Raw genomic sequence first — 55,494 nt, forward strand, 5'->3', positions numbered from 1 at the left:
AGTGATGTGCTGGTGACGCAGGGCAAGCTGAACGCGCAGGCGGCGCAGAGCGACCCGGCGGCGCGGGCAGCGGCGCGGGCGAAGCTGGTAGCGGGAGGGAATGGCAGTCCGAGCGAGGAGCAAATCAGCGCGCAGGTGAGCCGGACGGCGACGGCGGACTACGATACGGGCGGAAAGTACCAGAAGGTGGCGCAGGCGGTAACGGCGGCGATGCAGGGGCTGGCGGGTGGCAACCTGGCGCAGGCGGCGAGCGGGGCAGTGAGTCCGTATGTGGCGGAAATCATTCACAGGCAGACGCCAGACTGCTATACAGACTGTAAAGGAAAACTTGCTGAAGATGTGGCAGAAGGGAATGCAGTAGTATCAGCCCATCTGGCAGATACTGTTGGGTTAGGCATATTGCCTAAGGGGGCTTTGGTAACAGCTGCCATCAGTGGCGGAGCCAATACTGCAATACAATATGCCACGACTAGTGAAGTGAATTACATAGATGCGTTGATAGCGACTTGGGTTGGAGCAGCAACCTCAAAAACTGGTTGGTTAGGAACTGTGGGATGGAATGCGGCAGGTGGTGCAATATCCAGCTATCTGAAAGGGGATAATCCTTTTACAGGTGGCTTAAGTAATGGTTTGGCCTCTGGAGTGGGTTATGGTGCAGGAAAACTCATTGAGCTGCCTATGGATAAAATTTACAACCCGATGAAGCCATGGAAAGACTGGATCTGGACAGATGTCGGGATGGGAATATCCAAACCGCTGCCGATTAATCCAGTACCTGGTATTGCTGGTAATGCCTCGGGTAGTGCGGTGACAGAGATCCTCAATGATCAAGCGGGTAAAACAGGTGTGAAATTCCAAAAAGGGAACCAAAAATGAATAGAAAATCTTGGTTCTTTATTTTTTTCTATCTATTTTTTGCTTGCAATGTAGCAATGATCGTATTGTTTTTAATTATATACGTGCTCATTAGTGGTTACCTCTTATTGGTTTACCACATCCCATTTGAGCTGATTTGGAGTGATACATGGAAGTATACAAAAGCTGCATGTTTCACAGGGGCGTTGATAGCTACTGGTTGTTGGTGGATTTATTACCAGGGCTACAAGAAAAATCGTAATAGGTAGCGGGAGGGAATCCCCATCCGAGCGAGGAGCAAATCAGCGCGCAGGTGAGCCGGACGGCGACGACGGACTACGATACGGGCGGAAAGTACCAGAAGGCGGCGCTGACACAGTTTGCCCAGCAGGAACGCTAACGCGAATCTGTGTAGCCCCTCCCCGTTATCCGGGGAGAGGCAGGCGAGGCCATTACACCGCCACTTCCATTTCCATCATCACCGGGTGGAAACGGCGTTTAAAGTAAATCAGGCCGTGCCCTTGCGGGCTCAGGGTAATATTGCGGATCTCCACCAGATACACCAGGTGGGTACCAATGGTTTGCACCTGGCTAATCTCGCCTTCGAGACTGGCCAGCGAACCCTTCAGTACCGGCTGCCCGAGCGCGCCCTGCTGCCAGCCGCTGAGGGCAAACCGCTCTTCCATCGTCACCCCGGTCATCCCGGCGAAGTGGCGGGCCATGATTTCCTGCTCGTGGTTCAGCACGTTGATGCACAACTTGCCGTTGCCCTGAAAGACCGGGTTCATCGCGCTGTTGGCGTTGATACAAACCATCACCGATGGCGGCGTATCCGTTACCGAGCAAACCGCCGTGGCGGTAATGCCGCAGCGGCCGGCTTCGCCTGCGGTGGTGACAACGTTAACCGCAGCCGATAGGCTGGCCATGGCATCGCGAAAACGCAGGCGTTGTTCATCTAATTGCATTATGACCTCCCGCTGTGAATTACTTCAGCAGCTTATCCAACATGTTGATATCAGCGTTATTGTGCAGATGCGGCACCGTCCAGCCGTTCTGGTCGTACTCGGACAGGCAGCGGTCGACCATCGCCATCATTTTGTCCATATTGCCGGAGCTCTGCGCCTGGCGCAGACACTGCAGGCGAATTTCATCCTGGCTACCGGAGTAGTTGATCTCATACAGTTCATGGCGACCGCCGAATTCGCTGCCGATCGCGTCCCACATCAGTTTGAGGATCTTGATACGTTCAACGTGATCCATACCGTTGGAGCCGCGCACGTACTTCGCCAGATACTGGTCGATCTGCGGGTTGTTCAGATCGCGGGCGCTGGACGGCAGATAAATCAGGCCGCTGGTGACGTTGCGCTCGATGATGTTCTTGATCTTGGCGTAGGCCATCGGGGCCATCACGCGATAGGTCTGCAGCGCGGCGTGATCCGGCAGCCATGCGCCATTGACCCACGGCGTCGCTTCCGAGCACATGGAATCGCTAAGCGCCCAGAACATGTTGCGCCAAGCGACTACTTCGCCGAGGTCGGCCTGTACGCCGCGGAACTCGAGGGTGCCGGTACATTCCAGAGAGCGTTTCAGCAGGGCGGTGATAAAGTCCAGTTTTACCGCCAGGCGTACGCAGGCCTGCAGGGGATACATGCGGGCGAAACCACCCTCCATGGTCCAGCGGCGGCAGCGGTCAAAGTCGCGATAAATCAGTACGTTCTCCCATGGGATCAGCACCTTATCCATTACCAGAATCGCGTCGTTCTCGTCGAAACGGCTGGAAAGCGGATAGTCGTACGGCGATCCGGTCGCGCCGGCGACCATCTCATAGGAGGCGCGGGAGATAAGCTTGACGCCTTCGGCATCCATCGGCGCGACGAACATCAGCGCGAAGTCCGGGTTCTCGCCCATCACCTGTGCGGAGCCGAAGCCGATCATGTTGTAGTGGGTCAGCGCTGAGTTGGTGGCGACCACTTTCGCGCCGCTGACGATGATCCCGGCATCGGTCTCTTTTTCCAGCTTGATGTAGACATCCTTCACTTCATCAGCCGGCTTGTGGCGGTCGATCGGCGGGTTGACGATCGCGTGGTTAAAGTACAGGCCGGTTTCCTGAATGCGGGTGTACCAGTTGCGGGCGTTCTGCTCGAACTGGCCGTAAAACGCCGGGTTGGCGCCCAGCGCGCAGCCGAAGGCGGCTTTGTAGTCCGGGGTGCGGCCCATCCAGCCGTAGCTTAAGCGCGACCACTCGGCGATGGCGTCGCGCTGCTGGCGCAGGTCGTTGGCGCTTTTCGCCACGCGGAAGAATTTATGGGTGTAGCCGCCGCTGCCGGTATCGGTGCCCCAGCACAGGGAATCCTGCATCTCCGGTTTGTGCAGCGCATCGTACAGCTGAGCGACAGAAGCCGCGGCGTTACGGAAGGCCGGGTGGGTGGTGACATCCTTCACGCGCTCGCCGTAGATATAAATTTCGCGGCCATCCTGCAGGCTTTTTAAATACTCTTCGCCAGTTAACGGGCGTTTCGCGTCGGCGCGGAAATCTTCAGGTTTCATAGGGGCCTCTTCAGTATTTATCGGAAAAATAATGTTAAATATATGTTTTGTTTTTGTTGTTTAATTGAAGCGGTTATTGCGCTTGCCGTGAAGGGACGTTTGCGACAACGGCGGGTACTTTTCAGGCGGGATTAAATTTTGTGATCTCGGCAGCTTTTGGCGGGTGGCGCGGCGCTGACCCGCCCTGTGGTCTGTAGCCCAGGCAAGCGCAGCGCCGGCGGGGTATTACGACACAGGTACTTTTTGCGCCCGGTAGCTGCTGGGCGAGCAGCCGACCTGGCGGCTAAAAAAGCGCGCAAAATAGGCAGGGTCTTTAAACCCCAGCTGCCAGGCAATCTCATTGACCGCGCTATCGGAAAACAGCAGCAGCCGCTTCGCCTCGCGCAGCTGGCGGTCGAATATCAGCCGCTTCGGCGAACGGTTGGCGAAGCGGCGGCAGATATCGGTCAGCCGCGATTCGGTCAGATGCAGCTCCCTGGCGTAATCCGGTACCGTCCAGTGCTGATGGTAGTGGCTGTCGATCATCTGGTTAAAGCGCTGGAATAGCTTCAGCTCGCCGCGCATCCCGCTGGCGGCATGATCGTCGAGCCTGGCGTTGCGCAGCAGCAGGGTAAATACCGCCTGCGCCAGCAGCGCCAGGGTGTGTTCCCGCCCGGGCAACTGGGCGGTAGATTCCCGACGAATCAGCTGCCAGTAGTGGGCCAGCGCCGCCAGCTCGTCGGGTTTATCTGCCAGCGACAGACAGATCCCCGGCAGGCCGAAGGTCTCCCGCGTGCCGGGATAAAGCACCTCCAGCAGCGGCCAGATGAGTTCTTCGTGCACCGTCAACACGTGACCATCGCTATCGGACTCGGTAATAAACGCGTGCGGCACCGAGGGCGGCGTTAACACAAACAGCGGCGCCTGCACCGAATAGCGATGGTCATCAAGCTGCAGCTCAATCTGCCCGGTATCAAGGTAGTGCATCTGGAAATAACGGTCGTGACGATGCGCCTGCATGTCGCGGCCAAAAAAGGCCGCCATGCGGGAAAACGACTGGTAGTGCACCTCTTCGGTGCCCAGGCTCTCGTCGTACTCTTTATTGATATCGATGTTGGCGATTGGGCTTTGGCACATAGCGGCTCCTTACGGTGTCGCGCGAGGGCGCGAGCCCTTCATCGGAATCGCCCAGATGATCACCGCGCCAATCACCAGCAGTGCGGCGACGAACCACAGCCCGCTGCTGAAGCTGCCGGTAATATCCTTCAGCCAGCCGATCATAAAGGGACTGAGCGCCGATCCGATATTGCCGGTGGCGTTGATCACCGCAATGCCGATTGCGCGGGCACGCAGACTGATGGACTGATCCGGCGTGGTCCAGAAGATGGCCATAGCGCTAAACGATCCGGTGGAGGCCATCACGATCCCGAGCAGCTGGATCAGGTTATGATCGGTGGCTGACGCCAGCAGCCAGCCCGCAGCGGCGAACAGGAACGGCAGGGCAGTGTGATGCTTCCGCTCCTGGTATTTATCGGAGTGGCGGCTCCAGTAGATCATCCCGAGAATGGTACAAATTTGCGGGATCGCCGCCAGCAGACCGATGGTGATATTGCTGCTGCTTTCGTTAAAGCTTTTGAGGATCTGCGGCGTCCAGATGCTGATCGCGCTGAGCGTATTGGTCAGGCAGAAGTAGGCGAGGGTATACATCAACACGATCGGGGTGAACACTTCCCGCCACAGGCTGCGCTGCTGCATGGCGTGATGGCTGATGGCCCCTTCCGGCTGCACCAGAGTCAGGCGATCGTTATCCATCATCTCCTGCAGACATTTTTTGTCCTCCGCCGTCAGCCACCTGGCCTTCGACGGAGAATCATCCAGCCAGAACCAGACCATAATGCCGAGCAGCACCGACGGGAAGCCTTCCAGCAGGAACAGCCACTGCCAGCCGTGCAGGTTCAGCAGACCGTCGAGGGACAAGATATAGCCGGAGACGATCGACCCCAGCGCGGTGGTCACCGGCATCGCAATCATAAACAACGCGTTAGCGCGGGCGCGGAAAAATGCCGGGAACCAGTAGGTCAGGTACAGCAGGATACCCGGCAGGAAACCGGCCTCGGTGATCCCCACCAGCATGCGCAGAACATAGAGACTTTTTGGTCCGGTGGCGAACATGGTGGCGGTAGAGGCGATGCCCCACAGCACCATGATGGTAGCGATCCAGCGTCGTGCGCCGACGATGCTGAGCATCACGTTGCTGGGAATGCCAAAAATGACGTAAGTGGCGTAAAACAGGGTGGTGGCCAGGCCAAACATGGTGGCGTTGAGGCCCAGATCCTGCCCCATGGTTAATCCAGCAAAGCCGATATTGATCCGGTCTAAAAACGAAAAGATAAACAGGACGAATAAAAACACGATCAGACGGCGGAAGAGCTTGTTGATAACCGACTGCTGCTGCGCCGTCAGCTGTTTGTGCTGATTCGCCGGATCGAACTTTTCCGGGATGGCAGGTGATGTATCGCTCATTATTATTTTCCTCTAATGGGAATTTTGTAGGGTACTGCGGGTTGCCCGGTAGTGCTGCGCTTACCGGACCTGCGATTCGCTGCTGCTCCGGGCCGGATGAGCGTAGCGCCACCCGGCGTTAGTAGACGCCTGACGAACCCAGGTCGGTTTTTTCCGCGCCAAACCGCGCCGCCAGCGCTTCTGCGCCGCGGGCCAGCAGGGTGGTATCGACGCCGACGGCGACGAACAGCGCGCCCAGTTCGAGATAGCGTTTCGCCAGCTGTTCATTGGCCATCAGGATCCCCGGCGCCTTTCCGGCCTGGCGGATTTGCTGGATGGCATCTTCAATGGCGGCCTGCACTTCCGGGTGTTGTGGGTTGCCGCCGTGGCCCATATCGGCGCTGAGATCCGCCGGGCCGATAAACACGCCGTCCACCCCGTCGACATCGAGGATCTGCGGCAAATTTTTCAGCGCTTCGCGGGTCTCAATCTGTACCAGTACGCACATGGCGTCATTGGCCCGGTGGATATAATCCGGAATGCGATTCCAGCGTGAGGCGCGGGCCAGCGCGCTGCCGACTCCGCGGATGCCGGCAGGCGGGTAGCGGGTGGCGCTTACCGCCAGCCGCGCTTCTTCGGCATTCTGCACCATCGGCACCAGCAGAGTTTGCGCGCCGACGTCCAGCAGCTGTTTGATCTGCACCGGATCGTTCCACGACGGACGCACTACCGGCTGGCTGGGGTAGGGCGCAATGGCCTGCAACTGGGTCAGCACCGTTTGTACGTTGTTGGGCGCGTGTTCGCCGTCGATCAGCAGCCAGTCGAAGCCCGCGCCGGCCAGCAGTTCGGCGCTGTAGCTGCTGCACAGCCCAAGCCACAGGCCGATTTGCGGACGGCCGGCCTTGAGCGCCTCTTTAAATGCGTTGTTCATGTTGCTCTCCTCAAACAAAGCGGCAGCTGATGGCGCCCATGTTGCCGTAGTCGACGTGGAAGGTATCGCCCTTGCGCGCCGGGACCGGGCGGGTGAAGGAGCCGCCGAGGATAATTTGCCCGGCTTCGAGCTGGACATCGTACGGCGCCAGTTTGTTGGCCAGCCAGGCCACGCCGTTGGCCGGATGATTGAGTACGCCCGCGGCGACGCCGGTCTCTTCAATCACGCCGTTGCGATACAGCAGGGCGGAGATCCAGCGCAGGTCGAGCTCATCCGGTTTAATCGGCCGGCCGCCGAGGATCACCCCGGCGTTGGCGGCGTTATCGGAGATGGTGTCGAACACTTTGCGCGGACGCTGGGTTTCCGGGTCGATGTTGTGGCAACGCGCGTCGATAAGCTCCAGCGCCGGGATAACGTAGTCGGTGGCGTTGTAGACATCAAACAGCGTACAGTTCGGGCCGCGCAGCGGTTTGGCCAGCACGAAGGCCAGCTCGACTTCAATACGCGGAACGATAAAGCGGTCGGTGGGAATATCGCTGCCGTCGTGGAAGAACATATCGTCGAGCAGCGCGCCGTAGTCCGGCTCGCTGATCTGCGAGCTGGCCTGCATCGCTTTAGAGGTCAGGCCGATCTTGTGGCCTTTGAGCACGCGGCCTTCGGCGATCTTCATCTCGACCCACTCGCGCTGGACGGCGTAGGCGTCCTCAATGGTGATCGACGGATAATCCAGCGAGATCGCGCGGATCTGTTCACGCTGTTTTTCGGCCTGGTTCAGCCGCTGGGCAATCAGGGTGCGGGTCTGTTTATCGAGCATAGTGATTCCTGTGGCATTGTATTGCCGGATGGCGCTTCGCTTATCCGGCCTACAAATTCATGGCCCTTGTAGGCCCGGTAAGCGCAGCGCCACCGGGCAATTTGCACATTATTTAAATAACGCGTGCACGTTGTTCTGTTTGTAGTTCAGCGTCGGGTCGAGCTCTTCCATGGCGAACGACAGCGCCAGATAGCGGCTCTCCATTAGCGCGGCAAAATGGGCTTTGATCAGTGCGAACAGCATATCTCCCACGTCCTGACGGCTCTCCAGACTGCGCCCGGCGCCGATCTTCAGGGTCATATGCACGAAGGCGTAATCCTGCTTGCCGTCGGCCATCTGCCAGGTATCCAGCCAGTGGGCGCGGCTGCGAATACCGCCGATCGGGAAGATACCGGTGGCGGCCAGCGCCTCGTTGACTTTGGCGAACAGCCCTGGCAGATCGGCCTGCTCGCGGATGTTGTCGGTACATTCGGCGATAAAATGCGGCATGGGGCCCCCTTACGCCTGCGCTGGCAACGGGAACACGGCGTTAACCTGGCCGGTACCGGAGCTGGCGAATAGCTCGGTGATAAACTCCACCTTGCCGTCGTATTTATCCCAACCCAGCAGACCGAGCAGCATCACCGTGTCGTGCATGTTGCCTTCGCCGTAGCAGTAGTCGGCGTACTCCGGCAGCATGGTGCAGAACTCTTTGAATTTGCCCTCCCGCCACAGCTTCACCACGCGCTCATCCATCTGATGATCAAACTCGCGGGTGTAGCTGTTCATGCCCTCTTCGGCGCGCTGGTCATCGATAAAGCGGTGCGACAGCGAACCGCTGGCCAGCACCGCTACGGTGCCGTCATATTTCTCAATGGCTTTGAGGATCGCTTCGCCCAGCCTGCGGCTGTCGGCAAAGTCGTGAACGGTACAGAAGGCGGAAATGGACACCACTTTGAAATGCTTATCGCTGTTCATGTAGCGCATTGGCACCAGGGTGCCGTACTCCAGCTTCAGGCTGGGAATATTGTGTGCTTTGGCGCGTACGCCGAGCTTTACGGCCTCGTCGGCGATAAGCTGGCCCAGCTCCGGGTTGCCGTCGTAGTCGTAGGTCATGTCGCGAATAAAATGCGGCAGTTCGTTACTGGTGTAGACGCCCTGAAAATGGTCGGCGCAGTTGATGTGATAGGCGCTGTTGACCAGCCAGTGGGTGTCGAACACGATGATGGTATCGACGCCCATTTCACGGCAGCGCTTGCCAATTTCTTTATGCCCGTCGATCGCGCCCTGGCGGCAGCCGTGGTTTTTCCCCGGCAGCTCAGACAGATACATCGACGGCACGTGAGTGATTTTTGCTGCTAACGCTAACTTACCCATATCAGACTCCCCATTTCGGGATCGGATGGTCGCCCATCGAGATGCAGACGTTTTTCATTTCGGCGAACACTTCAAAGCTGTACTCGCCGCCTTCGCGGCCGGTGCCGGAGGCCTTCACGCCGCCGAACGGCTGACGCAGGTCGCGCACGTTCTGGGTGTTGACGAACACCATCCCGGCTTCAATACCGCGCGCCAGACGCAGCACTTTGCTGACGTCCTGGGTCCAGATATACGACGCCAGGCCGTATTCCACATCGTTCGCCAGGCGCAGCCCTTCCGCTTCGTCTTTGAACGGCAGCAGGCAGGCGACCGGGCCAAAAATCTCTTCCTGGGCGACGCGCATGCGGTTGTCGACATCCGCCAGTACCGTCGGGCGCAGGAAGTTGCCGGCTTTCAGATGCGCCGGCAGGTCGGACGGTTTATCCGCGCCGCCGGCCAGCAGGGTGGCGCCCTCTTCGATGCCGAGGCGAATGTAGCCGGACACTTTCTCCCAGTGCTGCTTGCTAATCAGCGCGCCGACCTGGGTATTCGGATCGGTCGGATCGCCCACGCGCAGGCGGTTGGCGCGCTCGGCGAAGCGCTTGACGAACTCCGGATAAATACTCTGCTGAATGAAAATGCGCGAACCGGCGGTGCAGCGTTCGCCGTTGATCGAGAAGATGGTGAACAGCGCGGCGTCGAGCGCTCGCTCAATATCGGCGTCTTCAAAAATCAGCACCGGCGATTTTCCGCCGAGCTCCATAGAGTACTTTTTCAGACCGGCGTTCTTCATGATGTTGCGGCCGGTGGCGGTGCCGCCGGTGAAGGAGACGGCGCGCACATCATGATGGCGCACCAGCGCGTCGCCGGCGGTGGCGCCATAGCCCTGCACCACGTTGAGCACGCCAGCCGGGATCCCGGCTTCCAGCGCCAGCTCGCCCAGACGATCGGCGGTCAGCGGCGACAGCTCGGACATTTTCAGCACCGCGGTATTCCCCAGCGCCAGGCACGGCGCCACCTTCCAGGTCGCGGTCATAAACGGCACGTTCCACGGCGACACCAGCGCGCACACGCCAACCGGCTGCACGAGGGTATAGTTGAGCATCTTGTCATCGACCGGATAGGTCTTGCCGTTCATCTGCTGGCATACTTCGGCGAAAAATTCAAAGTTATGCGACGCCCGCGGGATCAGCACGTTTTTGGTCTGGTGGATAGGCAGGCCGGTATCGGCGGTTTCCATCGCCGCGATCTCCGGGACGTTCTGATCGATCAGATCCCCGAGGCGGCGCATCAGGCGCGCGCGCTCTTTCATCGGCAGGTTAGCCCACTTCGGAAAGGCCTCTTTCGCCGCTGCTACCGCCTGGTGAACCTCGGCTTCGCCGCCAGAGGCGACTTCAGCCAGTACCTCGCCGGTGGCCGGGTTGGTGGTATGAAAATAGTCTGCGCCGGCAACGTTTTTACCGTTGATCCAATGGTTAATCTTTTTCATGACAGTGTCTCCTCATACGCTTGCTGGCTGATGATATGGTTGACCAGGCGGCCCACGCCCTCGACTTCAACGATCACCTCGTCGCCCGGCACCACATCGGATAGCCCTTTCGGCGTGCCGGTGGCGATCATGTCGCCCGGTTGCAGGGTCATAAATTCGCTTAAATAAGCGATGAGGAACGGGATGCTGAAGATCAGATCGGCGGTGGTGCCCTGCTGGCGCAGTTCGCCGTTGACCCAGGTACGCAGGGCCAGATTATGCGGATCCGGGATCGCCTCTTTGGCGACGATCCACGGGCCAATCGGCGTCAGGGTATCGCGGCTTTTGACCCGCAGGTTCGGGCGGTAGTAGTTTTCCAGGTAGTCGCGGATCGCGTAGTCGTTGCACACGGTATAGCCAGCGACATAGTCCATGGCCTCGGCTTCGCTGACGCGGCGCGCGGTTTTCCCGATCACCACCACCAGTTCGGCTTCGTAGTGCATGTATTCGACGTTATCCGGGCGTACCGACTGCTGCTGGTGGCCAATAAAGGTGTTCGGCGCTTTGATGAACACCAAAGGCTCGGTTGGCGGCTTAAATTCCAGCTCGCTGGCGTGGTCGGCGTAGTTCAGCCCCAGCGCGAACAGCGTGCCGTCGGCGGGCGGCAACCAGCGGAATTCGCCTTCTTTCAATACCGTGCCATCGTTCAGGCGCACCTGGTCGCGTTCATCGACCAGCACGTCGCGTACCTGTCCCTGCCATTCAATGCGTGCCTGTTTCATGCCAGCTCTCCTTCTGCGACAACCGGGTTTTCCAGCGCCGGGAATCCGTCGGCGAGAATACGTACGCGGTCGCCGGGGCGCAGTGTGACGCGAGAGTGGGGCGTGCCGATAAGGATCGCGTCGCCGGGATTGAGGGTGGCGAACTCGCTCAAGGCGCTCAGCAGCTGCGCGGCGTTACGCTGCAGATCGCCGGTATGCCAGCTATCCGCCTCGCGGCCGTTGATTTCGGTGATGATGGTCAGGTTATCGACGTTACGCACCGCCGACAGCGCGCCGACGGGGCAGAAGCCATCGCGGCATTTCGCCTTGATCGCCGGGCGATAAAAACTCTCTTCCGGCAGACTCACATCGTTAGCCAGCGCGTAGCCGGCGATATAGTTCGCTGCCTCTGCCGCCGCCACTTTACGCGCGGTTTTGCCGACAATCAGCGCCACCGTCGCGCCGCTTTGTACGGTCTCGCCCTGCGGATAGGGGATCGCCTCGCCGTCGCCAATCACGGTATTGCGCGGCTTGATAAACCAGACCGCGGTTTTCGGCGGCGTCTTGTAGGGGGCCTGTTGAAACGCTTCGCGCCAGGCGTCGAGCTGGCTGCGATGATTGAGCGCAACGGCGAAGATGGTACCTTTCATTCACCACTCCTCTGGTACTGATTTCGGATTTAAATGCATTTCATTAATATGTTAATGATCATCTTTTATGCTTTGCGGCCAGGTTTAGCAACTGGAAGTGAATGTTTTGTGATCTGATTAACACAATATTTACACATCAATAACTTATTGGTTTTTAATCAATGAGTTGACTGTTTTTCAGGAAGAGGCTGGTACTTTTCAGGTGCAGAAACCGGTTGTACATGGCAGGATTAAAGCTAATTATTAAGTTGTTAATAAGTTTTGGATGAGGCTGTAGAGGGGATACTATGCATGATTCATTAACCATTGCCTTGTTGCAGGCGCGTGAGGCGGCGATGGCCTACTTTCGGCCGATCGTCAAACGGCACAATCTCACCGAACAGCAGTGGCGGATCGTGCGAATTCTCGCCGAACGTCCGTCGATGGATTTTCACGATCTGGCCTTTCGCGCCTGCATCCTGCGCCCCAGCCTGACCGGGATTTTGACGCGCATGGAGCGGGATGGGCTGGTGCTGCGCTTAAAGCCGGTTAACGATCAGCGCAAGCTGTACGTCTCGCTGACGCCTGCCGGAACCGCGCTGTATGAAAGCGCTCAGGCCGAGGTGGAAGAAACCTATCGTCTGCTGGAGGCCCAGTTCACCACGGAAAAGCTGCAGCAACTGACCTCGCTGCTGGAGGAGTTTATTGCGCTTGGCGTCCCTGCCGGGCGCGGTGATGAAGAAGAGTAGCGGTTACGGCTCGGCGCTCGGCCGGGCGAGGGCAATAAGCGTTTCCGCGCGGGCAGGGGCCAGCGGTTCTCTTGGCTGCGGCAGCGGCCAGCCGTACAACCAGCGGGCGCTGGCGGCGCAGGTACGCCCCTGACAGGCGCCCATTCCGCAGCGCTGGGTCAGTTTGGCCTGCAGCCAGCCTCCGGCGGCCGCCACATCGCCGCAGCGTACATCCTCGCAGCGGCACAGCAGGCTCTCCGGCGTTGCGGCGTCTTTCAAGGATTCCGTCAGCCGGAAGGTACGGTTGATTGCTTCGGCGAAACGCTGCCAGCGGGCGCGGCGGGTAAATAACGCCTGCGCTTGCTGGCTGGCCCCGGCGGCGGCATACCCGGCGATTTCGCCCTCCGCCAGCGCCAGCTCGCTACCGCCGAAACCGGTGCACTCGCCGGCGGCATAGATATCCGTGACGCTGGTCTGCTGCCAGCGGTTAACCTGGATCGCCTCCTGTGCCGTGGCGCAGCCAAACAGCAGCCCCGTCTCGATATTGGGTATCAGCCCGTAGCCGATAGCCAGCCGATCGCAGGCGATAGTTCGCTCGACGCCGCGCTGGCGAAGCGTAACGGCTTCCAGCCGCGTTGCGCCGTGAGCGCGGATCGCCTGCGCGCCGCTCAGATAGCCTTTCGGGGCCAGCGTCGCTAACTGGCGCAGCTTCTGCGGCCAGCGCCACAGCCCGCTGGCGAAGCGCAGTAGCGCCGGGAGCGGCGCTTGCTCAATGATATTCGTCACGTCGCCTCCGGCCTTGTTCACCGTATCCGCCACCGCCAGCAGTAGCGGACCGCTGCCGGCAATCACCACCTTTTCTCCTTTCAGCGACAGGCCCTGTTTGATTTGCGCCTGCAGGCCGCCCGCGCCGGTCACGCCGGGTAAGGTCCAGCCGGGAAAGGGCAGCGACAGCTCGCGCGCGCCGCAGCAGAGGATCAGTTTCTGCCAGCAAACCACGCCGCCGCCGTCAGCGGTTTCAAACAGCACGCTGTGCGCGGAGGGGCGGGCAATCAGCCGCGCGCCGTTCACTACCCGGATGGCGGCAGATGCGGCGATGGCGTCGCGGTAGCGCCGGGCCAGGGCGGGCTGCGTCGCCTGCGGACCGGCCCGCCAGATTTGCCCGCCAGGGGCGGGATTATCGTCGAGAATAATCACCTGTTTATCGCAGGCGGCGGCGGAGAGCGCGGCCGCCATGCCGGCGGGGCCGGCGCCGAGGATTAAAATGTCACAGCGCAGCGTGTTCATCGTGGCTCCTTTCTATTTGCATACCGGCCCGGCACAGGGTCTGGCAGGCCAGCACCCGTAGGCCATCGACGGTGACCCGGCACTCCTGGCAGACGCCCATGCCGCAAAACGGCGCGCGGAGATCGCCGTTAACCGCCTGGCGGGTGGTGAGGTCGCCGGTCAACGCCAGCGCCGCCGCCACGCTAATGCCTTCCGGCACCGTCAGCGCTTCGCCATCAATGGTGATAGTGAGAGTGGCCTTCATGCAATCGCCTCCTGTTGACACAAACGGGCCGGGAGCCAGGCGTCGGGCGCCACTGGGCAGCGTTCATCGAGGATCTGCGCCGCCAGCAGTTCAGCTGTGGCCGGAGCGGTGGTGACGCCCAGCCCTTCATGGCCCAGCGCCAGCCATAAACCACGGCGGGTGGGGTGCGGGCCGATCAGCGGGTTGCCATCCTGCGAGGCGGCGCGCAGGCCGCTCCAGCAGCGGATGATATTCAACGTCGCCAGCGCCGGCACGAAATGGCGGGCGCGATCGAGCATCTGCGCCAGCAAGGGCAGATCCAACTCGCGCTCACGGTTATCAAACTGACGCGAAGAGCCAATCAGCAGCTGGCCGGTTGGCCGCGGCTGAAGGTTAAACGCCACCGAGGTGCCGCCGCCATGGGCGCTGGCGCCGTAACCCAGCTCAACCAGCTGGTGATGCACCCGCGGCCGGTAGCGATCGGTAATCGCCAGTTGGCCTTTTTTCGGTCGCAGCCAGTTTTCCGCTAACAGCGCGTTGGCTTCAAGTCCGCAGGCCACCACGATGGCCCGCGCCTGTAGCCGTTTGCCGCTGGCGAGCAGCACCTGCGGTTCGGTAATCGCCTGCGCGCTGTCGTGCAGGCAGGTGAGATGGTCTCCGGCATCGGCCATCAGCCAGCGGGCGACGTTTGGCGCGTAGACGATACCATCGCCTGGCACCCACAGGCCGCCCGCCAGCCCGCCGCGCAGCAGCGGCTCGCGTCCGGCGATCTGCTGCGGGGTCTGGCGTTCGCTGGGCACCTGATAGCTGGCCAGCCGCCGCTGTTTGTCGCCAGCCACGGCCATCTCTTCTTCGCTTTCCGCCAGCCACAGCGTGCCGCAGCCGCGCCAGGCGCAATGGTCGGGCATCCGTGGCGTGATAGCGCGCCAGCGTTCCAGCGACCATGCCGACAAGGCAAGCTCGGCGGGGTCGTCATCCATGCACACCAGATGGCCCATACCGGCCGCCGTCGCGCCGGGCTGACCGTCATCGATAAGCGTCACGCTCTGCCCCCGCTTCGCCAGCTGCCACGCGCAGGCGGCGCCGATGATCCCGGCGCCGATCACGATGACGTCGCACTGCTTCACGGCGCGATCCCCCAGCAGAAGGGATCGTCAGGGTTGAGGATCAACTGGTTGTCTCCACACACCCAGGCTTCGCCGCGGATCGTTGGGATGATGCCTTCCGCGGTGCGCTGGTAGCTGGCGGTAAACTGGCTGCCGATGATGCTGGCCTGACGCCAGATTTCCCCCGGCTGCAGCTTGCCATCCTGCGCCAGGCAGGCCAGCTTGGCGCTGGTGCCGGTACCGCACGGCGAGCGATCCCAGGCCTTTCCCGGACAGAGTACGAAGTTGCGGCTGTCGGCGGTATCGTCATCGGCGAAGAGTTCGATATGGTCGATAACGCCGCCGTCGTCGCCGCGGATCCCCGCGGCTTCCAGCCCCTCGCGCACTGCCCAGGCGTAGGCGGTGAGCTGTGGAATATGTTCGGGGGTAATGGCGAACGGGTGGTCGTTAATCAGGAAAAACCAGTTGCCGCCCCAGGCAATATCGCCGATGACGGGACCATGCGCGGTCTCAACGCGGATCTGTTTTTTCCAGCGGCGGGCCGGGACGTTTTGCACCGATACGCTGCCATCGTCGTGCAACGTAGCGCTTACGTCGCCGACCGGTGTTTCAATCAGATGTACGCCGGGCTGGATACGCCCAAGCCAGGCCAGCGAGGCGATAAGCCCGATTGTGCCGTGGCCGCACATATTCAGAAAACCGGCATTGTTGAAGAAAATCACGCCAGCGGTAGCCGCCGCCGAGACCGGTTTGCACAGCAGCGCGCCGACCAGTACGTCATTACCGCGCGGTTCGAGAATGGCCGCCTGACGCCAATGGTCAAAGTCGCGGGCGAAGCGGTCGCGGCGCTTCGCCATGCTGCCGCCGCCGAGATCGGGGAATCCGTCAACGATCAGGCGGGTCGGTTCGCCGCCGGTATGTGAATCAATAGCTCTCAACGTAACAGGGGGGCGTGGCGCGGTCATCAGGCTCTCCGGAAGTTAACAACATGTTTCATCATGCTGGCGCAACCTTTCCCGACCTGCTTGAGCGCTTTCGTCAGAGAAAATGACGAAATCTGCACAGTCATGCGCGCGGCATATTTCTATTTCACATAGTTATTTCTTATTAATCATTTGCTTAATGCTGTGGTAAACCGAAAGTGACCATTGCGCCAGTGGCTAAATCAGGGGAAGGCGTAAAGCGGATCCAGGATCGCAAAACCGAGGGATGCTGCTTGAGGTGTTAACGGAAAGTGAATAAATATCCTTCGGTCACTTACCATGAGGAGGCCTTATGATCGGTGTTTCTGATGCGGCGCCGCCGCGCGCGGTTAACCAACCTGAGCTGGCCGTCGATGAGCTGAGCCAGATCTGCGAAGGGCTGGCGCGCCAGCGGCCGGAAAATATGCCAGCGCTGCTGAATGCGCTGGCGCTGATTGCGCCCCTGCTCAATGCCATTCCTAATGTGGTCTTTTTTATCAAAGATCGTCAGGCGCGCTATCTGCTGGCGAACCTGACGCTGGCCCGCCGCTGTGGTTTCAAAAGCGTCTCCTCGCTGCTGGGCAAAACCTCCGCCGATGTCTTTCCTTCCGCGCTGGGTCAGGGTTATACCGAACAGGATCTGCGGGTGTTGCGCGAAGGTGTGACCCTGCGCGATCAGCTGGAAATGCATCTCTACAATGGCCGCGAGCGCGGCTGGTGCCTGACGCAGAAACTGGCGCTGCGCGATGTCCGCGGGCAGGTGATCGGCATGGCCGGGATCTCGCACGATCTGCAGGAGGCTCATGCCCGCCATCCGGCGTGGCAGCGGCTGGCGATCGTCGACGATCATATCCGCCGCCATTATCACCGGCCGATCGCCATGGAAGAGTTAACCGCCTTAAGCGGGATGTCGATTGCGCAGATCGAACGCTACTGCAAACGGATCTTTCATCTCACTCCGCGGCAGATGATCCACAAAGTGCGGCTGGAAAAAGCGACCGAACTGCTGGCTGGCGATACGCCGATTACCGATATCGCCCTGCAGTGCGGGTATACCGATCACAGCGCCTTTAGCCGCCAGTTCAAGGCGATGACCGGCTCGACGCCGCGCGATTTTCGCCTCACGCTGCTCGGATAAACGCTGGCTCACACTTTTGCCGACTGTGCTAATTTCGTCATCGTATTGAGGGAAAACCGACAAGCCGCCGGTTCCGCGACACGTCAATCTGTCAGTGAATATTCACCATTCATTCACTTCGACTTAACAAAATGACGACAAGGAACCGAGCATGAGCAAAAAAGCGATTCACTGGAGCGGCGTATTCCCGGCGGTCAGCACGCAGTTTCGTAGCGATTACTCCCTCGATTTAGACGCCACTCACGCGGTGATGAAAAACCTGGTGAAAGATGGCGTTTCCGGGCTGGTGGTATGCGGCAGCGTGGGTGAAAACACCTCGCTGAGCACCGATGAAAAACTACAGATTATCGAGGTGGCGAAGGATGCCGCCGGCGGCAAAATTCCGGTCATCGCCGGGGTGGCCGAGTTCACTACCGCCTTCGCCCAGAAAATGGCGAAAGAGGCGGAGCGCGTCGGCGTCGACGGGATCATGGTGATGCCGGCGCTGGTCTACTCCTCAAAACCGCATGAAACCGCGGCCCACTTCCGCAGCGTGGCGAGCGCTACCGACCTGCCGATTATGGTCTACAACAACCCGCCGATTTACAAAAACGACGTGACGCCGGACATTCTCGCCACCCTGACCGACTGCGAGAACATCGTCTGCTTTAAAGACTCCTCCGGCGATACCCGCCGCTTTATCGACCTGCGTAACACCGTTGGCGACCGCTTCGTGCTGTTTGCCGGGCTGGATGACGTGGTGGTGGAAAGCATCGCCGTCGGCGCGGAAGGCTGGATCTCCGGAATGTCCAACGCCTTCCCGCGCGAAGGGGAAACGTTATTCCGTCTCGCCCGCCAGCAGCGTTACGAAGAGGCGATGGCGCTGTACCGCTGGTTCATGCCGCTGCTGCATCTCGATGCGCGTCCGGATCTGGTGCAGTGCATCAAGCTGTGTGAAGAGTTGCTGGGCCGCGGCAGCGCCATTACCCGTCCGCCGCGTCTGGCGCTGGAAGGCGAAACGCGCCAGCAGGTGGTGGCGATCGTTGAACAGGCGCTGGCCACTCGTCCGACGCTGCCGGATGTCGGCCTCTGAGCACAGGAGTCACTATGAATGCATCTCAGACCATGGCGGGACGGCAGTTTATCGCCGGACGCCGTATTGCCAGCGGTGAGGCGACGCTATTGAGCCTGCGGGCGGTGGACGGCGAAGCCACCGGCCACCGCTTTTATCCGGCTTCCCGTGAGGAAGCCGCACTGGCCGCAGAAGCCGCGCAGCAGGCCTTTGCCGTCTATTCACAAACCACGCCGCAGCAGCGGGCGCACTTTCTCTGCGCGATTGCCGATGAACTGGACGCGCTGGGCGAGCCGTTTTTTGCTATCGCCGGGCAGGAGACCGCGCTGCCGCTGGCGCGGCTACAGGGAGAGCGGGCGCGCACCAGCGGCCAGTTGCGGATGTTTGCTGGCGTGATCCTGCGCGGTGATACCTTCGCCGCCCGTATTGATACCGCCTTAGCCGACCGTCAGCCGCTGCCGCGCCCGGACCTGCGCCAGTATCAGCAGGCGTTAGGGCCGGTGGCGGTGTTTGGCGCCAGCAACTTTCCGTTGGCCTTTTCTACCGCTGGCGGCGATACCGCCTCGGCGCTGGCGGCTGGCTGCCCGGTGGTGGTGAAGGCCCATCCGGGCCATATGGCCACCGCCGAGCTGACCGCCGAGGCGATCGTCAGGGCGGTGGTACGGTGCGGTTTACCCGGCGGCGTATTCAATATGATTTTCGGGACCGATATCGGCGCCGAATTGGTCCGTCATCCGGCGATTCAGGCCGTTGGCTTTACCGGTTCGTTGGCCGGCGGTAAGGCGCTGTATCAGCTGGCGCAGCAGCGACCGCAGCCAATTCCGCTGTTTGCTGAAATGTCGGCGATTAACCCATTGATTATTCTGCCGCAGGCGCTGCAGACGCGGGCCGAGGCGCTGGCAAACGAGCTGGTGGCGTCATTCACCCTCGGCGGTGGCCAGTTCTGTACCCGTCCGGGGCTGATTCTGGCGCTGCGCGGCGCCGGGCTGGAACGCTTTAAGTCGGCGCTGTGCGCGGCGGTAGCGGGCTCCACGCCGCAGGTGTTGCTCAATGCGCCGATCCTTCAGTACTACCGTCAGGGCGTGGCGGCGCTTGCGGCGCACCCGCGTATCGAGAAGTTGGCGAGCGGCATCGCCGCCGGCGCCGGGCAGGCGCAGACCCAGCTGTGGCAGGCTCAGGTCGAAGATCTGCTGGCGCAGGATACGCTGCTGCAGACCGAAGTTTTCGGCCCGTTATCGCTACTGGTGGAAGTGGACGACGTGGCCCAGCTGCAGGCGGTGGTGAAAGCGCTGCAGGGTCAGCTCACCGCGACGCTGCATGCCGAGGCGGATGATGGCCCGCTGGCGGCGAGTCTTCTACCGCTGCTTTGTGAGAAGGCCGGACGGGTGCTGTTTAACGGGTATCCCACCGGCGTGGAAGTGTGCGATGCGATGGTCCACGGCGGCCCGTGGCCGGCGACCACCGACGCACGCGGGACCTCGGTCGGCAGCCGGGCGATTGAGCGTTTTCTGCGCCCGGTCTGTCTGCAGAACGCGCCGGCTGCCCTGTTACCGCCGGCGCTGCAGGATGCGAACCCTTTGAACCTGCTGCGCCTGGTCAACGGCCAGTGGACCCGGGAAGCGATTTCCTCCTCTCATTGACGCAAGGGCATCACCATGACCATTCACACTACGCATAACAGTCAAACCCGCGTTGCTGAGTCGGGTAAGTTTAAAAAACAGCTGACCCTGACCGATCTCACCTTTATCGGCCTGGGGGCGATATTCGGCTCCGGATGGTTATTCGCCGCCAGCCACGTGGCCTCCATCGCCGGTCCGGCCGGGATCGCATCGTGGGTGATCGGCGGCTTTGCAGTATTGCTGCTGGGGATTGTCTACTGCGAGCTGGGGGCGGCGCTGCCGCGCGCCGGCGGCATTATTCGCTACCCGGTCTTTTCCCACGGTGAGCTGATGGGCTATCTGCTGGGGTTCATCACCCTGATCGCTTTCTCCAGCCTGATCTCGATTGAAATTGTCGCCGCCCGGCAATATGCCGCCGCCTGGTTTCCGGCGCTGACCCAACCGGGCTCCAGTTCGCCGACGCTGCTGGGGTGGGTGGTGCAGTTCCTGCTGCTCTGTTTCTTCTTCGCGCTTAACTACTACAGCGTTAAGACCTTCGCCCGATCGAACAACTTCATCAGCGTGCTCAAGTTTTTGGTGCCGCTGCTGGTGGTGGTGACGCTGTTCGCCTTCTTTAAACCGGAGAACCTGCACGCGCAGGGGATTGCGCCATTCGGCATGTCCGGGGTGGAAGCGGCGATCAGCGCGGGCGGAATTATCTTCGCTTATCTGGGACTGACGCCGATTATCTCGGTGGCCAGCGAAGTACAAAAGCCGCAGCGGACTATCCCTATTGCGTTGATTTTATCAGTGGTGCTGTCGACGATTATCTACGTGCTGCTGCAACTGGCGTTCCTTGGCAGTATCCCCACCGAAATGCTGAACGGCGGTTGGGCCGAGGTGAGCAAACAGTTTTCGCTGCCGTATCGCGATATTGCCATTACCCTCGGCATGGGCTGGCTGGCCTTTATGGTGATAAGCGATGCGATCATCTCCCCGAGCGGCACCGGCAATATCTATATGAACGCGACGCCGCGGGTGATCTACGGCTGGGCGAAGGCGGGTACTTTCTTTAAAGCCTTTACCCATATCGATAAAGCGTCCGGGATTCCGCGTCCGGCGCTGTGGCTGACCTTCGGGCTTTCAATCTTCTGGACGCTGCCGTTCCCCTCCTGGGAACAGCTGATTAGCGTGGTGTCGGCGGCCCTGGTGCTGAGCTACGCCATCGCTCCGGTGACCGCTGCCGGGCTGCGCCGCAACGCGCCGGATCTGCCGCGGCCGTTCCGCGTGCGCGCCTTCGGCATCATCGGCCCGGTATCGTTTATGATCTCGGCGCTGATTGTCTACTGGTCAGGCTGGAATACGCTCTCGTGGCTGTTGGGGCTGCAAATCGTGATGTTTGTCGTCTACGTGATGTGCAAAGGTAAGGTGCCGGAACATACCGTGAGCCTGGCGCAGCAGGTGAAGTCTTCGCTGTGGCTGATCGTGTTTTATGCGTTGATTATCCTCTTTTCCTGGCTGGGCAGCTTCGGCGGGCTTAATGTGATAGGTCACCCCTGGGATACGGTGCTGGTGGCGGCGATGTCGTTGGGGATTTACTACTGGGGCGCGCGCAGCTGCCTGCCGCAGGCTAACTTTAGCGGAGACGAAGAAGAGTAAAGGGGAACAGTATGGAGTCGGTAACTCTATCGTTACCTGAAGCTTATGACCTGGCGCTGGAGGTACTCAGCGCCAATGGATTTAGCGCCGACCACGCGGCGGCGATTGCCCGCAATGTGACCGCCGGGGAACGCGATGGCTGCGCTTCCCACGGCCTGTGGCGGCTGTTGGGCATTGTCGATACCCTGCGCAAAGGTAAAGTATCGCCCGATGCCGAGCCGCAGATCCATGACCAGGCGCCGGCGATTGCGCGGGCGGACGCCGGCGGCGCCTTTTCACTGCTGGCCTACGAGCGCGCGCTGCCGCTGCTGCTGGAGAAGGCGCGGCAAAACGGCATTGCGGCGCTGGCGATTAACCGCTGCGTCCATTTTTCCGCGCTGTTTGCCGATATTGAGCCGTTGACCGAGGCAGGGCTGGTGGGGCTGGCCTGCACGCCAAGCCACGCCTGGGTCGCCCCGGCGGGCGGCACGCGTCCGCTGTTCGGCACCAACCCTATCGCCTTTGGCTGGCCGCGGCGGGATAAGCCGCCGTTTATTGTTGATATGGCGACCAGCGCCGCGGCGCGCGGCGAGATCCAGCTGCATCAGCGCGCCGGCAAAGCGCTACCTGAAGGGTGGGGAATCGACAGTCAGGGACAGCCAACGACCGATGCTGCAGAGGTGCTGAACGGCGCGATGTTAACCTTTGGCGGCCATAAGGGCTCGGCGCTGGCGGCAATGGTTGAGCTGCTGGCCGGGCCGCTTATCGGCGATATGACCAGCGCCGAATCGCTGGCGTGGGATAACGGCGCGGGTGGGCTCCCCTACGGCGGCGAGCTGATCCTGGCGCTGGATCCGCAGCGCTTTCTCGGCGCACAGGCACAAGAGCAGCTGGCGCGCGCCGAAACGCTGTTCAATGCGATGCAGGATCAGGGGGCGCGACTGCCGGGCGAGCGGCGTTTCGCCTGCCGTCAGCAGAGTGAGCAGCAGGGGGTTACCATCAGCCGTTCATTGCATGATGAGATTTGCGCCTTGCGGCCATAGTAAAGCGCGGAGCGCGGCGGGCCGACCATCAGAGCGACAGGCGCATGGCGCAGCGCGACTCGGGCGGCAGGCCGTGCCGGGTCTCCTGTTCCCTTTTTGCCGCCAGTCCGGCAGGCAGGGTCAGCTCATCGAGCATGGTGAATCCCAGACGGGTATAAAACGGCGCATTCCACGGCACCTCGCGGAAGGTGGTGAGGGTTACCGCCGGGTAGCCCATCTGCTGTGCGCCCTCAATAACCTGCTTCAGCAGCATCCGGCCGATGCCCTGATGCTGCCAGTCCTGATGGACGGCGACTTCGACGATAAATAACGCATCGTCGAGCGGTTCGGTCAGAATAAAGCCAATCGGCTGCCCGGCGGCTTCCGCCAGCAGGCTATGCTCTGTTTCCAGATAATCATGATGACGCGCAACGCTAATCACCTCGCTGTCCGCCAGCCAGGCGAGAGAGGGGATCTGGCGAAATGCCTGGGCGGCAGAACGTTCAATGGTGGGCAGAAGGGCGATATCGCTCTCCTGAGTCAGGCGTAATACGGCACCGGCAGTTATAGTGTTAGTTTTCATCACCTCAGCATAGCAGCCTTCGGGAGAAAAGTATGGAGCTGACCGCCGTTCCCGCCACGCAGTTCAGCAGCGTGCAGTTAACGGATATTCTCAACGCCTGTTTTGAAGCCTATCTGGTGCCTGTTACCCAGTCGGTGGCGGGATTTGTACAGCGTTTCAGCGCCGAGGGGATGAGCCTGATCGATTCCCGCGTCTGGCTGGCCGGAGATGAACCGGCGGCGATCGCGATTGTCGCCCGCCGGGGAAGTGCCGCTCGCCTGGCGGCCTTTGCCCTGCGCCCGGCCTGGCGCGGCAAAGGCCTGGGCCGGGAACTGATGCAAGATCTGCTAATGCTCCTGCAACAGCAGGGGGTTGAGACGGTATCTCTGGAGGTGATCCGCGATAACCATGCGGCCGTCGCGCTATATCAGACGCTGGGCTTTACGCGACGCTACGGGCTCTGCGGCTACCTGAGCAATGAACCTCTGGCTCCGGTAGCGGGCGTATTACAGCTTTATCCCACCCTGGCCCTGCTACGGCGCGCCATTGACGAGAGTAACAGTCAGCTCCCCTGGCTGCTGGATCCGCTCACCTTCGCCACCCTGCCATGTCAGGTCGTGACGCTGGAACAGCGCGCCTTCGCGGTTCTAACAACGGCGGGCTCACGGCCTGTACTGCAATTTTTGTGGGTGGAGCCCGCCGCCCGCCGTCAGGGGCTGGCGCGTGAGCTGCTGGTGACGCTGGCGCAGCAGTTCCCGGGTGTGGGGACTTCGGTGACGGTCCCGGAAACGTTTACGCCGCTGTTTGCCGCGGCGGGATATGCGCCGCTATCGCTGCAGCAGTATGAAATGACGATGGATCTGGCCGACGCGAAGTCGGCTTAGCCGGGAGTGTGCGCTGGACCGCAAAAAACAGCACGGGCCGTCGATAAGCCTCTCTTTTGCCGCATCATATCCCTTCGTAATGGCAATGATGGGGGATGCGATGCGTAAAACGGAACTGTTGGCTTTTCTGCAAAATCAGACCGATTTTTTTGATCCGGATAACCTGAGCGAGGTCTTCACCGCTGGCTACCTGGCTCAGCGTTTCGCGATGCAAAGAAATACCGCCAGCCACTATCTCAATCAGTTGGTGGCCCAGGATGTGCTGGTGAAGATCAATACTCGACCAGTCTATTTCCTGCATAAGGCCGCCTTCTGCCAGCAGTTCTTCCCTCTTTCCCGCAGCGAGTACGCCAGCATGGCGGAGCTGCTCGCAGAGAGCGACCGGCAGCCGGAGCAGGCGGATCATTTCTCATTGCTGACCGGCCATGACGGTAGCCTGCGCAAGCCTATCGAACAGATGAAAACCGCGCTGTTTTATCCCAACGGTGGGCTTCCGCTGCTGATCGTTGGCGACAGCGGAACTGGCAAGAGCTATATGGCGGAGCTGATGCATGAGTTTGCTATCGCCCAGGGGCTGCTGCCGCCCGATGCGCCTTTTGTCAGCTTTAACTGCGCCCAGTATGCCAGCAACCCGGAGCTGTTGGCCGCCAACCTGTTTGGTTACGTCAAAGGCGCGTTTACCGGCGCGCAGAGCGATAAAGCCGGGGCGTTTGAAGCGGCAAACGGCGGCGTGCTGTTTCTCGACGAAGTCCACCGCCTGGATGCGCAGGGGCAGGAGAAGCTGTTCACCTGGCTGGACCGTAAGGAGATCTATCGGGTGGGGGAAACGGCGCAGGGGATGCCGATTTCGCTGAGGCTGGTGTTTGCCACCACCGAAGATATTCACAGCACGTTTCTGACCACCTTTATTCGTCGTATCCCGATCCTCGTTAGCCTGCCTGATTTACAGACCCGCAGCCGCCACGAAAAAGACGCGCTCACGCTGCAGTTTTTCTGGCAGGAGGCGCGCACGTTGGCTACCCGGCTGCAGCTGACGCCCCGGCTGCTACAGGTGCTGACGCACTATGTTTATCGCGGTAACGTCGGTGAGCTGAAGAATGTGGTGAAATACACCGTGGCGTCGGCCTGGGCCAGGTGTCCGGGCAGCGAGATGCTTACCGTGACGCTGCACGATCTGCCGGAAAATATCATGGCTGCGACGCCAGCGCTCAGTGAAGCGATGGGCCAGCAGGAGCCGCTGCTTATCGAGCCGCAGACCAGCCTGGTCTGGCTGTTGCGCGCGCGCGACCCGATTCAGGGGCTGATTTATGATACTCAGTGCCGCGTTCTCGCGCTGTATGAGGCGGTGCAGAGTAAAAAAACGCTCTGGGAAGAGGCGCAAAAAAGCATGGGCGAGGAGATTGAAACCCTCTTCGATCGACTGATTTTCGATAATCACGATGCCAATAGTTCGCATATGCTGCTACTGATAACGCATCAGGTGCGGGAGGAGTTTTATCGCCTTGAAAAGCGCTTCAATATCCAGTTTAACGGCAACTGTATCTACGCTTTAAGCCACTACCTGATACATCGTTCCCGGCAGGGGCCGTCCACGATGAGCAACGAGAAAAGCCGTCTGCTGGAGGATTTTCTGGCGCAGAAATATCCGCTGCTGTATCGCTTTTGCGAAGAGATCCTCGCTGCGCTGGCGCTGAAGCTGGACATTGAACCCCGGCGCATTGACCTGCTGCTGCTGGTGCTGTGGTTACATAAAAATGGCGCCATCAGCCAGCAGCAGGTGACCCGGGCAATTATCCTCGCCCACGGTTACGCCACCGCCAGCAGCATCGCCAACGTGGCGAACCGGTTGCTGAAAAGCCAGCTGTTTGAGTCATTCGATATGCCGCTCGACGTGACACCGGAGGCTATTGCTAACCAGGTGATGGCCTATATTGAGAGCCACGCCCTGGCGTCAGGGTTGATCATTCTGGTCGATATGGGATCGCTGAACGCCATTCATCGCCATTTTAATCGTCGGCTGAGTACGCCGATGGCGATAATTAATAACGTCTCGACCGGGATGGCGATGTACGTTGGGGAGCGCATTTTGCAGGGCGTTATGCTGGAAGATATCGTCCGCGACATCGGCGATGACCTTGCGGTTGAGCACCAGCTCTATTACCCGCAAACCGATAAACCGCGGGCGATTCTTACGACCTGCGCCACCGGTCTGGGCGCGGCAGCGAATCTGTCGGCGCTGTTAAAAGCCAGCATTCCTGAAGCGCTGGGGATCGATATTGTGGCCTGTGATGTGGAAACGCTCGCCGATCCCGCGCGGCGGCAACCGATGCTCAGCCGCTATGAGGTGCTGGCGATCGTCGGTACCCTGGATCCGCAGCTTGCCGATCTGCCGTGGATCTCGCTGGATTCGCTGATTTCCGGCCAGGGCAGCCGCCCGCTGATGCGTATCTTCGGCGAGCTGGCCTCCTCTGAACAAGTCAGCGAGATCAATAACCTGATCCTGAAAAATTTCTCGCTGCGCCGGGTGATCGAGTCGGTGACGATCCTCGATACCGCAAAGGTCATCAATCAGGTCGAGCAGTTTTTACTGCGCTATGAGCATCTGGCCGGCTGCGACGTGCCCAACGATCGCAAGGTGGCGCTGTATGTGCATATCAGCTGTCTGATAGAGCGCCTGATCCGCAACGCGTCGCCATCCCATTATTCCGGAAGGCAGTGTCCGCAGAGCGAGCTGGCGACGCTCCGCGAGGCTTTTAGTGTCATAGAGAGCGGGTATAGTGTCAAAATCCCCGTCGTCGAGCTCTGCTACATTCATGATATCCTGACGCGGGAAACGGAATTTATTCAGGAGGATCAAGAGTTTTAGTTCCCTCAGTCCGTTCGTCTTTGCGCCAACCAGCGCGCCACTGTTTCTGGCACGCCGGTTGCAATTAAGAAAGCAGTGGAATGCGCTTTCGAGGTAAGGATGAAACGACACTATATTTTTGCCAGCCATGGCACCTTTGCTAACGGTTTGCTGAACTCCGTGGAGCTAATCCTCGGTAAACAGCCGGATATTCATACCCTGTGCGCCTATGTAGAAGAGGAGTCCGATCTCACGCAGCAGGTGGAGGCGCTACTGGCGCGTTTCCCGGCGCAGGATGAGCTGATAGTGATTACGGATATTTTTGCCGGTAGCGTGAATAACGAGTTTGTGCGTTTTTTATCACGCCCACACTTCCATTTATTATCCGGTTTAAATCTGCCGTTAATTATTGACTTGCTGATTTCCGCAGCGGAAGAGAATACTGAAAAATTAATTACTGAAGCATTAACCAGCGCCAAAGAGAGCATTCAGTACTGCAATCAAACGATTGCCAGTGCGATGACTATGGATAAAGACTTCTGAAATGAGGAAGCATGATGATTACGTTATTAAGGGTAGACCATCGATTACTTCACGGCCAGGTGGCCTTTTCCTGGACCCAATATGTCGGCGCCGATTGCATTTTGATCGCCAACGACAGTGTCCCTGAAGATGAACTGCGGAAAACCACCATTAAGCTTGCCAAACCGCCCTCGGTAAAACTGGTGATTAAAAATATCAATGATGCTATTGAGGCGATAAAAAGTGGGGTGACCGATAAATATAATTTATTTATTGTCGTGGAATCGGTCAATGACGCCTGGCGTATTGCCAGCGCTATCGGGGAAATAAAAAGCATAAATCTCGGCGGAATTAAGGCTAAAGAGGGCAGTAAAAATATCTCTAAGGCGATTAATTTACTGCCGACAGAAATAGAGCAGCTACAACAACTGGTGGGGAAGGGCGTCGAGGTGGAGATTCGCCAGGTCCCGAACGATCGCAAACAGCTTTTTACGGAATGCGTGTAATTCCGGAGGACAGATTATGGTAGAGGCTCTCTTACTGGGTCTGGTGGCGTTTATCGCGCAATCGGAATATGCCTTAGGGACGTCGCTGATTTCCCGGCCTATCGTCACCGGGCTGCTGACCGGACTGGTGCTGGGGGATGTACAGACCGGCGTCATTATGGGCGCGACGCTGGAGCTGGCGTTTATCGGTTCTTTCTCCGTTGGTGCCTCGATCCCGCCCGACGTGGTGACGGGCGGTATTCTCGGCGTGGCGTTCGCCATCACCTCCGGTGCGGGCACGGAAACGGCGCTGTTGCTCGGCCTGCCTATCGCCACCCTGACCCTGATCCTGAAAAACGTTTATCTGGGGATGTTTATCCCGATGCTCAGCCAGAAGGCGGACGGGTATGCGGAACGGGCGGATACGCGGGGCATTGAGCGGATGCATCTGATTGCCGGCTTCGGGCTGTCGCTGATGCTGGCCACGGTGGTGACCGTTTCATTCCTGGTGGGCAGCAACGCGGTGAAATCCCTGCTCGATACCATCCCGGAATTTATCAAACACGGGCTCAGCGTCGCCACCGGCATGATCCCGGCGCTCGGCTTCGCGATGCTTGCCAGGTTGCTGATTAACAAGAAAGTTGCGCCGTACTTTTTCCTCGGCTTTGTGCTAATGGCTTATTTGAAAATCCCGGTGACCGGCATCGCCATTCTCGGCGCCATCGTGGCGGTGGTCATGGTTAACGTCACCGCGTTGAATTCACCTCGTACGACGACAGAACAAGGAGTCAGCGATGACGACGAAGACGATTTCTGAAGAGACCCTGCAACCGCAGGAGCAGGAAGAAACCCGGATTACGCCACGAGATTTACGCCGGGTGTTCTGGCGCTCCTTCCAGATGGAGTTCTCGTGGAACTATGAGCGGCAGATGAATCTCGCCTTTGTTTACGCGCTGATTCCGGTGCTGAAAAAGCTCTATCCGCGCAAAGAGGAGCTAGCCAGGGCGCTGAAACGTCATCTGGTGTTTTTCAATACCACGCCGCATATCGTCACCCTGCTGCTGGGGATCACCACGGCGATGGAGGAGAAAAACAGCCAGCAGAAAAACATGGATGCCACTGCGATTGATAACGTCAAAGCCTCGCTGATGGGGCCGCTGGCCGGGCTGGGGGACTCTTTCTTCTGGGGAACGCTGCGCCTGATCGCCACCGGGATCGGCACCAGCCTGGCGCTGAAGGGCAACATCCTCGGGCCGATCCTGTTTCTGCTGGTGTTTAACGTGCCGCACATTCTGGTGCGCTGGTGCTTTACCCGCTGGGGCTACGTGCTGGGAACCGGGGTCCTGCAGCGGATCCAGAAGAGCGGAATGATGGAGAGCCTGACCTACGGAGCGTCGATTATCGGCCTGATGGTGGTCGGGGCGATGACCGCCTCAATGATCGATATCACCATCCCTCTCTCCTTTGGTGCCGGAGAAGCCAAAACTCAGGTGCAGGACATTATCAATGACATTCTGCCCTGCATGCTGCCGCTGGTGAGTTTTGGCATCGTCTACTGGCTGCTGGGACGGAAAGTTAAACCGCTCTCAATTATTGGCGGCATGGCGCTGGTGGGCATTCTGGGTTCGTGGATCGGATTGTTTTAACGGGAGTGAGCTATGCGACCAACAATGATGACCTATATCAGTGAAGAGCCGGCCTGCCTGGCGCAGATCCTGCGTGGCTACCGGCAAAAGCTGGCGGCGATTGAGAGCTTTGCCCGCCAGCACCCGGTACGCCGAATTTTGCTGCTGGCGACCGGATCGTCGCTGAATGCCGCGCTGTGCGCGCGCTATTTCTTTGAACAACGCTTCGGCGTGCTGGTTGACATTAAAGAGCCGTACAACTTTACCCATTACGAAGCGATCGACCCGCATACCGATCTGGTGGTGGCGATTTCACAGAGCGGGAAAAGCGCGTCAACGCTGGAGGCGATGCGTAAGGTACAGGCCTCAGGACTGCCGGTGTTTGCCCTGACCTCCGACCCGCAAAGCCCGATAGCCCGCGCTTGCGATGGCGTTCTGGATATCAATACCGGGATCGAGAGCGTAGGGTTTGTGACCCGCGGTTTTAGCGCGACGGTGCTGAATCTGTTGCTGATAGCGCTGATCATTGCTCGTCAGCAGGGGAAAGTCAGCGAGGTCGAGGAGCAGCACTATCTCGCTGAATTCCAGCGGCTGCTTGCGGCGATCCCGGATGTTATCGCCCGCACCTCGCGCTTTATCGACCGGTATAGCGAAACGCTGCGGAGCGGGGAGCGCTTTGTCGCCACCGGCTACGGTGTGCTGGTTGGCGTGGCGAAGGAATTTGAAACCAAATTTACTGAAACGGTGCGCGTGCCTTCCAGCGGCTTTGAGCTGGAAGCCTATATGCACGGTCCCTATCTGGAAGCCAACGCCCGCCATGTGATGCTGTTTATTGAAGATGCGCCGGATGCGCGAACCCGGGCGCTGCGGGACTATATGGCGCCGTCCATTGCCCGGGCTTTTACGCTAACGCTGAGCGATGACGAGGATGCGCAGACGCTGGCGCTAAACTGTCCGTGCGAGCATCACCTGGCGCCGCTGTTGCTGATTGTTCCCGTCCAGATGCTGGCCTGGCATACCGCCGGACTGAAAGGCATCGATCTGGCTAAACGTATTTTTGACGATTTTGACCGCGTATTAAAAAGTAAAATCTGAATATTCAGGAGAAAACTATGTTGGGTTTTAATCAGGACGAGTACCTGACCAGTGCTCGCGAGATCATCGCTGCGCGTAAACAGGCTGAAATCGTGGCCGACGATATTTATGACAGCGGCTGCAGCGCATTATTTTTTGCCTCGGTAGGCGGTTCTCTGGCACCGATGATGGCCATTAATGAGTTTGCCAAAGAATTAACCAGTGTGCCGGTATATCTTGAGCAGGCGGCCGAATTAATTCATCGCGGACATAAAAAATTAAATAAAGATGCAGTTGTCGTTACGTTATCTAAATCCGGTGATACCAAAGAGTCGGTGGCTATTGCCGAGTGGTGCAAGGCGCAGGGGATCCGCGTGGTGGCTATTACCCGTCATGCCGACTCGCCATTGGCCGCCGCCGCCAGCTGGCATATTCCGATGTGCCACAAGAACGGTGTGGAATATGAATATATGCTGCTGTACTGGTTATTCTTCCGCGTTATTTATCGTCACGGCGAGTTTGAAAATTATGCGCGATTTGCCAGCCAGCTCGAATTACTGCCGGAAAATCTTCTGCAGGCCAAACGCCAGTTCGATCTCCAGGCGGATAGCATTGCCGCACAATACCACGACTGCGACTATATGATGTGGATTGGCGGCGCGGAAATGTGGGGCGAGGTTTACCTGTTCTCAATGTGTATTCTCGAAGAGATGCAGTGGAAGCGGACGAAATCCGTGAGCTCGGCTGAATTTTTCCACGGCACCCTGGAGCTGCTGGAAAAAGAGGTCCCGCTGTTTCTGGTGAAAGGAGAGGGGAAATGCCGGGCGCTGGACGAGCGCGTCGAACGCTTTGCCGAAAAGATAACTGACCATCTGGTGGTAATCGACCCGCGCGACTATCCGCTGAACGGCATTGATGACGCGTTCCGCTGGATTATGGCGCCGTGCGTGGTGTCCACCCTGCTGGTGGATCGGCTGGCGGCCCACTTTGAACACCATACCGGCCACGACCTCAATATCCGCCGTTACTACCGTCAGTTTGATTACTAAGCCATGTTGATGGCGGCCAGCCGGGCTGGCCGCCATGCTATTCTCCGAGGCGCTTCCCAGAAAATTATCGTCAAATCCATTCGGGTAAAAACCGGTGGTAGAGTCCGGCTTTCCTTCTCTTTCAGGCAAGCGGATGGCCATGAAAAAACGGATGACCTCGACGCCGCACGATGCGGTCTTTAAACGATTTCTTCGCCACCCGGAGACGGCGAATGATTTCCTCGCCCTCTACCTTCCCGAAGCGATCCGCCAGCAGTGCGATTTCGCTACCCTGAGACTGCAATCGGCGAGCTTTATCGATGAGGATCTGCGCGCCTGGTATTCGGACGTCCTCTGGTCGGTGCAAACTACCTGCGGTGCAGGGTATGTTTATGTGGTGATAGAGCATCAGAGCTCACCGGATAACCATATGGCGTTTCGCCTGATGCGCTATGCGATTGCCGCAATGCAGCGCCATCTGGATGCCGGGCACAAAACGCTGCCGTTGGTGGTGCCGATGCTTTTTTATCACGGTGTGACCAGTCCATACCCCTTTTCCCTCAACTGGCTGGATGAATTTGCCGACCCGCAGCTGGCGAAGAGGCTCTACGGCAGTCAGTTTCCATTGATCGACGTCACGGTCATGCCGGACGATGACATCGTGCAGCATCGGCGGGTCGCCCTGCTGGAGCTGATGCAAAAACATATTCGCCAGCGCGATCTCAGCGGCATAACGGAGTCGTTGGCGGCCGTTGTGATGCTGGGATACACTAACCGTCGGCAGTTGAGAATGCTGTTTCACTATATGCTGCAGTACGGTAATACGGCCGAGCCGGGCGTGTTTCTCCGCCGGCTGGCCCGCCGTCTGCCACAGTATGAGGAGACACTGATGTCTATCGCGCAAAAGCTTAAGCAGGAAGGTCGGCAAGAAGGTCGGCAGGAAGGTCGACTAGAAGGCCGGGAAGAAGGGCACCAGGAGGGCTTGCAGGAAGGAAGCCGGCGCGAGGCGCTGCGCATTGCCGGCAGTATGTTACAAAATGGCCTCGACAAAGAGATGGTTCAGAAAATCACTGGACTGTCGGCTGATGAACTACAGCCGCTGTAGGGTTAACGCCCTGCCACGGCAACCGTTGCCCGGCGCGGAAACCCGCCGGGCAGGATGGTTTTAGCCTTCGCTTTTCACCACTTTGATCTCCACCATGCCGATCCCCAGCTGACGTGGGGAGTGACCAAGGATATTGCCCTCGTTGGTGGACTGCGGGTCCGGCGGAGTGATGGTCAGGGTGTTGCTGCGCGACGGGTTGTCGAAATGCAGCGTCGTAGTGGTCACATCATTGGCCAGCGTAAGCACTTGCTCACTTTCACCTACCCGCACCGGGATCGGCTTATTGGCGTTTGGGCCGTAAGCTTTGGCGGTGATCACCAGATCAAATTTTTCCGGTAGCGGCTCTTTATATTCAATCTTCACGTCGCTGCCCAGCTGGGCATTGGACCACCGACCCCAGGACTCGGGACGCGAAATGCCGCTGAACTGCTTGACCTCTTCCGGGGCGCCGGCGACGTTAAACACGAAGCTGTCGGCCTTGTAGCGAATATCGTTGTCGACGACTTTTAGCGTATCGACGTTCCCCTTATAGCGCTCCATATCGATAAGGGTATCCCTGAAAGCGGTTTTGCCTTGCCACTGCGGCTTATCGACGTGCTGAACCTTTTGCTCACCGCCCAGCTGCCCCTGCGAGACGCACCAGTCGGTAGAGAGCGCGAGTTCAGGCGCCCACAGCTGCCCCATTTTATAGCAGCGATCGACCCAGACGAAATTATCCCGCGGCGCGAAATCGGCCAGCTGGAAGCGCAGCGGCGCGGAGTATTCGCTCTCCGGCAGCGGTTCAACGCGCTGGTTTGATACCCTGAGCAGTAGCGGCAGACGGAAATGGCTGCCGGAGAAGGCGATCATGTTCTTCTGCGAATCGATGGTGAAGTTTTTCATCTCTTTCGGGAAGTTCCACAGGCGGATCACGTCCGGTTTCCAGGCCAGGACCTTCTCTTTCATATTCATGAAAATACCGGAGAGCGACTGGCCGGAGAGGCTGCTGCGCCCGAGGCCGATATAGTTATCGCCGCCGAGAATATCGAGCACCGTCGCGCCGTTATCCATGGTATTGCGTTTCACCGCCAGGGTCTCCTGCTGCGGTTTATCGCCGCGCAGGACGAAGAACAGATTGCTGCGATCGTGCTTGTTGAGGTAATCCCAGGCGCTGTTCTTCATGGCCAGGTGATCGGAAGAGACCACGATGACCGTGTTTTTGAAATAGGGTGAGGCTTTAATCTTCTCTATCAGCGCGGCGATATGTTCCTGGCTGCAGCTAACGGCGCTGAAGGAGAGGTTTTTCTTACCGTCCACGTCATAGCGTTTACGCTCGCAGGTGCGCGAGATAAAGCCGTCGGGGTGGTGGGTATCCACCGTCAGGGCGAACAGCGAGAAGCGTTTACCGGAGCGCGACAGCTCTTCGAATTTTTTCCACGTCTCATCGAGTACGGTGTCGTCATAGAAGCCCCAGTCGTTGCGATAGGCGGGATCCGCTACCGTAGTTTTGAGCTCTTCCGCCCCGTACAGGTGATCGAAGCCGTGGGATTTGAGAAACACGTCTTTGCCGGCAAAGCGCAGGTTGGCTCCCTGCACAAAATAGTTTTCATAGCCGGAGTTTTTCAGGATATCGCCAAGGCAGATATTCTGGGGAAAGAAGCTGGAGACCGAGGCCGAGGCGTTGCCTTCAAACGGCGCGAACAGCGGAATGCCGCACTGCGAGGCGACCATACCGGCGATGGTGTAATCCGTCCCCGGGAGCTGCATGGTATTGCTGAAATCGAGGCCCTGATCTTTTATTTTGCCGAGCTCAGGGGTGAGGTTAGGAAAGGCGTCGTTATCAAAATAGGTACGCTCGAGGCTTTCGCCATAGATATAGACCAGGTTCAGCTGTGGATTGTCGATACGCTTCGACGGCTCTTTGTAGTATGCGGCAAAGTCCGGGTCACCTTCCCGTGACTGCGATTTCACCAGCTCGCTGATCTGATGGAAGGCTGGGCTGGCATCCACTGAGGCCAGCGCCAGCAGCAGCGCCGCCAGGCTGTAACCGACGTGATGAGGATGATGCCGACGGCGGCGCAGCACCCAGCCCAGCGCGCCAAAGACGGCAACCAGCGCGACGCCCACCCCGACGCCCGGCAGAATGTATTTGCCGATCCCGGCGCCAGTCAGGCTGTTGGTCAGGGTATAGAGCACCGCGTCGTTGATGCCGTCGCCGGTAAAGTAGTCGCTGGCGTAGAGGGTGATGTTCAGCACCACGAACAGACCTAACACCGTGAGCGTGGCGGCAAACCACCAGGTGTTACGACCCGCTTTCCAGGCATACAGCACCACCGAAGCTAAAAATAAGGCGATGGATAACAACTCTGACACAGCTCATCCTCATTAGCGCCAGTTGTCGGCTGGCAGAATAGATTACTTTTCACGCCACACTGTAATTGCAGCGCCATCTTGCTGCAATTCTAGCGTCATGAAACTGTGCAGTTATTCAGAATTGGTTTAGATGTTGCCTTTTTTGATCGGTGTCGCATCGGGTGTGGCGGGGAAGCGGAGAGGGAAAAAGGGTAAAAAAACCGTTTCAGGCCGCGCTGCCGTCGCGAAGGCAACAAACGCGGCATGAGCAGTACGTATCAGGAGAGGAAGTTAACGCCCTGTTTTAAGACCAGATCGCAGGCTTTGGTTTTCACCTGTTTCGCCAGCGAGCTGTTGCCAAGCGTATTCAGGTCCAGCTGCTGGCCGTTATTACTGTTGAGCAAGCCCTGCAGGCCATCGAGATAGTTGGTGTCTTGTTTCTGTTTTTCCGGCGTGCTGAGTCCCAGTTTATCCAGCACCTGGTTTTTGACGTTATCGGCGCTGGTCACGGAGGCCAGTTTCTGTTGCGCGCAATATGACAGGATCCCGGCCGCATTATTCATGCTGCTGGCGGTCAGAGACTGGCTGCTGCCGCTGAGCAGGCTGGTTAGCGAGGAGACGGACATGCCGCCGCTGCCAGCCTGGGTGCTGCTGCCGCTAAGCTGGCTGGCGGCGCTGTTAAGAGAATCCTGCCAGGAGGCAGCGTGAGCGCCGGCGAGGGTAAATGCACTGGCGGCAAAAGCGGCAAGTAAGCCATTTTTAAACGATTTCATAGACGGACTCATAAGCGTGACTGAATAATCGCTTTAGTATAACGCCGTCATCGTCCGGAAATCTCTTAATACTCCTTGCCAGTGACGCGGTGCCGGTAACTTTCCCAGTTGAAGATAACCCACAGACTGTTCCCCAGCCGCATACGGTCCATTACCCGTTCGCCGAGCAGCTTGTTCATCTCTTCCATATTACTGTTGGTGAGCATCCCGGTAGGCCGTTTGGATGAAGAACGACGGTCAACTATCTGATTGATAATGACCTTCTCATAGCGAGACTCCGTCTGCATACCAATTTCATCAATCACTAACAGGTCGACTTTGCTGAGGTCGCTCAGTAACTGCTCTTCGCTCGTTTCCCGGTTGCCAAAGGTATCTTTCATCGCCGACATAATATCGGCCACGGTGATGATTAAGACCGACTTCCCGCGCAGCAGCAGCTCGTTGCAGATGGCTGCCGCCAGGTGATTTTTGCCGGTCCCCGGTTTACCGGAGAAGATAAAGCTGGCGATATTGCCATCGAACTCTTCCACATACTGACGTGCGCGGGCGAGGGCGTTCATCTGTCCTTCGCACTCGACGCGGTAGTTATCAAAGGAACAGTTCTGATGCAGCGGGCGGATCCCTGAGCGGTTGAAGGTGCGCTGCATTTTCATCGCGCGATTCTCCCGCTCCAGCGCTTCGGAACGCAGCCGGCCTTGCTCTTTTTGCCAGGCCAGCAGTTCTTCGCCGGTTTTAAACGCCGGTTCGATATGGGCCGGCATCATTTTCTGCAGACGCTTCATCAGGTCGCCCACGTTTTTCATGCTCATCCTCGGAAACCTCGCGGAATATGACTGTCGGGTTCGCTCACGCTGTTCACATCGCGCTTCGGCTGTCCGCCGTTGCTGGCGCGGCTGATTTGCACGCTACGCGCCAGCTTCTGCTGCCACTGCACGTGGTGAAACACTTTACCTTCCGCCTGCCAGTAAGCGACGAAGGCAGCCAGCTCTTCCGGCGTGACTGGCTGGCTCAGGGCAATGCCCCATAGCGCGGCCAGGCGCTGAAAATCGGCGTCAGGCTGCCAGTCGGCGTACATGGCAAATTTGCCCATTGGCACCGCAACTGGCGCCGCGGATGGCTCCTCGAAAAACTGCGGGTCAAGGGCGATGTCGCTGCCGGGGCGCGCCAGCCTGGCTTCCAGCTCCAGCAAATGCGCCAGCCGCGCTGGCGTCAGCGCATAGAATGCCGGCGCGTTATTGGCAAAAACGGCAACGGTGCCGTCAGTTGATTTCGCCAGCAGCGCCGCGTGCTGCTGGAGGAACTCTTCCAGGCCGCTAAAATGGGAGGTTAAAATTCGCGAAGACATAACTCTATCTCAACTCTGAACTGCAAAGAGTGGGGTGATCTGCACATAGTAGCACAGAGCCCGTCGCGGAAGGAGCGTCGCGGCTGTACCGCGACGCCGGGGGTCAGACGCGAGGGCGCTTACGATACAGCCACAGACCGGGTATCGACAGGCCAATAGAAAGGGCGCCCACAATAGACGATGCCTTTAAAAAATTGCTCAGCAGCAAAATCATCATCTCTTCAGAATAGCCAAAATGGCTGATCTTTACCGCGGAGATCATCGCGGTGTAGGCCGAGATGCCGGGAAACATCGGGATCACGGCGGCGACGGTAAAAATCTTCGGATGCGCCAGATACCAGCGTGACCACTGAATGCCGATGCTGCCCACCAGCAGCGCGGCGAGAAAGGTGGCCCATTCAATGTTAAAACCGGCGCTCATCATGACCATTCGCGAGCCGTGACCGATCGCCCCCAGCAGCGCGCACCAGCGCAAGGCGCGCTGGGGGACATTAAAGACCATGGCAAAACCAACGGCGGGGATTGCCGCCAGCAGCATGTCTTCCGCCAGTGCGAAAATAAACGAGATTATGCCCATCCGCGCAGCCCCCATACGGTCATCGCCATCACCACGCCAATGCAGGTGGCAAGGGTTAACAGGCTGGCGATCGCCCAGCGGGCGAGCCCCGTATTAATATGCCCTTTAAACATATCGGCGACGGCGTTGATCAAAGGAAAACCCGGAACCAGCAGCAGGACGCTGGCGGCCATGGCAATGGTCGGCGTACTGGCAAAGGCCGGGAGGCGCAGCAGCAGCCCGGAGATGGTGGTGGCGACAAAGGCGGTGATGCAGAAGTTGATCTGCGGATGCATGGACCGGTGGGTCAGCACCTGGCGAATGTACATGGCTACCGTACTGGCGCAGAAGCTGACCAGCGCGCCGTCCCAGCCGCCGTTATTCAGTTTGCAGAAACAGGCGCAGGAGAGCCCCACCATGATGACCAGCAGCCAGCGCGGATAACGCAAGGGAACGATCTGCGCAAAGCGCTTCTCGACATCGCGATAGTCGAGCAGCTTATGTTCGGCGAGGATCACAATGTGCTGCACTTCCGTTACCACATGCATATTGATGCCGCGGTCGACATTTTTACGCGTTGAGGTGAGACATTCGCCATCTTTAATGGTGGTCAGCACGATGGCATTAGACGAGATGGCGCTTTCGACGCTATCCATTCCCAGCGCCCGTCCGAGGCGGGTGGATAGCTCTTCCACCAGCGCACTTTCGGCGCCGTGCTGTAACAAAAAAAGACCACACTGGATGCACAATCGTGTGATTGCCCGCTGCTGTGACCGATCAACCTGCATAATTCCTCTGCTGTCCGCGACGTCTGGTTATCTGTCGATACTTTAACCTGAAGCGCCGTAGCGGCTGAGGGGGGCGGGATCAAATAATATGCAAAAATGTCCCGGCTGGCGGGACGGCAGAATTTGAAGCATCCCACAATTTTGCCAGTTTGGTGAAAAGTGCAATTTTTGCCGCCATTCATCCCTTCTTTTTCCCGTCTGACTTATCAAAAATGCAGGAAAGCACTTTTATTAAACAAAAAATATACAAATAATTAACCCTGCAAGAGTGAGACAACCCTATGAAAACACAGGTCGCGATTATTGGCGCAGGCCCCTCCGGGCTGCTGCTGGGGCAGTTGTTGCACAACGCCGGGATCCATACCGTGATCCTCGAGCGTCAAACGCCACAGTATGTGCTGGGGCGCATCCGCGCGGGAATTCTGGAAAGCGGCACCGTCGATCTGCTACGCGAAGCGGGCGTGGCGCAGCGGATGGATGCCGAAGGCCTGGTGCATCATGGGGTGGAGTTTCTGTTTGACGGCCAGCGGGTACCCGTCGCACTGAGCGAGCTGACTGACGGCAAGAGTGTGATGGTTTATGGCCAGACGGAAGTGACCCGCGACCTGATGGCGGCCCGGACCGCCAGCGGCGCGCCAATCGTCTATGGCGTGAGCGAGGTGGCTATTCATGACGCGAAAAGCGACCGACCGACGGTCACCTACCTCAGCGAAGGTGAAACCTGCCGCCTGGAGTGCGACTTTATCGCCGGTTGCGACGGTTTTCACGGGGTGTCACGGCAAAGCATTCCCGCTGACATTCTCAAAACCTACGAGAGCGTGTGGCCGTTTGGTTGGTTAGGCCTGCTGGCGGATACGCCGCCGGTCAATCCGGAGCTGATTTATGCACACCATCAGCGGGGGTTTGTATTGTGTAGTCAGCGCTCACTTACGCGCAGCCGCTATTATCTACAGGTTCCGCTGAGCGATAAGGTTGAAGCCTGGTCGGACGAACGTTTCTGGCAGGAGCTGAAAAGCCGCTTGCCGGAGGACCTGGCATCCAGGTTAGTGACTGGTCACTCACTTGAGAAGAGCATTGCCCCGCTGCGCAGTTTCGTGGTGGAGCCGATGCAGTATGGGCGGCTGTTTCTGGTGGGAGATGCGGCGCATATCGTTCCGCCAACCGGCGCCAAAGGGTTAAACCTGGCGGCATCGGATGTTAACTACCTGTGGCGGATCCTGCGTGAATACTATCATCGTGGCCGCAGCGATCTGCTGGCGACCTACTCGCAACTGGCGCTGGATCGGGTGTGGAAAGGGGAACGCTTTAGCTGGTTTATGACTCGCCTGCTGCATGATTTCCCGGACCAGAATGCGTTTGACGCCAAAATGCAGGCCGCCGACCGCCGCTACTACCTTGGCTCCCGCGCCGGGCTGACCACCATCGCGGAAAACTACGTGGGCTTGCCCATGGAACGCGTTACCTGACTAAAGAGGAGTGATTATGCCGCCCATGCAAGTCGTCCCCGTATTTAAGCTGTATGGCGAAGAGCGCGGCTGGCCAACGCCGGACCTGCTGCACTGCGAGTCGATTTTGCAGCGTAGCAGTCTGTACGAGTGGCATATTCGCGTTCATCAGCATGCGGAAATGGTCCAGCTCCTCTACCTGCATCAGGGCCGGGCGGAGATCGAAATTGAAGGCGCCACCGCGGTGATGACGGCGTCCTGCATCCAGGTGGTTCCCGCCCTTTGTATTCATGGGTTTCATTTTTCACCCGGGACACAAGGGTATGTGCTCTCCCTGGCGCTGCCGCTGCTGAGCCGGTTTGAAAACCAGTTCGGCCGGCCGCTGGATGTGCTTAGCGTACCGCAGTGCGTGCCGGTAGGCCGTTCCCGGGGGCATATGCATACGCTATTTTCGGCGCTTCGCGAGGAATATTGCGAAGAGCATGATGCCCGGGAGATGATGTTGTACTCGTTGCTGGGGACGCTGCTGGTCTGGCTGAACCGGCAGTGCCGCCCCGCACCGCCCACGGAAGATAAAGCGGAGCGGAAGCGCAGTATGATGCGCCACTTTTCCCGACTTATTGAGAGCCACTATCGGCAGCATCTCCCGCTGGCGGAGTATGCGAAGCTAATTGGGTTGTCGGTCACGCACTTAAATTATTTATGCCGCGAGTTCTATGGCTGTAGCGCGCTGGGAGTATTGCATCAACGCCTGATGCTGGAAGCGCGACGCAATCTGCAGTACACCCGCATGACGGTAACACAACTCTCTGATTACTTAGGGTTTAGTGATGCTGCCTATTTTTCTCGCTTTTTCCGCCGCTATAGCGGGATGTCGCCTAAAGCATTTAGAGAAACAATCAAAGATAATGCTTTATAACTCACGTGCCTGAAATTACTTTTGCTAAATAATAGTTTTATCTTTTCTAATTTATTAGCGCAGGAGCGTCTGTGCTAATATTAATCGCAAGTATACACAGCAATAATATTTACACGGTATGACCACGGTTCGGTCGTTACGTATACCGTGTACGCAGGCCATGAATATACTTTTTATATTCATTCAGAGAATGATAAGGCGATGATGTTAAGCGCCGATTGTTTGCCGGCAGGCGAAGGAACTTCGACAGGAAGCGGAGGTGTTATGTTACCAGGACAAGGTAAGTTTGGTGTTGTTATTAGTAAAATTCCCGTCATGCAGTCAGGGTTAAAGGTTATCTTCAATGAAAATCTCCCTGATTACGAACTCAGTTTTTGTCGTTCTCATGATGAGCTCACCCTTTTGCAACTGCGGCGGGCAGTGCTGGTCGTCGCGGATATCTCCGGCGAGATTGCGCATCCCCGTGCCGTCTGCGAGCGTTATTACTCTCTGATGACGCAGTATCGTGATATTCACTGGGTTTTTATGGTCAGTGACAGCCTCTATCCATTGGCCGTTGAGCTTTTAATTCGCCCTGAAAGCTCGCTGATCTCGGAGAGTGAGCCGGTTAACCGGTTGATTGAGGTGATTTGCGCCGGCAGTCGTGCCGCTGAGCAAATTAGCCGGACGTTGTTCACCGGAGACGAGGATAGCGATTTCGCAAGCTACCACTCTGCGGCGATGCTGACCCTTTCGGAACGCAAGGTTTTGCGTCTTCTGGCAAAGGGATGGGGAATCAATCAGATCGCTGCGCTGTTGAAAAAGAGCAATAAAACCATCAGTGCGCAGAAAAATAGCGCAATGCGACGCTTATCACTGCGAAGCAATGCTGAAATGTATGCCTGGATCAACAGCGTGCAGGGAATGCAAGAGCTGAATATCAATTCAGCTTACGGGGAGCAAATGGAATGGAAAAAAATAGCACAACCCGCCATGTCGCCATCGTAGAAAAATGTGTGATGACGGAAATGGCCTGGCGCTATATCTTTAGTCGTGAAGATAATAGCCGATATCATATTCATCTGTTTAAAAATGTCAGTATGCTCAGGGCGGCGGAAACATCGTTTTCCTGGTCGGCCATTATCTTTTCTCTTTCGGGAAGCCGTTCTTCACGAGCTGAGAGTCTGCTTTTTGTTCATGAAATGGCGCGGTGTCGGCCGGAAGTCCAGGCAATTATTCTGGCTAATAATGAAAGTGAAATGCATCTGATCGGCCATCTTATGCCGGCTTGTCTGCACGGCATACTGAATAAATCCGCGCCGCGACGCGGGTTACAGGAGCGTTTGTTACAGCTGCTGGACAATCATCACCTCAGCGGCAGCGAACAATTTTGCGACAGAGAGGCGTGCAACGATCCGCTAAGTCCAACGGAGCACGCCATCCTTCGGTATATGTCGTGGGGATATTCGCTTTCTGATATTGCGATACAGCTGAACCGGAACATTAAAACTATCCGCGCGCATAAATTTAACGCCATGACCAAGCTCGGGGTTCGCTCAGATATCGGTTTATTAAACGCGGCGGATATCTTGCTGCATTTACCGATGAGCGGCGCGAACAACGCCGTTAAACAGGTGGCGTAACGCGGCTATAAACACACGTCTACCCATGTCGCATCGGTGAGCTGCGCCAATCGTTCTGGTTCAATACGAACGGCGCTGTGAATGGCTCCCGCTGCGGGTAGCACCTCCTGATAGTGCCTGAGCGAGACGTCGCAATAGACGGCCAGCGGATTTTCCAGACCAAAAGGGCACACGCCGCCTACCGGATGACCGGTCCAGGTCACCACCTCATCGCTGCTTAACATTCTGGCTTTCGCACCAAAGGTCTCTTTCAGCTTTTTGTTATCCAGCCGCGCATCGCCCCTGGCGACGATCAGAACAATCTTATCCTTGATCTTGAGCGACAGCGTTTTGGCGATTTGTCCAGGCTCAACGTTGTGTGCGGCAGCGGCGAGCGCGACGGTGGCGGTACTCTGGTTTAACTCAATAATTTCGATATCGGGGGCGTGTTCGGCAAAAAACTGCCGTACAGACTGCAGACTCATTGGATTCTCCTGATTTAAGCCTGGTTAAATCTGTCACAAGCCTGGCGGAGTGTAAATAACAGCGCGGACAATCCAGATTCTTTCTATTTTGTCGATCTCCTTCACATTCACCGTAACCGGTTACTGTAACCGGTTGCGGTTGTGCGCGTAGAGATGAATACTGGAACAGTCACTTCTCACTTTATTTATAACATAAGAGCCGTGTATGAATCGTTGCGTCATGAGCAGTATAGCCGGTAATCCATCAGCGGCCTGCTGCATCAAAAAGCGGTCATCGTAACGGCAGGGTAATCGTTGTTGGGCCAGTATCAATAGCCTGTCAGGAGGGCTACTATGTCTGCTAACCATGCTGCGTTTAATTTGATATTTCGCTTTGTAGAAAATTACATAAGCCCCATAGCAGGGCGGATCTCATCGCAGCGCCACGTCATGGCTATCCGTGACGGTTTTATCTCAGCGATGCCATTTATGATCGTCGGATCGTTCCTGCTGGTGTTTGCTTATCCACCTTTCTCACCGGATACCACCTGGGGTTTTGCCCGCGCCTGGCTGGATCTGGCAAAAGAGTTTGAGGGGCGTATTCTGACCCCCTTTGATATGACGATGGGGATCATGTCGATCTACATCTGCGCGGCGATCTCCTATAACCTCGGTAAGCACTACGAGAAATCCAATCAGCTCGATCCCTTTATGTGCGCAATGCTGTCGATCATGGCCTTTTTGCTGATTGCCGCGCCGAAGACCAATGGCACGCTGCCGGTGGATAGCCTCGGGGGGACCGGGATCTTTACCGCGATTCTGGTGGCGATCTATTGCGTGGAAATGATGCGTTTTTTGAAAGCGCACAACATTGGGATCCGCTTGCCGGACCAGGTTCCGCCGATGATCAAAAACTCCTTTGATCTGTTGATCCCAGTGCTGGTGGTCGTGCTGACGCTGTATCCGCTGAGTCTGTTTATCCAGCACCATTTTGACATGCTGATCCCGCAGGCCATTATGGCCATCTTCAAACCGCTCGTTTCGGCAGCCGACTCTCTGCCGGCAATTCTGCTGGCGGTGCTTATTGGCCACCTGTTGTGGTTCGCCGGGATCCACGGTGCTGCGATTGTGTCCGGGATGCTGCAGATGTTCTGGCTGACCAACCTCGGTATGAACCAGCAGGCGCTGGCCCAGGGGGCGCCTCTGCCGCATATCTTCATGGAGGCTTTCTGGACATTCTTCATAGTGGTTGGTGGTTCCGGGGCGACCATGGGGCTGGTGTTCTGTTATCTGCGTAGCCGCTCAGCGCATTTGCGCTCCATTGGTCGTCTGAGCGTGGTGCCAAGCCTGTTTAACATTAACGAGCCGGTTATCTTTGGGACGCCTATCGTCATGAATCCGGTGTTCTTTATTCCGTTCCTGCTGGCGCCAATGGTGAACGCGGTGCTGGCCTGGGCAGCAATGAAGCTGGATCTGATTGGCCGCGTTATCTCGGTGGTACCGTGGACGGCGCCAGCACCGATTGGCGGCGCCTGGGCGCTGGGCTGGGATTTTCGGGCGGCGGTTCTGGTGATCGTTCTGGCCTGCGTATCGGCGATTATCTACTTCCCGTTCTTTAAGGTGTATGAGAAACAGCTGCTTGCTCAGGAAGCGGAAGAGGCCGAGCGAGCAGAGCAGGAGAGTCAACAGACCGCATAAATAGCAACGGGCGGCAAGGGCCGCCCGTTAATTTTGAGGTAGGGGGCGTTATTTCAGCGTGCAGTCGCCGCACTGTTGGACATCCGGCAGGCGATAGCGCTGGCAGCAGGTGCGTCGGACTAACAGCCCTTCACGCAGCACCACCGTTCGCCACAGCGGGTTATCCTGACCATCGGCGAGCTGTTTTTCAAAAAAACAGTGTTGACGCAGAGCGGCGACCTGCTCATCGCCCAGCAGCGTGCGCATTTCACCTAAATACCAGTTGATCAGATAGCCGGTATTACTCCAGATAAGTTTGCCATTGATCTCGCCCGTCGCTTCCAGCGCCTCAACAATCGGCTGCAGGGTACGAATCACCAGGGCATCTATCCGCGCCTGCGGTGAAAGCGCTGCTATCCTGGCATCGCTATGCACATCAATCCAGAAGCAGGCAGCCCGACCGCTCTCGTGAAATTCGACATGGAAATGTTCTGGCGCCAGGCTGAGTCCCTGCGGTTCATTAAGCAGCGCCAGCATCAACGGCGGCACCAGCAGGCCGATATACCACTGGGCCCAGAGCGAGAGCAGGGGCTTCTGTTCACGCGGCTGCGTGGGCTGATGACGATAGATATGATCGGACCAGGTGGCCAGCAGGGAGCGTAACGCGATGGGTTGCGACCACTCGGCGAGCGTTAACGCATGCGGCGGGGCAGGCTCATCCAGACGCAGGAAATCCAGCAGATGAGGGCGCAGGGCAGTGATTTTTGCCCGAAGACTCTCCGCCAGCGCGCGTTCAGCCGTCGGGAAGGGAGCCCGCCAGATGAGTTCGTCGCTAAGAGAAGGGGAGCGCCAGGCCATTTGATTTCCAGATACAAATCTAAATGATAATGATTCCTGATATTAGTTGTTTGCAGGCGGCATGGCAAGGAGTTTGTCGGCGCCGCGATACCGCGGCGCGCGAAGGAAAAGCTAACTGGCAAGAATAATATTGCGTCCTTTATTTTTGGCCTCATACAGTGCGCCATCGGCTCGTGCCAGCGCTTGCTCAATGTTGTCATCAATGAGCGGCGTCAGGCCAATGCTGATGGTCACGTTGGTGGCGACACTTTCATTAAACATATGCGGGATCTTCAGATCATAGACCCGCTGGCGAATGCGTTCGGCAGCCTGCCAGGCGGTTTCCTCGCTGCTGTTGGTCAGCAGGACCATAAACTCTTCCCCACCAAAACGAGCGACAATATCGCGTGAGCGCACGGCGTTGCGGATCGCGGCAGAGACGCGAATCAGCGCCTGGTCGCCCATCATATGACCATAGTGGTCGTTATAGGCTTTAAAGTGATCGATATCGAGGAGCAGCACAAAGTGGTTGTCGCCGTCCAGCGCCAGCAGGGTGTCGAGGCGGTTCTGTAGCCCGCGGCGATTATACAAACCGGTCAGGGGATCCAGCATACTGAGATCGTTGAGCGTGTTGCGTTCCTGCATCAGTTTATCCATTAATCCTTGCGTGAAGGCATCGTTGCGCTTCTGGATAATATTTTGCAGGGTAATACCGGCAATAGGCAGCACAAAACAGTAGGTCATGCGCAACCATTGTTCCCCCTCTGACATTATCAGGCAGATAAGGAAAGTCGGTAAAGAGTGAAGGGTAAAGGCAGTGATATTATTGGAAAAAGCGATGGTGCCGATAAACAGAATGCTTAATAGGGCGATTACCAGATAGTTAAAATGCGGCGGTGTCAATAGCATCGCTTTTGCCACCACGTGCCATGCCCAGAGCATGCCAAATAACAACGAGATAGCCGGAATATTTATTTTCGCTTGCGGCCATTTCCAGTGCCAGAGCAGCAACAGCCCGCTGCAGGCCACGATCAGGGCGCAGGGCAGCGTAAAACGAACTACCGTAAATAGTGGGCTGACCAGCGACAGAGAGGAGGAAATGAAATTAAGCAGTAAAAAAAGCCGTAAGGAATATTGATATTTTTGTGCGTAGTGTGCTCGCCAGGTTTGTGCAGTCATATCGGAAGAATCATTATTAGTCGTTAAATTTCAAAATGATGAAAGCCAAAAATGAAGAGTCTGATAACAATGTGCAAAAAAAGGTTATTTGCAAAATAAGCAAAATATTTAATATATATCGATAATCCGCTTAATTTATCACCTTCATGAATGTATGTCATTACCGCGAACGTAAAGAAAAAGACGCAAAGCACATCGCAAATGACAAATGATAAATGTTATCATATGATATTGGTTATCATTATCGTTTTGAGAGGTGAAACCATGTTGCAGCGGGCATTAGGGAGTGGTTGGGGTGTGGTGGTTCCCGGGGTGCTGATTGCCGCTCTCGGGTATGCCGGAGTCTCGGCCGATGTGTGGCGGGCGCTGGTCACGGTGGGCATGCTGATGTCCGCAGCGATGATATGGCATCGTCAACTGCGCCACTTTATCCTGCTGCCATCTTGCGTTGCATTGATTGGTGGAATAATGCTGATGATTCTGGATTTTAAACTGGGGGGATAATGCCGGAAGAGAAAAGAATATTGGTGCGAGGGGGGGGACTTGAACCCCCACGTCCGTAAGGACACTAACACCTGAAGCTAGCGCGTCTACCAATTCCGCCACCTTCGCACAGTATTCTTTCTTTAGGATATTGCCTCGTTGGTGCGAGGGGGGGGACTTGAACCCCCACGTCCGTAAGGACACTAACACCTGAAGCTAGCGCGTCTACCAATTCCGCCACCTTCGCCCAGTGCGAGCAATATCTTTGTGGATTATGGTGCGAGGGGGGGGACTTGAACCCCCACGTCCGTAAGGACACTAACACCTGAAGCTAGCGCGTCTACCAATTCCGCCACCTTCGCATACCATCGACACTATGAAAGTATCGTTACCACGGAGGCGCATTCTAGTGGTTTTCGGCGGCACGTCAATAGTTAATTATGCAGGTTGTATCGATTGCTGCAAAAATGGGCGGGTTTGCCGCGAAGAAGAGCCAGCGGCACCGCAAGTGGGCCGCTGGCGCCAGAAGACGATTATTTTTTCGCCTGGCGGGTCATGATGGTGCGATAGACCTTAAACCGTCCTGTTTGGGCGATCACTTCATGGAAGCCAAATGTCTCATCCAGTACCTGGGGATACGGCAGGAAGGCGTTGGCGACAATGCGCAATTCGCCGCCGCTGTTCAGATGGCGAACCGCGCCGCGGATCAGCGCCTGGGCCGCTTCGAGGCTGGTCTGCAGCCCATCATGGAATGGTGGGTTGGAGATGATCATGTCGAAGCGACCATTGACCTCCGAAAAGACGTTGCTGGCAAACACATCGCCTGCAAAACCATTAGCGGCAAGCGTCGCGCGGCTGGCTTCGACCGCCGGGGCGCTGACGTCGCACAGGGTCAGACGCACCTTCGGCGAATGGCTGGCCAGCACTGCGGCCAGCACGCCCGCGCCGCAGCCGACATCCAGCACTTTCCCTTTGGTATGCGGCTCGAGAGTGGACAGCAGCAGCTGACTGCCGACGTCCAGACCGTCGCGACTAAACACGCCAGGCAGCGTTTTAATCGTCAGATTATCCAGCGCATACTCGCCCCAGAATGCTTCGGCGTCGAAGGTCGGCTGCTTTTCCAGACGACCATGGTAGAGGCCACAGCGACGGGCGCTGTCGATTTTATTCAGCGGGGCATATTCGGCCAGCATTTGCTCTGCGCTGCGAACGCCGCTACGGTTTTCCCCGACGACGAAAATATCGATTCCCACCGGCAGCAGAGAGAGCAGGTTCATCAGCTGGAACTGCGCCTCGGGTTTGTTCTTCGGCCAGTAGTAGATCAGGGTGTCGCAATCGGCGACGTCGGCGGCCTCGGCCACTAAGCTAAAACGGACGTTGTCACCCATCTGACGGTTCAGCACCTGCCAGTGGTGGAACTGTTGGGTATGAGCGCGGCTGGCCGCGGTATCCAGACGCGCAGGCAGGTCATCCTGCAGGTCACCGGCAAACAGAACGCGGGCGGACTCGAAATCATCACTGTGGCGCAGCAAGACTTCACTTGCCGGGGTAAAAGCGGACATGAAACACTCCTTCATTAAGACTGGCGCCGATTATAGTAGTTTGTTGGCGCAGATACGACGGATTTGCTATATTGCGCGCTTGTTTACCAGGAGTGTTTCGCTATGACATCCCGACGAGACTGGCAATTACAGCAGCTGGGCATTACCCAGTGGTCGCTGCGCCGACCGGGGGCGTTGCAGGGCGAAATCGCTGTCTCGCTTCCTGAACATATTCGTCTGGTGATGGTGGCAGAAACCCTGCCGTCGCTGACAGAGCCGCTGATTGGCGACATATTACGCGCGCTGGCCGTGACGCCAGATCAGGTCCTGCAGCTTACCCCCGAGCGGGTGGCGATGCTGCCGCAGGACAGCCGTTGCAACAGCTGGCGGTTGGGCACAGAGGCGTCGCTGCCGCTGGCGGGCGCCCAGGTGTCCACCCCCGCTTTTGATGAACTTCAGACCAGCGCGCCTGCTCGCAGGGCGCTCTGGCAACAAATCTGCGCACATGAACACGATTTCTACCCTCAGCACGGCTGATTTATCCAACGCCTGGCAAATCGAAAAACGCGCCCACGCTTTCCCGTGGAGCGAACAGACCTTTGCCAGCAATCAGGGTGAACGTTATCTGAATTACCAACTGGCAGTGGATGGGGAAATGGCGGCATTTGCCATTACTCAGATTGTCCTTGATGAAGCGACGCTGTTTAACATCGCCGTCGACCCCGCATACCAGCGCCGTGGCCTGGGACGGGAACTGCTGGAACATGTTATTGATGAAGTTGAAAAACGCGGCGTCGTCACGCTATGGCTGGAGGTGCGCGCTTCCAACGCTGCCGCCATTGCGCTCTATGAAAGCGTAGGCTTTAACGAAGCGACCATCCGCCGCAACTACTATCCGACGGTCGACGGGCGCGAAGACGCCATTATTATGGCTCTGCCAATCAGTATGTAAGACAAGGTGATACGATGAAATGGGACTGGATTTTCTTTGATGCCGATGAAACGTTGTTTTCGTTTGATTCTTTCAGCGGCTTACAGCGGATGTTTCTCGACTACAGCGTGACATTTACCGCCGAAGATTTTCAGGACTATCAGGCCGTGAATAAGCCGCTGTGGGTGGATTATCAAAACGGCGTCATCACCTCGCTGCAGCTGCAGCACCAGCGCTTTGACAGCTGGGCGGAACGTTTGAATGTTAAGCCGGGTGAGCTCAACGACGCGTTTATGAATGCGATGGCGGAAATCTGTGCCCCGCTGCCGGGGGCGGTCTCGCTGCTCAACGCGCTGCAGGGCAAGGTCAGGATGGGCATCATCACCAACGGTTTTACCTCGCTGCAGCAGACTCGTCTGGAACGCACAGGTTTACGCGATCACTTTGATTTACTGATTATTTCTGAAGAAGTCGGCGTCGCCAAGCCGGATGCGCGCATCTTCGATTACGCGCTGGCGCAGGCGGGTAATCCACCGCGCTCGCGAGTACTGATGGTCGGTGATACCGCCGAGTCGGATATCCGCGGCGGCGTGAATGCCGGCCTGGCGACCTGCTGGCTGAATGCGCACCAGCAAACGCTGCCGGTAGACCTGCAGCCCGACTGGACGGTGACCTCGTTAAGCGAACTGGAGCAGCTCCTGTGTAAACACTGATTGCCTCCCCCCCATTGATGGGTAAAATAGCCGCAATTTTTCGTATTCCACATGCGCAGCCCGTTGCTGCGTTTACTTAGAAGATTAATTATGACGTTGTCTCCTTATCTGCAAGAGGTGGCCAAACGCCGCACTTTTGCCATTATTTCTCACCCGGATGCCGGTAAGACCACCATCACCGAAAAGGTGCTGCTGTTCGGACAGGCGATTCAGACCGCCGGTACCGTAAAAGGCCGTGGCTCCAGCCAGCATGCAAAGTCCGACTGGATGGAGATGGAAAAGCAGCGTGGGATCTCAATCACCACCTCGGTGATGCAGTTCCCGTATCACGACTGCCTGGTGAACCTGCTGGATACGCCGGGGCACGAAGACTTCTCCGAAGATACCTACCGTACTCTGACGGCGGTTGACTGCTGTCTGATGGTGATCGACGCGGCGAAAGGCGTTGAAGACCGGACCCGTAAGCTGATGGAAGTTACCCGTCTGCGCGACACGCCGATCCTCACCTTTATGAACAAACTCGACCGTGATATCCGCGATCCGATGGAGTTGCTGGATGAAGTTGAGAATGAGCTGAAAATCGGCTGCGCGCCGATTACCTGGCCTATCGGCTGCGGCAAGCTGTTCAAAGGCGTTTATCATCTCTACAAAGATGAAACCTACCTGTATCAGACCGGTAAAGGCCACACCATTCAGGAAGTGCGCATCGTGAAGGGGCTCAACAACCCGGAACTCGACGCAGCGGTGGGGGAAGACCTGGCGCAGCAGTTGCGCGACGAGCTGGAGCTGGTGCAGGGCGCGTCAAACGAGTTCGATAAAGATCTGTTCCTGGCGGGCGAAATCACCCCGGTGTTCTTCGGGACTGCGTTAGGTAACTTCGGCGTTGACCATATGCTGGATGGCCTGGTGGAGTGGGCGCCGGCGCCGATGCCGCGTAACACCGACACGCGTGAAGTCACCGCCACGGAAGAGAAATTTACCGGCTTCGTGTTTAAAATTCAGGCCAACATGGACCCGAAACACCGCGACCGTGTGGCTTTCATGCGCGTGGTGTCCGGCAAATATGAAAAAGGCATGAAGCTGCGTCAGGTGCGTATCGGTAAAGACGTCGTGATTTCCGACGCGCTGACCTTTATGGCCGGCGACCGTTCTCACGTTGAAGAAGCGTATCCGGGCGATATTATCGGCCTGCATAACCACGGCACCATTCAGATTGGCGATACCTTCACCCAGGGCGAGATGATGAAGTTCACCGGTATTCCGAACTTCGCACCGGAACTGTTCCGTCGTATTCGCCTGAAGGATCCGCTGAAGCAGAAACAGCTGCTGAAAGGGCTGGTTCAGCTCTCTGAAGAGGGCGCGGTACAGGTCTTCCGTCCGATCGCCAATAACGACCTGATCGTCGGCGCCGTTGGTGTGCTGCAGTTTGACGTGGTGGTAGCGCGTCTGAAAAGCGAATACAACGTGGAAGCGATTTACGAATCGGTCAACGTGGCCACCGCGCGCTGGGTTGAATCCACGGATGTGAAGAAATTCGAAGAGTTCAAACGTAAAAACGAAGTTCAGCTGGCGCTGGATGGCGGCGATAATCTGACCTATATCGCCCCGACAATGGTCAACCTGAACCTGACGCAGGAGCGTTATCCTGACGTGGTGTTCCGCAAAACGCGCGAGCACTAATCCCTGATGAAGCGCGGCATAGCCCGCGCTTTTTTCTTTCCAAGCTCGCGTTTCCCTCCTTCTGGAAAGTTCTTAAAACACCGCTAATTCGTCTGTTTTTTGTCCATATCATCCGCAACCCCTTCGTCTGTCTACTATATTTAATTCGTGATTTTAAAAATGCTGGCGTAATTCACTGCTTTCAGACGCCAGCGCTGGTGAAAAAACGAGGACATCACGATGACCAGACTAAAGAATGCCAATATGTTGCTGGCGCTCTTCTTAGGCTTAGCCGCGTTGAACGCCTCGGCAGAGACGGAAAAAACAACGGTAGACAGTGCGAAGTCGGCTGCCAGCAATGCGGGAGAGGCGGTAGACAATTCGATTAATAAAGTCGGCGATTTTATGGATGACAGCACCATTACCGCGCGGGTAAAAGCGGCGTTGATCGACCATAAAGATATTAACTCCGGCGATATTTCGGTGAAAACGGAGAATAAAGTGGTCACCCTCAGCGGCGACGTCACCAGTACTGAACAGAAAAGTCAGGCACTGAGCGTAGCGAAAGGGGTCGAAGGCGTCTCGCACGTTAACGACAAGCTGACGGTCCATCATAAATCATCGAGCGAGACGGCGACGCTGAAAGGCTATGCCGGGGATACCGCCATTACCAGCGAAGTGAAAGCCAAGCTGCTGGCGGATGACATTGTCCCTTCGCGCAATGTGAAAGTCGAAACCAACGCCGGCGCGGTGCATCTGACCGGTACGGTGGCTTCCGCGGCGCAGGCGGAGCGTGCGGCAGAGATTGCGAAAGCGGTCTCCGGCGTGAAAAGCGTCCGCAACGATCTTAGCGTTAAGTAAATCGAGTTATTAACAAAAGTGTTGTCTGGCCAAGGTTGCCGAACGAATAGCAGCATCCTCTGAGCGATGAGCTATACAGAAAGGGTGCGCAAACCGCTGTTCACCGTCCATTATGGTAAGGAGAAAAGTATGTTTCGATGGGGAATTATTTTTCTGGTCATTGCATTAATTGCTGCGGCCCTGGGCTTTGGTGGTCTGGCGGGTACTGCCGCTGGCGCCGCGAAAATCGTCTTTGTCGTCGGGATTATCCTGTTCCTGGTGAGCCTGTTTACAGGACGCAGACGTCCTTAGGTGGCCCGCGATGCGGGCGATGCTGAAGCCTGAGCATTTTTACTGACACGTCATCTTACACAAAGCCAGTCCTGCGGACTGGCTTTCGCGGTTTAAGCGATGGGCAAATTGCGTTACCTTGTCAGGAGAAGACCAATCGAACAGGAAAGCAGGGTGGGGCAACGCATTCCCGTCACGCTGGGCAATATCGCCCCGCTGGCGGTTAAACCCTTCCGACCAGGTAAGCTGGCGCTGGTATGCGAAGGCGGGGGACAGCGAGGGATTTTTACTGCCGGGGTGCTGGACGAATTTATGCGCGCCGGATTTAACCCCTTTGATCTGATGTTGGGGACCTCCGCCGGCGCGCAAAACCTCTCCGCCTACATGTGTAATCAGCAAGGCTATGCCCGCAAAGTTATCACCCGCTACACCACCTCACGCCAGTTTTTCGATCCGATGCGCTTTGTGCGCGGCGGCAACCTTATCGATCTCGACTGGCTGGTGGAGGCCACTTCGCAGCAGATGCCGCTGGCCATGAATTATGCTGAAGCGCAGTTCGCGTTGGGGAAAGAGCTGTGGCTGTGCGCCTGCCGCGGTGACGATTACTCTGCCAGCTATTTTTCGCCGACGCCGCAAACCTGGCTGGACCTGATCCGCGCCTCCAGCGCCATCCCCGGCTTTTATCGCAGCGGCGTGTTGCTCGACGGCGTCAGCTACCTTGACGGCGGCGTCAGCGATGCGATCCCGGTGCAGGAGGCGGCCCGCCGCGGCGCGCAGACCATCGTGGTGATCCGTACCGTCCCCTCGCAGATGTTTTATACCCCGCAGTGGTTTAAGCGGATGGAGCGCTGGCTGGGGGAGAGCAGCCTGCAGCCGCTGGTCAATCTGGTGCACCACCACGAAAACACTTACCGCGCTATCCAGCAGTTCATCGAGAAGCCGCCCGGTAAGCTGCGGATCTTCGAAATCTACCCGCAGCGGCCATTGCGCAGTATGGCGCTTGGCAGTCGACTGCCGGCGCTGCTGGAGGACTACAAAACCGGACGTCAGTGTGGCCGCTATTTCCTGGCGACGGTGGGTAAACTGCTGGCCGACCAGCCGCCGCTGCTGCGCCATGCGCCGCGTATTGCCCGGGCTGCGCCGGTGGTGGTGCCGCCCGTACCGGTGGCCAATGAAGCGCCTCAGGCGACTGTCATTCCTGCACCGCAGGCGAATGACGCCAGCTTTGATCATGAGGATCTGGCATGAGCCACCGTTTTATCGATACCCACTGCCACTTCGATTTTCCTCCCTTCGCCGAGGATGAAACCGCCAGCCTGGCGCGCGCGGCCCAGGCCGGTGTCGGGCAGATCATTGTCCCGGCCATCTCCGCTGCGCGTTTTAACCGGGTGCTGGCGCTGGCGGCGCAGCATGAGGCGCTGTACGCCGCGCTGGGCATGCATCCGATCGTCATTGAGCAGCATGCCGATGAGGGGTTGGCGCAGCTGGAGAGGTGTCTGTCCCTGCGTCCGCCAAAACTGGTGGCGGTGGGGGAGATTGGCCTCGATCTCTATCGCGACGATCCGCAGTTTGACCGCCAGCAAGCGCTGCTGGAGGAGCAACTGAGGCTGGCGAAGCGTTACGATCTGCCGGTGATCCTCCACTCCCGACGTACCCACGATAAGCTGGCGATGCTGCTGAAAAAACATGCCCTGCCGCGCACCGGCGTGGTACATGGCTTCGCCGGCAGCCTACAGCAGGCCGAGCGCTTCGTTCAGCTCGGCTATAAGATTGGCGTTGGCGGCACTATTACCTATCCGCGCGCCAGCAAAACCCGCGAAGTGATGGCGCGTCTGCCGCTTTCCGCGCTGCTGCTGGAGACCGATGCGCCGGATATGCCGCTGAATGGTTTTCAGGGTCAGCCCAACCGCCCTGAACAGGTGGCGCGCGTATTTGACGCGCTATGTGAACTGCGCGCGGAACCGGCACCGACGATTGAAGCCGCGGTGTTGGCGAATACAAAAAGCCTCTTTTCCGCGCTCGCGGGCTAAGCCTCTCCTTTTCCGCCTGAGACGAATCAGGCCTCGATTTTGGCCTGCTGTGATAATTCCATCATTTTTTTGTCCATCTAAAATTCTTTATATCTCAATAATAAACTGTTGTTTATGGCGACGATGTGCACAAATTGTGCGCCATGGCGTCGAGAAACCTTAGTAGGATATGTTAGAATAATAACATCATCACTCACTGCGCTTTGCCGGTTATGCTTAAACAGGACGTACAGGTAAGCGTCGCGATGATGGATGATTAATTGTGACTTGCATCACATCACAGTAATGCAAATTAGTAAGTAGTTTTCATTAACTGTGATGAATGTCGAAGTGTAACAGCGAGTGGATGTTACAATAGTAACAGACTCGCAAGGTGAACAAACTATT

Annotated in this window: 57 protein-coding genes, 3 tRNA genes and 1 pseudogene; 30 read left to right on the plus strand and 31 right to left on the minus strand. The window is 57.7% G+C overall.

The features are described from left to right. The coding region (locus CW267_RS31220) for a hypothetical protein (RefSeq protein ID WP_227521829.1) at positions 1–876 on the plus strand (876 nt) is incomplete at its 5' end. A gap of 431 nt (positions 877–1,307) precedes the next feature. On the opposite strand, the gene CW267_RS07325 is transcribed toward CW267_RS31220, so the two are convergent. The 12 genes and pseudogenes from CW267_RS07325 to CW267_RS30415 all read right to left on the minus strand — a co-directional run bounded on the left by CW267_RS07325 (position 1,308) and on the right by CW267_RS30415 (position 12,065). Continuing rightward, on the minus strand, positions 1,308–1,820 hold the full coding sequence (locus CW267_RS07325) for a 4-hydroxyphenylacetate 3-monooxygenase reductase subunit (RefSeq protein ID WP_002887467.1): 513 nt from the start codon (positions 1,818–1,820) through the stop codon (positions 1,308–1,310). 19 nt (positions 1,821–1,839) lie between these two features. Further along, positions 1,840–3,402, minus strand: a complete 1,563-nt coding sequence (hpaB, locus tag CW267_RS07330) for a 4-hydroxyphenylacetate 3-monooxygenase, oxygenase component (RefSeq protein ID WP_023339538.1) — start codon at positions 3,400–3,402, stop codon at positions 1,840–1,842. A 225-nt stretch (positions 3,403–3,627) separates the two neighbouring features. Continuing rightward, positions 3,628–4,518, minus strand: coding sequence for a 4-hydroxyphenylacetate catabolism regulatory protein HpaA (gene hpaA, locus CW267_RS07335; RefSeq protein WP_012542961.1), 891 nt, complete (start codon positions 4,516–4,518; stop codon positions 3,628–3,630). A gap of 9 nt (positions 4,519–4,527) precedes the next feature. Continuing rightward, a complete protein-coding gene (hpaX, locus tag CW267_RS07340; protein WP_012542960.1) occupies positions 4,528–5,904 on the minus strand; it encodes a 4-hydroxyphenylacetate permease in 1,377 nt (458 codons plus the stop codon). A 118-nt stretch (positions 5,905–6,022) separates the two neighbouring features. Further along, entirely contained in the window at positions 6,023–6,814 is a 792-nt protein-coding gene (gene hpaI, locus CW267_RS07345) for a 4-hydroxy-2-oxoheptanedioate aldolase (RefSeq protein WP_012969004.1), read from the minus strand. Between the two features lie 10 nt (positions 6,815–6,824). Then, positions 6,825–7,628: a 2-oxo-hept-4-ene-1,7-dioate hydratase gene (gene hpaH, locus CW267_RS07350; RefSeq protein WP_002887487.1), complete on the minus strand. Its 804-nt coding sequence runs from the start codon at positions 7,626–7,628 to the stop codon at positions 6,825–6,827. Between the two features lie 108 nt (positions 7,629–7,736). Next, a complete protein-coding gene (locus tag CW267_RS07355; protein WP_008807573.1) occupies positions 7,737–8,117 on the minus strand; it encodes a 5-carboxymethyl-2-hydroxymuconate Delta-isomerase in 381 nt (126 codons plus the stop codon). A 9-nt stretch (positions 8,118–8,126) separates the two neighbouring features. Next, entirely contained in the window at positions 8,127–8,984 is an 858-nt protein-coding gene (hpaD, locus tag CW267_RS07360) for a 3,4-dihydroxyphenylacetate 2,3-dioxygenase (protein ID WP_002887492.1), read from the minus strand. A 1-nt stretch (position 8,985) separates the two neighbouring features. Next, a complete protein-coding gene (hpaE, locus tag CW267_RS07365) occupies positions 8,986–10,452 on the minus strand; it encodes a 5-carboxymethyl-2-hydroxymuconate semialdehyde dehydrogenase (RefSeq protein ID WP_023297017.1) in 1,467 nt (488 codons plus the stop codon). Beyond that, positions 10,449–11,213, minus strand: a complete 765-nt coding sequence (locus CW267_RS07370) for a fumarylacetoacetate hydrolase family protein (RefSeq protein WP_008807571.1) — start codon at positions 11,211–11,213, stop codon at positions 10,449–10,451. The genes hpaE and CW267_RS07370 overlap by 4 nt, the downstream gene beginning before the upstream one ends. Further along, positions 11,210–11,842, minus strand: coding sequence for a fumarylacetoacetate hydrolase family protein (locus CW267_RS07375; RefSeq protein WP_012969003.1), 633 nt, complete (start codon positions 11,840–11,842; stop codon positions 11,210–11,212). Before CW267_RS07375 ends, CW267_RS07370 begins: the two co-directional genes overlap by 4 nt. A gap of 58 nt (positions 11,843–11,900) precedes the next feature. Next, positions 11,901–12,065, minus strand: a pseudogene (locus CW267_RS30415) (hypothetical protein). Between the two features lie 64 nt (positions 12,066–12,129). Here CW267_RS30415 and hpaR point away from each other — a divergent pair. Next, the gene (gene hpaR / locus CW267_RS07380) at positions 12,130–12,570 is read left to right on the plus strand and encodes a homoprotocatechuate degradation operon regulator HpaR (RefSeq protein WP_002887503.1); all 441 of its coding nucleotides are present in this window, start codon (positions 12,130–12,132) and stop codon (positions 12,568–12,570) included. A 3-nt stretch (positions 12,571–12,573) separates the two neighbouring features. Here hpaR and CW267_RS07385 read toward each other — a convergent pair whose 3' ends face one another. Genes CW267_RS07385 through CW267_RS07400 form a run of 4 tightly spaced genes read right to left on the minus strand, consistent with a single transcriptional unit; the run spans position 12,574 to position 16,130 of the window. After that, the gene (locus CW267_RS07385; protein ID WP_050887437.1) at positions 12,574–13,836 is read right to left on the minus strand and encodes an FAD/NAD(P)-binding oxidoreductase; all 1,263 of its coding nucleotides are present in this window, start codon (positions 13,834–13,836) and stop codon (positions 12,574–12,576) included. After that, a complete protein-coding gene (locus CW267_RS07390; protein WP_100781472.1) occupies positions 13,817–14,080 on the minus strand; it encodes a (2Fe-2S)-binding protein in 264 nt (87 codons plus the stop codon). Before CW267_RS07390 ends, CW267_RS07385 begins: the two co-directional genes overlap by 20 nt. Further along, positions 14,077–15,186 (minus strand): NAD(P)/FAD-dependent oxidoreductase, encoded by a 1,110-nt coding sequence (locus tag CW267_RS07395; protein ID WP_023297018.1) that lies wholly within the window; start codon positions 15,184–15,186, stop codon positions 14,077–14,079. The genes CW267_RS07390 and CW267_RS07395 overlap by 4 nt, the downstream gene beginning before the upstream one ends. After that, complete coding sequence (locus tag CW267_RS07400; protein WP_023297019.1) at positions 15,183–16,130, minus strand: 4-hydroxyproline epimerase; 948 nt, start codon at positions 16,128–16,130, stop codon at positions 15,183–15,185. Before CW267_RS07400 ends, CW267_RS07395 begins: the two co-directional genes overlap by 4 nt. 310 nt (positions 16,131–16,440) lie before the next feature. On the opposite strand from CW267_RS07400, the gene CW267_RS07405 reads away from it, so the two are divergent. The 5 genes from CW267_RS07405 (at position 16,441) to CW267_RS07425 (ending at position 22,595) form a co-directional block, all read left to right on the plus strand. After that, the gene (locus CW267_RS07405) at positions 16,441–17,265 is read left to right on the plus strand and encodes a helix-turn-helix domain-containing protein (RefSeq protein ID WP_008807566.1); all 825 of its coding nucleotides are present in this window, start codon (positions 16,441–16,443) and stop codon (positions 17,263–17,265) included. A 151-nt stretch (positions 17,266–17,416) separates the two neighbouring features. Next, positions 17,417–18,337: a dihydrodipicolinate synthase family protein gene (locus CW267_RS07410; protein WP_004214394.1), complete on the plus strand. Its 921-nt coding sequence runs from the start codon at positions 17,417–17,419 to the stop codon at positions 18,335–18,337. A 14-nt stretch (positions 18,338–18,351) separates the two neighbouring features. After that, entirely contained in the window at positions 18,352–19,956 is a 1,605-nt protein-coding gene (locus CW267_RS07415) for an aldehyde dehydrogenase (NADP(+)) (protein WP_100781473.1), read from the plus strand. 15 nt (positions 19,957–19,971) lie between these two features. After that, positions 19,972–21,573, plus strand: coding sequence for an APC family permease (locus tag CW267_RS07420; RefSeq protein WP_012542949.1), 1,602 nt, complete (start codon positions 19,972–19,974; stop codon positions 21,571–21,573). Between the two features lie 11 nt (positions 21,574–21,584). Continuing rightward, on the plus strand, positions 21,585–22,595 hold the full coding sequence (locus CW267_RS07425; RefSeq protein ID WP_048267421.1) for an Ldh family oxidoreductase: 1,011 nt from the start codon (positions 21,585–21,587) through the stop codon (positions 22,593–22,595). A 28-nt stretch (positions 22,596–22,623) separates the two neighbouring features. Here CW267_RS07425 and CW267_RS07430 read toward each other — a convergent pair whose 3' ends face one another. Next, positions 22,624–23,157, minus strand: coding sequence for a GNAT family N-acetyltransferase (locus CW267_RS07430; RefSeq protein WP_016160244.1), 534 nt, complete (start codon positions 23,155–23,157; stop codon positions 22,624–22,626). 32 nt (positions 23,158–23,189) lie between these two features. Between CW267_RS07430 and CW267_RS07435 the strand changes: the two genes are divergently transcribed. The 9 genes from CW267_RS07435 to CW267_RS07475 all read left to right on the plus strand — a co-directional run bounded on the left by CW267_RS07435 (position 23,190) and on the right by CW267_RS07475 (position 32,704). Next, a complete protein-coding gene (locus CW267_RS07435) occupies positions 23,190–24,020 on the plus strand; it encodes a GNAT family N-acetyltransferase (RefSeq protein ID WP_080782876.1) in 831 nt (276 codons plus the stop codon). Positions 24,021–24,120: 100 nt separating this feature from the next. After that, the gene (locus CW267_RS07440) at positions 24,121–26,886 is read left to right on the plus strand and encodes a sigma 54-interacting transcriptional regulator (RefSeq protein ID WP_100781474.1); all 2,766 of its coding nucleotides are present in this window, start codon (positions 24,121–24,123) and stop codon (positions 26,884–26,886) included. 99 nt (positions 26,887–26,985) lie between these two features. Further along, entirely contained in the window at positions 26,986–27,408 is a 423-nt protein-coding gene (locus tag CW267_RS07445) for a PTS sugar transporter subunit IIA (protein ID WP_012542942.1), read from the plus strand. A gap of 14 nt (positions 27,409–27,422) precedes the next feature. Next, positions 27,423–27,893: a PTS sugar transporter subunit IIB gene (locus tag CW267_RS07450; RefSeq protein WP_012968994.1), complete on the plus strand. Its 471-nt coding sequence runs from the start codon at positions 27,423–27,425 to the stop codon at positions 27,891–27,893. A gap of 16 nt (positions 27,894–27,909) precedes the next feature. After that, positions 27,910–28,689, plus strand: coding sequence for a PTS mannose/fructose/sorbose/N-acetylgalactosamine transporter subunit IIC (locus tag CW267_RS07455; protein ID WP_008807552.1), 780 nt, complete (start codon positions 27,910–27,912; stop codon positions 28,687–28,689). Beyond that, positions 28,667–29,518: a PTS system mannose/fructose/sorbose family transporter subunit IID gene (locus CW267_RS07460; RefSeq protein WP_012542940.1), complete on the plus strand. Its 852-nt coding sequence runs from the start codon at positions 28,667–28,669 to the stop codon at positions 29,516–29,518. The genes CW267_RS07455 and CW267_RS07460 overlap by 23 nt, the downstream gene beginning before the upstream one ends. Before the next feature lie 12 nt (positions 29,519–29,530). After that, the gene (locus tag CW267_RS07465; protein WP_100781475.1) at positions 29,531–30,592 is read left to right on the plus strand and encodes an SIS domain-containing protein; all 1,062 of its coding nucleotides are present in this window, start codon (positions 29,531–29,533) and stop codon (positions 30,590–30,592) included. Between the two features lie 17 nt (positions 30,593–30,609). Then, on the plus strand, positions 30,610–31,620 hold the full coding sequence (locus tag CW267_RS07470) for an SIS domain-containing protein (RefSeq protein ID WP_038422086.1): 1,011 nt from the start codon (positions 30,610–30,612) through the stop codon (positions 31,618–31,620). Between the two features lie 133 nt (positions 31,621–31,753). Beyond that, positions 31,754–32,704: an Rpn family recombination-promoting nuclease/putative transposase gene (locus CW267_RS07475; protein WP_162823402.1), complete on the plus strand. Its 951-nt coding sequence runs from the start codon at positions 31,754–31,756 to the stop codon at positions 32,702–32,704. Positions 32,705–32,764: 60 nt separating this feature from the next. Here the strand turns inward: CW267_RS07475 and opgB are convergent, their stop codons facing one another. From opgB to CW267_RS07505, 6 genes are all read right to left on the minus strand, one after another. Beyond that, positions 32,765–35,056: a phosphatidylglycerol--membrane-oligosaccharide glycerophosphotransferase gene (gene opgB, locus CW267_RS07480; protein ID WP_012542938.1), complete on the minus strand. Its 2,292-nt coding sequence runs from the start codon at positions 35,054–35,056 to the stop codon at positions 32,765–32,767. A gap of 257 nt (positions 35,057–35,313) precedes the next feature. Beyond that, positions 35,314–35,808 (minus strand): DUF2501 domain-containing protein, encoded by a 495-nt coding sequence (locus CW267_RS07485; protein WP_008807546.1) that lies wholly within the window; start codon positions 35,806–35,808, stop codon positions 35,314–35,316. Positions 35,809–35,873: 65 nt separating this feature from the next. After that, positions 35,874–36,611: a DNA replication protein DnaC gene (dnaC, locus tag CW267_RS07490; RefSeq protein ID WP_008807545.1), complete on the minus strand. Its 738-nt coding sequence runs from the start codon at positions 36,609–36,611 to the stop codon at positions 35,874–35,876. A 2-nt stretch (positions 36,612–36,613) separates the two neighbouring features. Then, positions 36,614–37,153 (minus strand): primosomal protein DnaT, encoded by a 540-nt coding sequence (dnaT, locus tag CW267_RS07495; RefSeq protein ID WP_100781476.1) that lies wholly within the window; start codon positions 37,151–37,153, stop codon positions 36,614–36,616. A 103-nt stretch (positions 37,154–37,256) separates the two neighbouring features. After that, positions 37,257–37,730: a threonine/serine exporter gene (locus CW267_RS07500; protein WP_012542936.1), complete on the minus strand. Its 474-nt coding sequence runs from the start codon at positions 37,728–37,730 to the stop codon at positions 37,257–37,259. Next, a complete protein-coding gene (locus CW267_RS07505) occupies positions 37,721–38,497 on the minus strand; it encodes a threonine/serine ThrE exporter family protein (protein WP_008807542.1) in 777 nt (258 codons plus the stop codon). The genes CW267_RS07500 and CW267_RS07505 overlap by 10 nt, the downstream gene beginning before the upstream one ends. A 281-nt stretch (positions 38,498–38,778) precedes the next feature. Here CW267_RS07505 and pobA point away from each other — a divergent pair, with 281 nt between their 5' ends. The 4 genes from pobA to bglJ all read left to right on the plus strand — a co-directional run bounded on the left by pobA (position 38,779) and on the right by bglJ (position 42,483). Further along, positions 38,779–39,963: a 4-hydroxybenzoate 3-monooxygenase gene (pobA, locus tag CW267_RS07510; protein WP_008807541.1), complete on the plus strand. Its 1,185-nt coding sequence runs from the start codon at positions 38,779–38,781 to the stop codon at positions 39,961–39,963. 16 nt (positions 39,964–39,979) lie between these two features. Beyond that, positions 39,980–40,861 carry a helix-turn-helix domain-containing protein gene (locus tag CW267_RS07515; RefSeq protein WP_008807540.1) on the plus strand — a complete coding sequence of 294 codons (882 nt, stop codon included), beginning with the start codon at positions 39,980–39,982 and terminating at the stop codon, positions 40,859–40,861. 264 nt (positions 40,862–41,125) lie between these two features. Further along, positions 41,126–41,848: a helix-turn-helix transcriptional regulator gene (locus CW267_RS07520; protein WP_008807539.1), complete on the plus strand. Its 723-nt coding sequence runs from the start codon at positions 41,126–41,128 to the stop codon at positions 41,846–41,848. Further along, the gene (bglJ, locus tag CW267_RS07525; protein ID WP_022065583.1) at positions 41,809–42,483 is read left to right on the plus strand and encodes a DNA-binding transcriptional activator BglJ; all 675 of its coding nucleotides are present in this window, start codon (positions 41,809–41,811) and stop codon (positions 42,481–42,483) included. The genes CW267_RS07520 and bglJ overlap by 40 nt, the downstream gene beginning before the upstream one ends. A gap of 5 nt (positions 42,484–42,488) precedes the next feature. Here bglJ and CW267_RS07530 read toward each other — a convergent pair whose 3' ends face one another. Beyond that, the gene (locus CW267_RS07530) at positions 42,489–42,947 is read right to left on the minus strand and encodes a YbaK/EbsC family protein (protein WP_008807537.1); all 459 of its coding nucleotides are present in this window, start codon (positions 42,945–42,947) and stop codon (positions 42,489–42,491) included. A gap of 333 nt (positions 42,948–43,280) precedes the next feature. Here CW267_RS07530 and CW267_RS07535 point away from each other — a divergent pair, with 333 nt between their 5' ends. Further along, positions 43,281–44,624 (plus strand): PTS cellobiose transporter subunit IIC, encoded by a 1,344-nt coding sequence (locus CW267_RS07535; protein WP_008807536.1) that lies wholly within the window; start codon positions 43,281–43,283, stop codon positions 44,622–44,624. A gap of 48 nt (positions 44,625–44,672) precedes the next feature. On the opposite strand, the gene fhuF is transcribed toward CW267_RS07535, so the two are convergent. The 3 genes from fhuF to CW267_RS30420 form a co-directional block, all read right to left on the minus strand. Further along, positions 44,673–45,461, minus strand: coding sequence for a siderophore-iron reductase FhuF (gene fhuF, locus CW267_RS07540; RefSeq protein ID WP_012542930.1), 789 nt, complete (start codon positions 45,459–45,461; stop codon positions 44,673–44,675). A gap of 111 nt (positions 45,462–45,572) precedes the next feature. After that, the gene (locus CW267_RS07545) at positions 45,573–46,619 is read right to left on the minus strand and encodes a GGDEF domain-containing protein (protein ID WP_008807534.1); all 1,047 of its coding nucleotides are present in this window, start codon (positions 46,617–46,619) and stop codon (positions 45,573–45,575) included. Positions 46,620–46,642: 23 nt separating this feature from the next. Then, positions 46,643–46,813, minus strand: a complete 171-nt coding sequence (locus CW267_RS30420; RefSeq protein WP_012542929.1) for a hypothetical protein — start codon at positions 46,811–46,813, stop codon at positions 46,643–46,645. 70 nt (positions 46,814–46,883) lie between these two features. Between CW267_RS30420 and CW267_RS07550 the strand changes: the two genes are divergently transcribed. After that, on the plus strand, positions 46,884–47,123 hold the full coding sequence (locus tag CW267_RS07550; protein WP_012542928.1) for a DUF1435 domain-containing protein: 240 nt from the start codon (positions 46,884–46,886) through the stop codon (positions 47,121–47,123). A gap of 21 nt (positions 47,124–47,144) precedes the next feature. Here the strand turns inward: CW267_RS07550 and CW267_RS07555 are convergent. The 4 genes from CW267_RS07555 to rsmC form a co-directional block, all read right to left on the minus strand. Next, a tRNA-Leu gene (locus CW267_RS07555) sits at positions 47,145–47,231 on the minus strand. Between the two features lie 31 nt (positions 47,232–47,262). Continuing rightward, positions 47,263–47,349 (minus strand) — tRNA-Leu (locus CW267_RS07560). 28 nt (positions 47,350–47,377) lie between these two features. Beyond that, a tRNA-Leu gene (locus tag CW267_RS07565) sits at positions 47,378–47,464 on the minus strand. A gap of 171 nt (positions 47,465–47,635) precedes the next feature. Continuing rightward, positions 47,636–48,664, minus strand: coding sequence for a 16S rRNA (guanine(1207)-N(2))-methyltransferase RsmC (gene rsmC, locus CW267_RS07570; RefSeq protein ID WP_012542927.1), 1,029 nt, complete (start codon positions 48,662–48,664; stop codon positions 47,636–47,638). Between the two features lie 102 nt (positions 48,665–48,766). Between rsmC and CW267_RS07575 the strand changes: the two genes are divergently transcribed. From CW267_RS07575 to CW267_RS07610, 8 genes are all read left to right on the plus strand, one after another. Next, entirely contained in the window at positions 48,767–49,180 is a 414-nt protein-coding gene (locus CW267_RS07575) for a DNA polymerase III subunit psi (protein WP_100781477.1), read from the plus strand. After that, entirely contained in the window at positions 49,149–49,595 is a 447-nt protein-coding gene (rimI, locus tag CW267_RS07580) for a ribosomal protein S18-alanine N-acetyltransferase (RefSeq protein WP_008807531.1), read from the plus strand. Before CW267_RS07575 ends, rimI begins: the two co-directional genes overlap by 32 nt. Positions 49,596–49,609: 14 nt before the next feature. Next, entirely contained in the window at positions 49,610–50,287 is a 678-nt protein-coding gene (gene yjjG, locus CW267_RS07585) for a pyrimidine 5'-nucleotidase (protein WP_008807530.1), read from the plus strand. A gap of 90 nt (positions 50,288–50,377) precedes the next feature. Next, on the plus strand, positions 50,378–51,967 hold the full coding sequence (gene prfC, locus CW267_RS07590) for a peptide chain release factor 3 (protein ID WP_008807529.1): 1,590 nt from the start codon (positions 50,378–50,380) through the stop codon (positions 51,965–51,967). Positions 51,968–52,186: 219 nt separating this feature from the next. Next, positions 52,187–52,807, plus strand: a complete 621-nt coding sequence (gene osmY, locus CW267_RS07595) for a molecular chaperone OsmY (protein ID WP_008807528.1) — start codon at positions 52,187–52,189, stop codon at positions 52,805–52,807. Between the two features lie 129 nt (positions 52,808–52,936). Further along, positions 52,937–53,098 (plus strand): DUF1328 domain-containing protein, encoded by a 162-nt coding sequence (locus tag CW267_RS07600; protein ID WP_002887716.1) that lies wholly within the window; start codon positions 52,937–52,939, stop codon positions 53,096–53,098. A 153-nt stretch (positions 53,099–53,251) separates the two neighbouring features. After that, positions 53,252–54,325 (plus strand): patatin family protein, encoded by a 1,074-nt coding sequence (locus tag CW267_RS07605; protein ID WP_016160262.1) that lies wholly within the window; start codon positions 53,252–53,254, stop codon positions 54,323–54,325. After that, complete coding sequence (locus CW267_RS07610; protein WP_012542923.1) at positions 54,322–55,107, plus strand: metal-dependent hydrolase; 786 nt, start codon at positions 54,322–54,324, stop codon at positions 55,105–55,107. The genes CW267_RS07605 and CW267_RS07610 overlap by 4 nt, the downstream gene beginning before the upstream one ends. The last annotated feature ends 387 nt before the right edge of the window (positions 55,108–55,494 follow it).

This window comes from Klebsiella sp. X1-16S-Nf21 (genome assembly GCF_002837615.1).
GTDB lineage: Bacteria > Pseudomonadota > Gammaproteobacteria > Enterobacterales > Enterobacteriaceae > Klebsiella > Klebsiella variicola.

Bases quoted from the DNA above. Each gene is read 5' to 3' on its own strand.
- CW267_RS07325 (WP_002887467.1), bottom strand. From the start codon at position 1,820: ATGCAATTAGATGAACAACGCCTGCGTTTTCGCGATGCCATGGCCAGC.
- hpaB (WP_023339538.1), bottom strand. From the start codon at position 3,402: ATGAAACCTGAAGATTTCCGCGCCGACGCGAAACGCCCGTTAACTGGC.
- hpaA (WP_012542961.1), bottom strand. From the start codon at position 4,518: ATGTGCCAAAGCCCAATCGCCAACATCGATATCAATAAAGAGTACGAC.
- hpaX (WP_012542960.1), bottom strand. From the start codon at position 5,904: ATGAGCGATACATCACCTGCCATCCCGGAAAAGTTCGATCCGGCGAAT.
- hpaI (WP_012969004.1), bottom strand. From the start codon at position 6,814: ATGAACAACGCATTTAAAGAGGCGCTCAAGGCCGGCCGTCCGCAAATC.
- hpaH (WP_002887487.1), bottom strand. From the start codon at position 7,628: ATGCTCGATAAACAGACCCGCACCCTGATTGCCCAGCGGCTGAACCAG.
- CW267_RS07355 (WP_008807573.1), bottom strand. From the start codon at position 8,117: ATGCCGCATTTTATCGCCGAATGTACCGACAACATCCGCGAGCAGGCC.
- hpaD (WP_002887492.1), bottom strand. From the start codon at position 8,984: ATGGGTAAGTTAGCGTTAGCAGCAAAAATCACTCACGTGCCGTCGATG.
- hpaE (WP_023297017.1), bottom strand. From the start codon at position 10,452: ATGAAAAAGATTAACCATTGGATCAACGGTAAAAACGTTGCCGGCGCA.
- CW267_RS07370 (WP_008807571.1), bottom strand. From the start codon at position 11,213: ATGAAACAGGCACGCATTGAATGGCAGGGACAGGTACGCGACGTGCTG.
- CW267_RS07375 (WP_012969003.1), bottom strand. From the start codon at position 11,842: ATGAAAGGTACCATCTTCGCCGTTGCGCTCAATCATCGCAGCCAGCTC.
- hpaR (WP_002887503.1), top strand. From the start codon at position 12,130: ATGCATGATTCATTAACCATTGCCTTGTTGCAGGCGCGTGAGGCGGCG.
- CW267_RS07385 (WP_050887437.1), bottom strand. From the start codon at position 13,836: ATGAACACGCTGCGCTGTGACATTTTAATCCTCGGCGCCGGCCCCGCC.
- CW267_RS07390 (WP_100781472.1), bottom strand. From the start codon at position 14,080: ATGAAGGCCACTCTCACTATCACCATTGATGGCGAAGCGCTGACGGTG.
- CW267_RS07400 (WP_023297019.1), bottom strand. From the start codon at position 16,130: ATGACCGCGCCACGCCCCCCTGTTACGTTGAGAGCTATTGATTCACAT.
- CW267_RS07405 (WP_008807566.1), top strand. From the start codon at position 16,441: ATGATCGGTGTTTCTGATGCGGCGCCGCCGCGCGCGGTTAACCAACCT.
- CW267_RS07410 (WP_004214394.1), top strand. From the start codon at position 17,417: ATGAGCAAAAAAGCGATTCACTGGAGCGGCGTATTCCCGGCGGTCAGC.
- CW267_RS07415 (WP_100781473.1), top strand. From the start codon at position 18,352: ATGAATGCATCTCAGACCATGGCGGGACGGCAGTTTATCGCCGGACGC.
- CW267_RS07420 (WP_012542949.1), top strand. From the start codon at position 19,972: ATGACCATTCACACTACGCATAACAGTCAAACCCGCGTTGCTGAGTCG.
- CW267_RS07425 (WP_048267421.1), top strand. From the start codon at position 21,585: ATGGAGTCGGTAACTCTATCGTTACCTGAAGCTTATGACCTGGCGCTG.
- CW267_RS07430 (WP_016160244.1), bottom strand. From the start codon at position 23,157: ATGAAAACTAACACTATAACTGCCGGTGCCGTATTACGCCTGACTCAG.
- CW267_RS07435 (WP_080782876.1), top strand. From the start codon at position 23,190: ATGGAGCTGACCGCCGTTCCCGCCACGCAGTTCAGCAGCGTGCAGTTA.
- CW267_RS07440 (WP_100781474.1), top strand. From the start codon at position 24,121: ATGCGTAAAACGGAACTGTTGGCTTTTCTGCAAAATCAGACCGATTTT.
- CW267_RS07445 (WP_012542942.1), top strand. From the start codon at position 26,986: ATGAAACGACACTATATTTTTGCCAGCCATGGCACCTTTGCTAACGGT.
- CW267_RS07450 (WP_012968994.1), top strand. From the start codon at position 27,423: ATGATTACGTTATTAAGGGTAGACCATCGATTACTTCACGGCCAGGTG.
- CW267_RS07455 (WP_008807552.1), top strand. From the start codon at position 27,910: ATGGTAGAGGCTCTCTTACTGGGTCTGGTGGCGTTTATCGCGCAATCG.
- CW267_RS07460 (WP_012542940.1), top strand. From the start codon at position 28,667: ATGACGACGAAGACGATTTCTGAAGAGACCCTGCAACCGCAGGAGCAG.
- CW267_RS07465 (WP_100781475.1), top strand. From the start codon at position 29,531: ATGCGACCAACAATGATGACCTATATCAGTGAAGAGCCGGCCTGCCTG.
- CW267_RS07470 (WP_038422086.1), top strand. From the start codon at position 30,610: ATGTTGGGTTTTAATCAGGACGAGTACCTGACCAGTGCTCGCGAGATC.
- CW267_RS07475 (WP_162823402.1), top strand. From the start codon at position 31,754: ATGGCCATGAAAAAACGGATGACCTCGACGCCGCACGATGCGGTCTTT.
- CW267_RS07485 (WP_008807546.1), bottom strand. From the start codon at position 35,808: ATGAAATCGTTTAAAAATGGCTTACTTGCCGCTTTTGCCGCCAGTGCA.
- dnaC (WP_008807545.1), bottom strand. From the start codon at position 36,611: ATGAAAAACGTGGGCGACCTGATGAAGCGTCTGCAGAAAATGATGCCG.
- dnaT (WP_100781476.1), bottom strand. From the start codon at position 37,153: ATGTCTTCGCGAATTTTAACCTCCCATTTTAGCGGCCTGGAAGAGTTC.
- CW267_RS07500 (WP_012542936.1), bottom strand. From the start codon at position 37,730: ATGGGCATAATCTCGTTTATTTTCGCACTGGCGGAAGACATGCTGCTG.
- CW267_RS07505 (WP_008807542.1), bottom strand. From the start codon at position 38,497: ATGCAGGTTGATCGGTCACAGCAGCGGGCAATCACACGATTGTGCATC.
- pobA (WP_008807541.1), top strand. From the start codon at position 38,779: ATGAAAACACAGGTCGCGATTATTGGCGCAGGCCCCTCCGGGCTGCTG.
- CW267_RS07515 (WP_008807540.1), top strand. From the start codon at position 39,980: ATGCCGCCCATGCAAGTCGTCCCCGTATTTAAGCTGTATGGCGAAGAG.
- CW267_RS07520 (WP_008807539.1), top strand. From the start codon at position 41,126: ATGTTACCAGGACAAGGTAAGTTTGGTGTTGTTATTAGTAAAATTCCC.
- bglJ (WP_022065583.1), top strand. From the start codon at position 41,809: ATGGAAAAAAATAGCACAACCCGCCATGTCGCCATCGTAGAAAAATGT.
- CW267_RS07530 (WP_008807537.1), bottom strand. From the start codon at position 42,947: ATGAGTCTGCAGTCTGTACGGCAGTTTTTTGCCGAACACGCCCCCGAT.
- CW267_RS07535 (WP_008807536.1), top strand. From the start codon at position 43,281: ATGTCTGCTAACCATGCTGCGTTTAATTTGATATTTCGCTTTGTAGAA.
- fhuF (WP_012542930.1), bottom strand. From the start codon at position 45,461: ATGGCCTGGCGCTCCCCTTCTCTTAGCGACGAACTCATCTGGCGGGCT.
- CW267_RS07545 (WP_008807534.1), bottom strand. From the start codon at position 46,619: ATGACTGCACAAACCTGGCGAGCACACTACGCACAAAAATATCAATAT.
- CW267_RS07550 (WP_012542928.1), top strand. From the start codon at position 46,884: ATGTTGCAGCGGGCATTAGGGAGTGGTTGGGGTGTGGTGGTTCCCGGG.
- rsmC (WP_012542927.1), bottom strand. From the start codon at position 48,664: ATGTCCGCTTTTACCCCGGCAAGTGAAGTCTTGCTGCGCCACAGTGAT.
- CW267_RS07575 (WP_100781477.1), top strand. From the start codon at position 48,767: ATGACATCCCGACGAGACTGGCAATTACAGCAGCTGGGCATTACCCAG.
- rimI (WP_008807531.1), top strand. From the start codon at position 49,149: ATGAACACGATTTCTACCCTCAGCACGGCTGATTTATCCAACGCCTGG.
- yjjG (WP_008807530.1), top strand. From the start codon at position 49,610: ATGAAATGGGACTGGATTTTCTTTGATGCCGATGAAACGTTGTTTTCG.
- prfC (WP_008807529.1), top strand. From the start codon at position 50,378: ATGACGTTGTCTCCTTATCTGCAAGAGGTGGCCAAACGCCGCACTTTT.
- osmY (WP_008807528.1), top strand. From the start codon at position 52,187: ATGACCAGACTAAAGAATGCCAATATGTTGCTGGCGCTCTTCTTAGGC.
- CW267_RS07600 (WP_002887716.1), top strand. From the start codon at position 52,937: ATGTTTCGATGGGGAATTATTTTTCTGGTCATTGCATTAATTGCTGCG.
- CW267_RS07610 (WP_012542923.1), top strand. From the start codon at position 54,322: ATGAGCCACCGTTTTATCGATACCCACTGCCACTTCGATTTTCCTCCC.